Origin of the sequence: Enterococcus sp. 1001283B150225_161107_E12, from assembly GCF_015556925.1 — a bacterium.
Lineage (GTDB): Bacteria > Bacillota > Bacilli > Lactobacillales > Enterococcaceae > Enterococcus_B > Enterococcus_B mundtii.
This window is the reverse complement of the sequence record NZ_JADNNI010000016.1, coordinates 1-57671: the sequence shown is the minus strand read 5'-3', so window position 1 is coordinate 57671 and position 57671 is coordinate 1. Positions and strand designations below refer to the sequence as shown.

Here is a 57671-nt window from a genome sequence, read left to right as displayed (position 1 = left end):
CAGATCCGTTCTCTATTTCCCAGATTCGTTGTTTCACCGATTGCACAGGGCTCTCTCCAGATATTGCTTTTGACGAAATAAGGCCTTGATTGATCGCAGATTTTACTTCTCGAAGTTTCGAATCACGTCGTTCAAACTCATCTTTCAATGAATTTTTTCTCCCATTATTTTCTTGCAACTCTGAAATTGGTGATAACCGTCTTGGTTGTTTGATTTGTTGCTCATGATGACCAGTAAATGCTACCTCGCCATGAACGGAAGGATTTCTGTGGTGTCCCACTATAGGTTTTTCGATAAGTTTCTCTTTATTATGGGACACCTCTATATTTAATGAAATTTTCTCCCCATTGTTCGCTCGTCGGATCACTGCGTAAATGACAGGGTCATCTTTTCTATTGATAATTACCTTGCGAGACTTCTCGCTTTCTCTACCTTCCTCTAGGAAAGATAGGGTACTGTAATGTAATTCATCTTCTGTTTCAGGTTGACGCCATTTTTTTTGCTCTAAAGGTTGTGCACGAAGCTGCTCCCTTAGTTCCAATCCGCGAGCCGTAGGGATAGATTTCGCTCTTGAAGCTAAGTGCTTGATTTCATCAACGATTTCTTTTGGATCAATCCATACATCTTTATCAACAATCGATTGAATATATTCTGATTTAAAATATTTACTGTTCAAATCCTTTAGTGTATTCTCATATTTTTCAGGCTCTTTATTCTTACGCCTAAGGATAAAATTGAAAACTCTATCCGTTTTACTCAACTTTTTCTGTCGAAAATCTGCAAGTAAGCGCCTGGTCCACAACACACCGTTTCGATGTTTTGACAGTTGATCTTTCGTTTCTTCCAATTGTTTGTCAAAATCAGTTAATACACGTTTAAAGTCTGCTGTTTTCCGCAAGTGCCCAAAATTTTTTTTATACTTTTTTTCGGAGTAATATTCTCCGATATCGAATGATGATTGGCGATTGCTTGATTGTTCCATGTTTTTCTTGCCCCTTTCTAACTCTTTTTTTAATATGGTAGCAAACTTACTTAAAATTACCTACAAAATAACAAAACGTTTTTTTGTAATTATTGAAAAAAAAGAAAAAGAGGGAGACATTAGCCCTTTCGCACCACCTAAACCGAATAAACGGCCGGAACAGATGGAACCTCTTCGAAAAATAATACACCACCCACAAAAATTTGAAAAACAATTTTCGTGGATGGCGCATTATTTCTTGAGGCTAAACATGTCTTGTCCTCGCTTTAAAATATGAGTACAAAACGTTCAAGTCGAAACCGTTTATTTCATGTTCTCAAGATACTCTAAGGCATCTTGCACTGTTTTGACCGGAACGATCTTCATCGATGTATTGAGTTTTTTAGCCGCAGCTTTGGCTTCTTCATAATTCGTTTTGATATCAGGATTTTCTTTTTTCACTTCATCAGAAATCGTATCATCTGGCGCAAAAAAGATATTCATTCCTGCTTCGTCTGCACTTGCCACTTTTTTATCGATTCCACCGATCCGTCCCACTTCACCTGCACTATTGATCGTACCTGTACCGGCTATTTTTTTCCCTTTACGGATGTTTTGATGGGTCAACTGTTCATAGATCTCCAAAGTAAACATCAAGCCTGCTGAAGGGCCACCGATTGAACCAGAATTGATTGCCACTTCTGTGTCTGTGGCGATTTCTGTATGATCAGTCAAAGTGATCCCGATTCCTGGTTTTTTATCTGTCGATAACTCGATCAGTTTACCTGAAGCTTCTTCTTCTTTGCCATCGTGGATGAAGGTGATTGTGACAACCTGTCCTACTTCTTGTCCTTTCACGTACTCCATAAATTCTTCCGCACTCTTGAAACTCATCCCATCTACTTTTGTGACTGTATCACCAACAGATAATTTTTTGTAAAAGCTCGAATTTTTTTCGACGCCCATGACATAGACACCTTTAAATTCCATCGTATAAGGAATATTCGCTAGTTTCAAGGCTTGCTCAATGGCGGCATTTTGTGAGGATTCCATATAATATTTTTGCATCTGATTATATTCTTCATTTGTCGCTCCACCAGTCAACTCTTCTTCACTGATAACATCTTTGAAATCTGACATTAGTGCGGAGACGACACCAAATCCTGTTGCTCTTCTGATTCCTACAGAAGTGAGAGAGAAAGAGCCTGATTCTTTATCTTCTTGATCATTGACTGTGATCATATCTTTAAGATCGATCGTGGCACCTGGAGCTTCCACGTAATAGGGTAAAGGCACAATGACAAAGCCTGCTAATAATGTGCCTAAAAGGATCACGGATAACGTTTTCCACCATTTCTTATTCTGCATCACTTTCACGCTTTCTAGCTAATGCTTCGTTGATCACAGTAGGTAAATAGGTGCTCACGTCCCCACCAAAATAAAGAACCTCTTTAAGCATACTTGAGCTGATATGGCTATACTCTGGTTTTGCCATAAAAAGCACCGTCTCCAATTCATGACTCAAATGATGATTCATTTGCGCAATGTCACGTTCATATTCAAAATCTTTGAAGCTACGAACACCTCGAACCAACGCTTGAACACCTAGTTCTTTTGCCGTCGTCACTGTCAACTGTGTCTCTTGGTGGATCACTCGGACATTTTCTAAGTGTGCGACTGCTTGTGTGATCAATTCCAAGCGTTCCTCAGCCGTGAACAATGTTTTTTTTGATGTATTGATAAAGATACCGATGATCACTTCATCAAACAACTTCGCAGCTCGTTCGATCGTGTCTAAATGACCCATAGTCAATGGGTCGAAACTCCCTGGAAATAACGCTCTTCTCATTTATATTTCCTCTTTTCTATAAATGGTCACCGCAGAGATGCCATAGGTCTGCTGTTTGATTTGTTGAAAATTTCCTATTGTCTCAGGAAGCTCCACTGACTTATCTGTTTCGCATACGATCAAGGCAGCGTCCTGAAAAAGAGCCAATTCTTCCATACGTTCAATTTGATCGACGATTTTTTGTTTGGCATAAGGTGGATCTAAAAATAGAATATCAATCTTTTGATCCTCTTTCGCCAGTGACTCAATCGCTTTATCAGCATCTAATTTCATTGTATTGAATTTGTTCGGTTCTTTTGTGATTTCAATATTTTCTTTGATTATTTTTAGTGCTTGATAGTTTTTCTCCACGCAGATTGCGTAGCTACAGCCTCTGGAAACAGCTTCGATCGCTAGACCCCCGCTTCCTGAGTAAAGATCCAAAACGACCTCTCTATTAAAATAAGGACCGATCATGTTGAATATCGACTCTTTGACTTTATCAGACGTCGGTCGAGTATTTGGCCCTGCTAAACTTTTTAAACGGCGACCGCCGTAATCTCCTGAAATTACTCGCATCTACTCACTCCTTGAAACATACTGTTATTAGTATACCAAAAAAATAGACTTGATTCCGACTAAAATCGTCAATTCTCAAGTCTATTTTTTCTTAATTTAACTTTTTATAACTATTCAAAATCTTTTTATCACATTTTCTTCATTTTCGTCGATTTTATTAACTATAACGCTAGACTCTCTTTACTAGAAAACGTGTTCAGCTAAGCGGATCTTTGTGTTTAATTCTTCGATCTCGAAGCCTTCTTCTTTTGTGTCCGCCTTTTTACCGATTTTTTCAGCAAAATTCATTTCGATATCTGGTCGATAAGAACGTTCGACATTTCGTACGAAATGTAATTTCTTGATCCTTTCTTCCGTTTGTTCATAGTTGTCTTCATTTAAATACATGATCACATACTTCATTTTACGAGAGACATAATGCACTAAACCAAATTTGCGAAGATTTTTCAATTGTTTTAAACTATATACCCACACGACTAACCCTCGCCGATGTGTTTGTTCAAATTCTTTATTTTCTATGTCCATGGCAGTTTCCTCCGCACCCTTCACTTTTTTCAAAAAATGGACTACCTGCACTGATTTTGATCTCCGTCGAAATCGTATGTGCAAGTTGTTTTCCAATGGAATCTAGTATCTTTTGTAATTCTGTTTCACTTATTCGAAAAGCAGCTACTTCTTCATTTAGATCCAACTGCCTTTTGGCTTGTCGTACAGTTCGTTGTTTTTCACGAAACTCTGGAACGTACTTTCCATAAGGTGAAATTTCTTCAAATGCTTGTCTGCTTACAATAAAATCATTTTTTAACTGGTTGACGTTGATAGAAGTTTCCATCTCTTTTTTAGTTTTGAGATATTGTTCCATCATTTCACTTGTTACAATCGTTTGAACAAGCTGATGACACTGGTCCTCCAGTTCAAACAACTCCTCATTGATTATCACTGCTTTCACTAGTCTCCTCTTTTTCCTTCATTAAGACTAACATGTTTTCTTTCGAAAACGCAACGCCTAACTGTGTTGGTTCTTTTTCCAAGAATCGATCATGATAATAAGGATCAGTATATAACAATAAAACTGAAAAAGTCGGATCAATGATTGGATGCATGAAAATTCCAGTTGTTTGATCTAATTGTCGTTTTTCCACTAAGCGATTGATTTCATCATTTGACAACGTAAATTTAACTGTCGTTTGGGAAGTCTGTGTTGCCATCTGCCACTCTGCCAAACGATTTTCTGCCAACCATTCTTCTGGCTGGTCGATAAAGTCTGTTAACAGTACATTCGTTTGGATCATAAAATCTGGAGAGTAATGATAATCAGGCAGTTCAGCTTCTTGGCGTAATCTCGTCAATACTCGAGTGATGACACGCTCTCTTGACTGATTGATACTTTCCCAGTCTGCTGAACTCTCCATTTCGTAGTGGGGCAATCCTTCTCCAAAGACCTGATAAGGCATTAATTTCAATAAGCTTTTCTTGTTTAAATAAACTGTTGAAAATAATCCACCTGTGTCTTGATCAAAGAAAAGCATCGCAAATGTACCGTTGTCAAAAGCAATCAAGGGACGATAATTCATGTCTTCTTCAGTTAACTCGATTCCGACTTCTGTCTCTTCATACTCGAATGTGAAGTTCGGAAAAATCGTTGTAATCTCTGTCAGATCCTGCATAGTCATGCCAACGGCAAATGGGGTCAAACTAGTTGCGTTCGCATTTAAAACTTTGATAGCCTCCACTCGGTCATTTTGTATATTTGCTTCAAGTACGATTTGTTGAATTGGATCTTGATAATATCTAATCTCAAAGCCGAATCCGCTCGTCAAACGATCTTTAGGTGAACCAATCTCTGCTTCTAATTCGGTGACTGATCGACCAATATATGTAGAAAAGCCAGTCGCATTTAGCTCCTGGTATTTCCAAGACGTTACCTGATTTTGATTTCCTATCAGTTGTTGGTCTTGCGTGGATGTTTCAAGTTTGGGAGGGAACACTACTGGCTCCAAATATAAAGCCGACGTGACGAATAGTAGTGTTGCTATAAATAGACCTAGTCGTTTCAAATGTTCCCTCTCCTTTCTTATTTTTCTGTAACTTCGATTAATAGATCTCCTGAGGAAATGGGTTCGCCAGCAACAACATAGAGATGTGCTATTTCTCCATCGAATGGTGCTTCAATGGCTGTTTCCATCTTCATTGCTTCAGTGACCATCAATGTATCGCCTCTTTTGACTGTATCGCCTTTTTTCACCAAGACGTCTAAAACTGAACCGGACATCGTCGCACCGATTTGTTCGCGATTTGTTGGTTCTGCTTTTCGTCTAGTTTTTACCGCACTGACGATCGACGTATCTTTGACGGTGATTTCTCTTCGTTGACCGTTCAAATTAAAGAATAACACACGATTCCCTTCAATATCAGGTTCACCGATTTCGTCTAAGCGAATGATCAGGATCTTGCCTTTTTCGATTTGAACGTTGACCGTTTCCCCTAAACGAATCCCTTGGAAGAAAGTCGGTGTATCCAGTAATGTGACATCGCCAAATTGATTATAAGCGGTTTGATAATCCAAGAAGACTTGTGGATACATCAAGTAACTCAAGACTTCTTCTTGTTTTGGTTCATATCCGATCTTTTTAGCTAATTCTGCTTTGACTTTTTCGAAGTCCACTGTTTCAGCGAACAATCCTGGACGTTCAGTGATTGCTGGACGACCTTTCAAAATGATCTTTTGGAGTTTTTCTGGGAATCCGCCAACTGGTTGGCCTAATTCACCTTGGAAGAAGGTAACGACTGATTCCGGAAAACTCAAGGTCTCGCCTTTTTCATAAATGTCTTCTTCGCTCAATTCATTTTGGACCATGAACAAAGCCATATCGCCTACAACTTTAGAAGAAGGCGTGACTTTGACGATATCGCCAAACATCAGGTTCACCGTGTGGTACATTTTTTTGATGTCATCCCAACGATGACCTAAACCAACTGCTTTGGCTTGTTGTTGTAAGTTCGAGTATTGTCCACCTGGCATCTCGTGCATATAAACTTCAGTTTCAGGGGCATTCAAGCCATTCTCAAATGGTTTGTAATACATGCGAACATCTTCCCAGTAGTGATTCAACTGTTGCGCATTTTCAATATTGATTTCTGGTACACGTGGCCCATTGACCAAAGCGTAATACAAACTGCTCATACTTGGTTGGCTAGTATTTCCGCTCATCGCACTCATCGCTACATCGACAATATCGACACCCGCTTTGGTTGCTGCTGAGTAAGTGATGATGCCATTGCCACTCGTATCATGTGTGTGTAAATGGATTGGTAGATCCGTTGTCGCCTTCAATTCACTGATCAAGCGATAAGCAGCTTGCGGTTTCAACAGTCCTGCCATATCTTTGATGGCGATCATATGAGCGCCTAACTGTTCCAGCTCTTTTGCCATGTCCTTGTAATATTGCACATTGTATTTCGCACGACTTGGATCATTGATATCACCTGTGTAGCAAATCGTCGCTTCTGCAATTTTCCCTGTATCACGAACGGCTTGGATACTCTTTTCCATTTGCGGTACCCAGTTCAGACTGTCAAAGATCCGGAAGACATCGATCCCTTGTGTCGCTGCTTCTTTGATAAATTCAGCGATCACATTGTCTGGGTAGTTGGAGTAACCGACAGCATTCGATCCTCTAAAGAGCATTTGCAATAAAGTATTCGGCATCAATGAGCGAATCTTTCTCAGGCGTTTCCATGGGTCCTCATTCAAGAAACGATAGGCGACGTCAAACGTCGCGCCACCCCACATTTCACTTGAAAACAGCTCTGGAAGTCCTTCACCAGTCAAACGTGCGATTTCTTTAAAATCTTTTGTACGCACACGAGTTGCCAATAAGCTTTGATGGGCATCTCTAAACGTGGTATCTGTCAATAACACGTTTTCTTGTTGTTTGACCCAATCGACTAACGCGGAAGCACCGTCTTTGTCTAAGACATTTTTAGCTGTGATATAATCTGGGCGAGTGATCAGCTCTTTGGGCATACGTGGTGCATCGTAATATGGTTTTTCACCACGTTCGATACCAGGAAAACCATTTACCGTGATTTCTCCGATATATTTCATTGTTTTATTTCCACGGTCACGTAAGCGTGGGAAATCAAATAATTCATTGGTACTATCGATAAACGTCGTTTTGGCTTGTCCTGATTGAAATTCTGGATGCAAGATGACATTCAACATAAATGGAATATTTGTTTTCACTCCACGGATACGGAATTCTCTCAAACAACGTTCCATTTTTTGGATCGCTGTTGCAAAGTCAGCCGCATGTGTACAAACTTTTACTAAAAGTGAATCAAAATATGGGGTAACGATGTAGCCTGCATAGGCATTCCCTACATCTAAGCGGACGCCCATTCCACCTGGTGAGCGATACGTATCGATCTTACCAGTATCTGGTAGAAAGTTACTCAATGGGTCTTCCGTTGTGATCCGACATTGGATGGCTGAACCTTTGATTTTTATTTCGCTTTGCTGTGGCAATCCGATTTCTTTATGCAGATCTTTCCCTTGTGCAATCAATAATTGAGTCGTCACGATATCGACATCCGTGATCATCTCAGTGATCGTATGTTCCACTTGAACACGTGGGTTGACTTCAATAAAATAAAATTCGTCATTCTCCACTAAAAATTCGACTGTTCCTGCATTGACATATCCCACATGCTTCATCAATTGGACAGCGGCATCACATATACGTTGACGTTGCTGCTCATTCATAGAAACGCAAGGAGCGACTTCTACGACTTTTTGATGACGCCGCTGGACCGAACAATCACGTTCAAATAGATGGATGATGTTCCCATGGGTATCCCCTAAGATCTGGACCTCGATGTGTTTTGGATCAGCGATATACTTTTCAACATAGACTTCATCACTACCAAATGCGGCTTTCGCTTCGCTTTTTGCACGCTCATATCCTTCACGAGCGCCTTTTTCGTCATATGCTACACGCATCCCACGACCGCCACCGCCTAGTGCTGCTTTGATCATTACTGGATAGCCATGACGTTCAGCAAATGATAAAACTTCTTCAATTGACTCTACTGGTCCATCTGTCCCAGGGATCGATGCGATACCAGCTTCGATTGCTGCTGTTTTCGCTTTGATCTTGTCACCAAAAATATCAAGATGATGTAGTTCTGGCCCAACAAAAGTGATGCCTTCTTCTTTACAACGTGTAGCAAAGTGTAAGTTCTCAGATAATAATCCGTAGCCGGGATGGATCGCGTCTGCTCCACTAGCCTTAGCAATCTCAAGAATCCCTTCAATATCAAGATACGCATCTATCGGTCTTTTTCCTTTACCAACCAGATATGCCTCATCCGCTTTAAAGCGATGCACGGAATATTCATCTTCTTCTGCATAGACACCTACAGTTTGGATCCCTAATTCTGTACACGCACGAAATACCCGTACAGCAATTTCTCCTCTGTTAGCTACCAAAACTTTTCTCATCGAATCACTCCTACGTCAATTTTAGTAAATACCTAAACTCTTACGTTTCTCATCTGCGCTGATATTCAGGACGAAACCTACGCAGATCGAAAGCATCAGTAAACTCGAACCACCTTGACTCAAGAATGGGAATGTGATCCCTGTCAGTGGGATGATCCCAGTGATCCCGCCAAGGTTGACAAATACTTGGATCAGAAACATCGAACCGATTCCGATACATAGCAAAGAATTGAATGGATCTTTTGAGCGGATCCCCACTAAGATGATACGGGCGATCATGAACATCAATAAAGCTAAGATCAAAATACCCATGATCACGCCTAATTCTTCTACTACGATGGCATAGATAAAGTCGGTTTGCGCTTCTTGTAGAAATCCTTTTTTCTGGATACTATTCCCTAATCCGCGACCGAATAGACCACCGTTGAACATCGCATAATAACCATTCACCATTTGGTGTCCGTTATTCAATTCATCAGAAAAAGGGTTTTGAAAAATCTCAAAACGATGATAGATATATTGTAAGCGACCTGGGAAAAGTTTCCCTTGGGTCACGTTGATCAACCAAATTGTTATCACACTAAAAATGATTCCTCCGACACCAACGATCAAGGTGTAAAAATAATTGACGCCGCTAGCTAAGAGTAACACGATGATGATCAAAAAAATAACCGTTGCATTCCCAAAATCGGGTAGACTTGCCACTAACACAGTCAAGGCAAGAACTAACAATAAAGGTCGTTTGACCGTTGCAATGAAGTTTTTTTGCACACTCATTTGTCTCTGTGACAAAGTAAAGGAAAGATACCAGATGGCAATGATTTTTAGGTATTCGGCGGGCTGGATAGAAAATCCGGCAATCTCAAGCCAACCTTTTGCCCCATTTCGTTCTTCCCCAAAAAATAAGACGATCAATAATAAAATCGTCAAGACTGCGATAGCCGCCATGATCAATCGCTGATTTTTCAATACACCGATTTTCATTTTGTATAGGAGTGCAATAACGATCAAGCTAAGCACCCAAAAAATACTCTGATTGATGACCGATGACGCTGGATTGCTCCCATTTGCTAATAACAAGTAGGACGTAGAACTGTAAACCATGATCAATCCGATGATACATAAAATCAAATATGGAATTAAAATACTGTAATCCAACAGATGCCTTTTTTTTACTTTATTCGGCAAGTTTATTCCCCCTTGCCACTTTCTTTTTTATCATAATTTTCTCGGTAAACTTCATTGTATAAGTGATTCAATTGACGTTCTAACTCACTGAGCATCAGTTGCCCTTCTTTTTTTTCAATGATCCCTACACGTATTGCAAAACTCACTTGTTGAGAAAATCCATACATTTGTGTATCGACTACCTCTTCAAAGGCTTTACATTGTGAGATACAAAGACTGTTTGTTTGATTTTGGATCAAACGCTTGATGCGATCTGCCTCATCAATCAACACATTAAGTGCCGTCTCTTTTGAAAGAGAATCCATTTGCCTTTCCCTCCATTTCTAAGTTCATTCATTATAGCATATTTTACGCGATAACTGAGCAAGAACCTAGATTTATCTAGGCTTTTTTTTATGTTTTTTCACTATCACTTTGCGTAGCGCTTTCTTGGAAATTTTGGATTGATTGCAAGAACATTTCACCATACTTATCGAGCTTGCTTTGTCCTACCCCTTTGATTTGGAGAAGTGCCAATCGGTCTTTTGGACGATTACGACTCATTTCTTTGAGTGTTGCATCTGAAAAAACAACGTATGGTGGAACGCCCGCGTCAGCAGCTAAATCGGTCCGTAACTGGCGTAATACTTCAAATAGACCATCTGTTTCATCATGCGACAATTGTTGCACTTTTTTGGGTTCCTTTTTGTGTACAGTTACTTTTCCCATAAGCACTTGCACCCCAAGATCGCTGACTTTTAAAACAGGGTATTCACCACTAGCCGCAAGTAAGTAGCCACTTGAAATCAGATAGTCGATCAACTGCAATATATTTTTTTGTGACAGATTCCTTAGTAGACCATACGTAGACAATCGATCAAACTGAAACTGTTTGATTTTCTGATCTTTTGATCCGGCAAGGACTTTCATTAGTAATTGTTTTCCGTAGTTTTCACCCATTCGTTTCAAACAAGACAAAACCATTTGCGTTTCTGTGGTCACATCGACCAGTTCACGATCATCAAGACAGTTGCCACAACGCTGACAAGGCTCGCTTGCTTCTCCAAAGTAAGAAAGAATATATTGTTGCAGACAGGATTCGATATGGACGTATTCAGTCATGGCTCGGATCTTGTCGTATTCCTTATGTTTTTGTGCTTCCTCACGTTGCGATTGTTGAACAAAAAACTTTTGGACTTGCACATCTTGTGGCGCAAATAGCAAAATGGCTTCACTAGGTAAGCCATCTCTTCCGGCACGACCAGCTTCCTGATAATATGCTTCTAATGAACCTGGTATTTGGTAGTGAATGACAAACCGAATATTACTTTTATTGATTCCCATTCCAAAAGCGTTGGTTGCTACTAATAGTTGGATACGATCATAGAGGAAAGCTTCTTGCATTTCCGTCCGTTCCCTTTCTGAAATACCGCCGTGGTATCTGCCAACGGAAAAACCAAATTTCGCCAACAACTGATATAGTCGATCCACTTCTTTTCTAGTCGCGGCATAAATGATGCCTGATTGATTTTGATTCACTTTTAAATACTCGACCAAATATTGTTCTTTTTTTTGATCTTTGATAACCTGCAACCTTAGATTTTCTCGTGCAAATCCAGTTTGAATATGGTTCTTTTCAGGGATTTTTAAAAGTCTTTTGATATCTGTTGCTACAGGGACAGTAGCAGTTGCTGTCAAGGCCACGATGGGCGGACGCTGAGGAATACCTTCTAAAATATTCGCCATCTGCAAATAACTGGGTCTAAAATCATGCCCCCATTGCGAGATACAGTGGGCTTCATCAATGGCAATCAAGCGAACGGACCAACGATTCATCGCTTGGATAAAATCAGGCATGATAAAACGTTCTGGTGCAACATATAACAATTGATACTTTCCCTCATCTAATGAACGAAAACGTTGTGCCACTTCATATCCTTCTAATGAACTATTGATAAACGTAGCAGCAATCCCCAGTTGATTCGCAGCATCCACTTGATCTTTCATCAAAGAGATCAAGGGAGAAACGACGATCGTCAACCCTTCCAAGGCTAGCGCAGGTAGCTGATAACATATTGATTTTCCGCTTCCAGTCGGCATGATACCCAAGACATCTTCTTGAGCCATAATTTTTTCAATGATTTCTTTTTGGCCTGGGCGGAAAAGCTCATATCCAAAATATTTTTTTAATAACTGCTCCACATGCGCCCTCCTCGATTTCTGTTTGTTTTTACACTTTCAAGTTTTACTTCTTTCATCTAACTATTAATTACGCATTTTCTCCAATGATTCATTTGACATGTACTATCTATTCTACTTCTGTCTGCTCATAAGAGCAAGTCTCACTCCGTGAAACAAAATACCGTTTGTGAAACTAAAAATAGAGCATTTCGAGTCTTTTAAAAGTTCTTTAAAAAATTCATCTTGCCATTCTTGCTTTCATTTTTTGTTTCTTTAAGTTCTCCACAGCTAATGATTGACTTCCTATTATGAGAATTTTGTTTTTTGCTCATAGGATTTATTTTTATATTTCTTGTCCGTGACTCCTTTAGTGATCATAAAAAAACAGTTGAAAGGATGCCAAAGTAATTATCACTTTCGCTCTTTCAACTGCTTCGTTGTCATTTTAACTATCGGTTACTGTTTATCAAACGATTTTTTAGACATTTTTCGTTTCCATAAAACAAATCCTACTACTAGTACGAAACATGCACCAATATATGGCAGTACTCGATTGATGGTTTGATTGGTTTGTGGCAATTTGCTCTCATCACCTTCTGCTGCGGAACCCTCACCTAAACCAGTCTCTGCTGAAATTCCATCTGCATTTGGGTCGTTGGATGTGCCAGTACCATCTTCTGCACTAGCGTCCTCTTCTCCTGGCGTTGTTTCTTGGCCAGGTTCAACGATTTCATAGGAAGATTCTGTACGAGTAGATAAACTCCCATAACTCCGGTCCACTTTGACATCGAGAGAAACAAAGCGACTTCCCATAGTTTCTGTATCGATTTCAGATGACCCATCTAAAGAAACAGTATAGACATTTTTAGGTATTACACGTCCATTGACTTTAACTTCTTTTACTAACGATTTCAGGTCAACTCTTTCAGTGCCTTGTGCAAAAGAAGGCTGAGCAGGTTCAACTGTTAACTCACCTGTAGGCTCAAAACCATAATCTGTTACCTTATAATAAGCGTAATTACTGCCATAGGTGTAGTTTCGTTCGTTCTCTTCTGCCATCAATAAATTGTTACTAGTATCTACGTGATAAACCTTCACGATATCACCTGGGGTCACCGCCAGTGATTTACCAGTATTAAAACGTGAAATTGCTTGCTCGATCGTTTGTGTACCACGAACCTCGTATTGATATTTGCTTTGCTTACGTTCGTTGAGAATTTCGATTCCATAATATACTTCGGTGTCATCGTATTCATTCACTCGATTCTTCAACACTGTTTGATCGGTTCCTTGGACAGATTGGATCTCGATTTGTTTGCTGTTTTTAAGTAGTCCAAATGATCCAACCGTTTCACCTTTACGATTTTTTAAATGGATCGTGCTGCCCCATTTCACTTCATATGGCACTTCGATGTCAGTCGAAGAAACACCATCTGCCGTTGATACTTTTACCGTTACTGTTTTTTCTCCTGTCGTATGCGTATCAAACGCTCCCGTTTGTTCTACTTTATAAAGCTCTGTGTTCAAACTCTGTCCGTTAAATGCAACATTGTCAATCAACGTTGTCACGTCTACTTCACTGGTATCTTCACCTAAGACAAGTTCCTGACTAGCAACATCTGCGTGGATCATCGTAATTGGCTCAAACTCTCCATTCTTGACTTCATAATAAGCGTAATTCAACCCAGCTGTATAGTTTTTGACGATATCATCCCACATCAGTAAGTTCTGGTTATCTGTTTCTGCATGGTAGACACGGAAAATGTCTCCTTCTTCCACAGGTAATGATTGCCCATTATTGAACCCTTCGATTGCTTGACGAACCGTTTGATTACCTGCCACTTCATAAGTATATTTGATGTTATCGGGAAATAAACTATTGGCTTTATTTTTAGGATCTGCTAGGATATCGATTCGATAATAGGCATTACGACCATAAGCAGAATTGACTGGCGCATTAAGTTCTGTTTCATCTTCACCTTTTGTGGCATAGATAGCCAACTGGTCATTTTGATCAAGCAGACTAAAAGAACCGACGATACCTTTTTTCCCTTCTTTTTCTTCACCTTTCAGAATAAATGTACTTCCCCATTTGACTTGATAAGGAAGTTCAACTTGTACACTAGTTAAACCATCGTTCATTTTCACACGCATAGCGACGTTTTTATTTCCTACCGTCGTCGTATCGATTTCTGAACGTCTTTCGATTGTGTATTCCTCTGGATCAACTGTTTTGCCGTTGATCGTCACACGATCAATTAATTCAGCATCAGCTGCAGTAGTCACATCTTGCGCGAGATAAAATGCTTTATTAGCTGTATGGACTTCCATGACTGGCATTGCTTCAAAACCATAAGTCGTTACTTTGTAATACGCATAATCTGAACCATACGTGAAGTCCTCTTCTAGTTCATCGACCATCAGTACCGAGCTACCAGGAGATTTTTGCGGGTGATAAATTTTGATCACATCATCTAACTGGACAGTGACAGCTTGAGTACCATTAGTTCCAAAACCGTTGATGACGTCTTGTAGCGTGACACGACCTGGGACTTCTTGACTATACTGGACTCTTTCGCCACGTAAGACTTCAATTGAATAATAGAGGTCTTGATCGTTTCCTAAGCGCTCATCTAATGGCGAGTCAAACCCATGATGGATTTTCAATTGTCTGGTCGTATTAGTAGTTTGCAGTGAGAAAACACCTGCTGAACCACCAGTGCTAGATTTCATCACAATCGTTCTGCCCCATTTCACTTCATAAGGCACTGTGATGACTTTTGATACTACCCCATCTTTCGTGTCAAATTGGATAGCAAGTTCTTTTTGACCGACTGTGGTTGTATCGAAGTTTCCTAATTGTTTCACTGTATATAGATCCGGTGTTAGCTCGGTACCGTTGATCGTTACCTGATTGATCAGTTGCGTTCCATCAATCCCCGTGGCATCATCACCTAAGCTAAATTCTTGTGGTTTGGTATCCGTAGAAATCGCGAGGATCGGTTCTAACCCATGTTCTGTGACTTCGTAATAGGCATCATTTGAACCCATCGTAAAGTCCTTTGCTAATTCATCTTGCATCAATAAACTATTACCTGTTGGTTCTGCATGATACACTTTGATGACGTCGCCTTGTTTGACATTCAAAGGTTTTCCTTGATTGAACCCTTCGATTCCTTCTCTAATCGATTGATTCCCTAGTACGTTATATTGATACTTGGTGGTAATATTTTCGATCACTTCAATGCCATAGTAGGTGTCTCGTCCAAAATGATTATTGACCGGTTGACTCAAGTCCGTCCCACTTACACCTGGACTAGCATGCAATGCCCATTGATCGTTTTCTTTCAGTAGACTAAATGCTCCAACGGTTGCATTATCCAAGCCTTTCAATACGAATGTACTACCCCATTTGACTTGATAATCGACTTCGAATTCTTTCGTTGCTAGACCATCATTCGTTGTGACATTTAGATTCATTTTTCTCGCACCAATCGCATGAGTATCAAAATCAACAAGAGCTTCTACGGTATAATCCTTACTATCGATTGTACGACCATTGATGGTTACATTTTTCAATAAAGAGGCTGGTTCAATCATAGAGGTATTTTCTCCAAGTACAAAGCTTTTTTGCGAAGATTCTGCATCTAATACCGGAAACGGATCAAATCCATACGGTGTGATCTTATAGTATGCATACTCAGAATCATAGGTATAATCCTCTTCTTTTTCATCGATCATCACGACTGAACTATTCGGCGTTCGTTCTGGATGATAGATCTTAATGACATCATCGTAACGGACATCGATCGTTGATGAGGTGTTTCCAAATTGATCCATGATTTGTTGTAATGTGGCACGATTGGAGACGTCCTGACTATAAACAACTGTATTTCCTCTTAAAACTTCAAATGAGTAATACAATGAAAATGGTGAGGATAGAGGTCCAACTGCAACATTCATTGCTGAAGGAATTCCTGTACCAAAAACGATTTTGGCTGTTGGATTTCCTGAATTATCCGTTTTTAAAGAAAATGATCCCGCTGAAGCTCCGGTTGCCGATCGCATATAAATCGTATGTCCCCAAAGAACATTGACGGTCGTTTCTCCGGTTCCTTTGATCATCACACCACTGTTTGAATGCCGTGTTTGTACCGTCAACTTAACTGGCTGCGTGCCTGTATATGTGAAATTGGGTTCACTTGATTCTGCCTCAACAAACTCCAAATCATCGACTGCAACTGGTACACCGTTCATGGTCACAGAATCAATATAATCCTTAAAATTAGAAGCAAAGGATGGATACTCATTCCCCATTACTCGATCTTCAATGGGTTTCAATTGGACCTTCAGACCTTCATGAGGTTTGACATTGATTGTTACAGAAGCTTCAGCAGTTCGCCCATCTTCCGCAGTAGCTTTTGCTTGCCAATTTTGTACTCCCGAAACATTTGTATTTACATTGCTTAACCATTCGACGATATAAGTTCCGTTCGCATTTGGAACCTCGAAATAGTCTTTAGGATCTGGTAAGCGATCATATTGATAAACTTCAAAGTTTCCTGATTTAGCTGTCATTCGTAATGGACCAGGTTTGACATTGAATGGCACATCAACGATTGTCTCTCTGGAAGTGACTGAATCAGTAACTTTGACTTTCCCTTTTTGCTCGCCGACTTTTGATGTGTCTGGTTTTTCTACCCAACTAGCAGAAACGGTTCCTTTCGCATTGCTAACATCTAGATAATCTAGCAATTTTAAATTTGCAACGTCTTGTCCCTCATCTAAATTGTGAGGTCCATTTTTTACTGTTACTTTAATATCACCTATTGCTTGTTCAGCAGATAGAAATGAAACGTTACCATTCATTCTATATAATTCTATACCAAAGCCATTACTTCTAAGTGAATATAAATGATCAAGTCTAACATTTTCAAGAATCTCATTTCCGTTTACTGGATTATTAGCTAATCTAGTCATAGTTATCGTAGCTCCAGCATTATCAAGAGTTTGCCCACGATCTTTCAATTCAAAACGGACATGCCAATTACCACTTTTGGTAATTCCTTCACTAGTCCACTCCGGATTCAGTGTCATCCTGTTTATTAAATAAATCTGACCAACTAAATAGCTTTCTGGAATAGGTATTGAGGGCTCTTCAGTTGGAAAATTCCAAGTTCTATAATCTCCCTCTACTTTAATTGCTTCACCAATTTTAAAATTATGATCAAAGGATTTCATTGCTTCTGAATATAGATAACCAAATCGATCATCTATAGCTTCTGCAATTATCTTTTTCACTTCTTCTTCAGAATATCTTGTATTCAAATTATTTTCATTTACTTTTTTAGCTTTGTTTGAACTTACCGTATTATTTTCTTTCGTTCCCATCACATTGTTAGTTAGAGATTTTTTATTACTAATTACTTGTTCATTGTTTCTTTGAGTAACTGCCGATACACTTTGAACAATCACTCCATTCAAGTTCCCTAACAACATACCACCCACTAAAACACTATGTATTATCTTTCTCCGTATACTCACCTTACGTTCCTCCTTCGATCTTACCCGTCAGGAGGAGCGTTGCTACTTATATGGTATCTATTTCTCTCATCTAAAGACATCGCTCCTCCTTCTCAAAATGTTATGGCTATTTTCTTATCTTTCAATCAGAAGCGTTGTTTTATTTTTTTGTCTCACCTTCCATCCATGTCTATAAATATAGGTAAACTTTACTTTGTTAAGTTTAAAACTAAAATCATTTTTTGATAACGCCATTTTTTCTATATTAACTTGTAAAAATTGAAAGAACAGCGTTATTTAACTTTACTTATCAAGGAAAAAGAATAATCTTTGATCGGTTTAAAAGTTACAAAAAAAACCGTACCTCAGAGATTTCTCTCTAAGATTCGGTCAAAATAATTATTTTTTCTTTTTAGATGCTTTTTCACGTGCATTTTTTTCTAAGATTTGTTTTCTTAGACGGATGTTTTCTGGAGTTACTTCACAGTATTCATCGTCATTCAAGAATTCTAATGATTCTTCAAGTGTTAATTGTTTTGGTTTTTTGATGACTGATGTTTGATCTTTGTTAGCAGAACGAACGTTGGTCATTTGTTTTGCTTTTGTGATATTGACTGTCAAGTCATTCTCACGGCTGTTTTCACCGATGATCATACCTTCGTATACTTCTGTTCCTGGTTCAACAAATACAGTACCACGTTCTTCGATACTCATGATTGAATACGTGGTTGCTTTACCTGTATCGATGGATACTAACGCACCTTGGTGACGTCCGCCGATTTGGCCAGGAAGCATTGGCAAGTATTGATCAAATGTGTGGTTCATGATTCCGTAACCACGAGTCATTGATAAGAACTCTGTTGAGTAACCGATCAATCCACGAGCAGGTGTCAAGAATGTCAAACGAATTTGACCATTTCCTGTATGGACCATGTCTTGCATTTCACCTTTACGTTGGCTCAATGATTCGATGACACTACCCATGTATTCTTCTGGTGTGTCGATTTGAACACGTTCAAATGGTTCACATTTTACGCCATCGATTTCTCTTTCGATAACTTCTGGACGTGATACTTGTAATTCATAACCTTCACGACGCATGTTCTCGATCAAGATCGATAAGTGAAGTTCACCACGACCTGAAACTGTCCAAGCATCTGGTGAATTCGTTGGTTCAACACGAAGTGAAACGTCTGTTTGTAATTCTGCCATCAAACGTTCTTCGATTTTACGTGATGTCACGTATTTTCCTTCGCGTCCAGCAAATGGAGAGTTATTGACTAAGAAAGTCATTTGTAATGTTGGTTCATCGATATGCAAAATCGGTAATGCTTCTTGATGATCGACTGGTGTAACGGTTTCCCCAACGAAGATATCTTCCATTCCTGAGACAGCGATCAAATCACCAGCTTTAGCTTCTTGGATTTCTAAACGTTGTAAGCCAAAGAAACCAAATAATTTTGTCACACGGAATTTCTTCACTGTGCCATCAAGTTTGATCAGTGATACTTGGTCACCAACTTTGATTTTTCCTCTGAAGACACGGCCGATACCGATACGTCCAACATAATCGTTGTAATCAAGTAATGATACTTGGAATTGTAAAGGTTCATCGCTATTGTCAACTGGTGCAGGGATAGCTTCGACAATTGTATCAAAGATCGGTGCCATTGTTGGTTCTTGGTCCGCTGGATCATCGGATAAGCTTGATGTTCCGTTCAAAGCAGATGCGTAGATCACTGGGAAATCCAATTGATCATCGTCTGCGCCTAATTCGATAAATAATTCTAAGACTTCATCTACCACATACTCAGGACGAGCGGATGGTTTGTCAATCTTGTTTACAACAACGATCGGTGTGATATGTTGCTCTAAAGCCTTTTTCAATACGAAACGTGTTTGAGGCATGGTGCCTTCATAAGCATCTACAACTAAGACAACGCCGTCTACCATTTTCATGATACGCTCTACTTCACCACCGAAGTCCGCGTGTCCAGGTGTATCCATGATATTGACGCGAATCCCTTTATAATCAACAGCTGTATTTTTCGCTAAGATTGTGATTCCACGTTCTTGTTCAAGTGCGTTTGAGTCCATCGCACGTTCTTGTAATTGAGTGTGGGCGTCTAATGTGTCAGATTGTTTTAATAGTTCATCAACTAATGTTGTTTTTCCGTGGTCGACGTGGGCGATGATCGCTACGTTACGGATGTCATTTCTTTTATTCAATTTAAGTAACTCCTTTTTTATCGATTCTTTATCACAGGGCAATTTTACTCGACTGTTTATTATACCAAACTTTTTTCATGAAATATAGTGAAATGTTTTCATTTTTTCGAGAAAATTAATAATTTGCCCTTTTTCTAATCAAAACAGCACGAAAAATCCGAATTTATGTAAAAAAGGAGCTATTACAAAACTCTTCCACTAGCATATTCTACAAATGAATATTCCGATACTATATTTGACTAAACAAATAAGCGAAGGACTAGGTTGCTTAAAAAGCAATTTTATCGTCCTCCACTTATTTTATAAGAGCTATTTGATAGGCATATCTCAAACTCAGAAAAATAATCAGTCCAATTGAAGCATGTCAAGTATGGTCTCATAGGCTGTTGGAGTTGCGGCTAAATAATATTCTCTGCCACTGAAAGTCAATGGCGCACCGGAAAACCCACTATATCGCATACCGAACTCTTCCAAAAGAACATTGCCAGCTGCGTAATCCCAGGGACTTAGATTAGAGATATAGCCGATGTGGTTTCCTTTTAACATCGCAATCAATTCTAAGCCTGCACAGCCACACATCCGAACGCCGATACTTTGTTCACCAATCGCATGGATATTGAATCGATCGTGACCGAAGAGATAGCTATTGATTGCTATTAATCCTTTATCTAATGGAAGGTCTTGCGGTTGTGGTAATTTCACATCATTTTTGTAAACACCGATCGTTTTACCGCCCCAGTATAATTCATCTCGCATGACATCATAAATGAATCCTAGCTGTCCCACTCCATCTTCGTAATAAGCAAGCATGATACAAAAATTTTCTCCTTGTACCACGAAGTTCAACGTACCATCAATTGGGTCAATGATAAAGACTTGACCACTCAAATCCGATAAGTTGTTGTATCCTTCTTCTTCTGCCAAAATTTTTGCTTGAGGATAGGCAGAATGGATTTTATTGATCAGAAATGCTTGGATTTCTCGATCCATGTTTGTCACTAGATCTTTACGATTCGTTTTTTCTGCGACTGTTAGTTGATCATTTTGTGCATGAAGGATCTTTTCTTTTGCTGCTACCAACCAGCCAATTATTTCCTCAATCATTTTCTCCATCGTCTCACCCATTCATTTTTAGCATTTTGTTGGTGTTCTTCTTTGCCTCTTGAATAGTACGGTATAGCGAATAGCCAGAAGCTTTTTCAAATTCGCGTCCTAATCGTTTTTCTTCTCCGATCGATTTGATCACTGTTTTGAATTGTTGATAGGTTGTTAGAAATTCCTGATTATTGATCCCTTGTTCATTCGCTTTTTCGAGGGCCTCCCACATGTTCATCACGATGACCATTTCTTCAGTGGTCCAGTCCAAGTCTAATGGATATTGATACTCATTCATAGATATTATCTCCTATTCTATTCATCCCTTTCAGTTTATCATAGAAAGAAGACTTCTTCCAAGTGGTTTTGCTCTATTTTAGTTTACATAATAATTTTATAGTCGCAATTTAGAATATAAAAAAAACAACTCTCCCTTCTCAGAGAAAGTTGCATTTAGTTGAATGATTAAATATGAATCGGTAAGCCTAAAGCTAATTCAGCTGCGTCCATTGTGATCTCACCTAAAGATGGATGTGGATGGATCGTCAACGCGATATCTTCAGCGTTCATACCTGATTCGATTGCCAAAGCAAGTTCAGAAACCATATCACTCGCTCCAACTCCACCGATTTGCGCACCGATGATGACATTGTCTTCATTGGTTGTCACTAAGCGGATAAAGCCTTCTGTTTTACCTAATGATAATGCACGACCATTCCCAGAGAATGGGAATTTATAAGCAGTTGCTTCTAGTCCGGCTTCTTTTGCTTCTTTGATCGTCATCCCTACTGATGCTAATTCAGGATCAGTAAAGGCAACAGCTGGCATAGCTTTGTAGTCAACGGCTACTTTTTTGCCAGAGATTGCTTCTGCGGCGATTTTTGCTTCATAGCTTGCTTTATGTGCTAAAGCAGCGCCTGGAACGATGTCGCCGATTGCAAAGATGTTAGGTACGTTTGTACGTCCTTGATTATCAACTGGGATCAAGCCACGTTCACCGATTTCAACACCAGCTTGTTCTAAGCCCATGTCTTCAGTATTCGGACGACGTCCAACAGTGACCATCACGTAGTCAGCTGTTACTGATTCTTCTTTTCCGTCTACTGCATATTTTACAGTTACGCTATCACCATTGTCGATTGATTCTTTAGCCATGGCATTTGTAATGACTGTTACGCCTTTTTTCTTGAAGTCATCTTCCACTAATTTCACCAAGTCTTTTTCATACGTAGGTAAAATTTGTGGTGAACCTTCAAGGATCGTTACTTCAGAACCTAAGTTTGCGTAAGCCGCACCAAGTTCAGCACCGATTACCCCGCCGCCGATGATGACGAATTTCTTAGGAACTTCTGTTAGGCTCAATCCACCTGTAGAATCTAAGACACGACCACCAAATTTGAATCCAGGGATTTCAATTGGACGAGAACCTGTTGCAACGATAGCATGGTTGAATGAATACGTTTGAGCAGAATCCGGATGGATCACACGTAATGTATGATCATCTACGAAGAATGCTTCGCCTTCGATCGTTTCAACTTTGTGTTTTTTCAACAAGTAGCCGACACCTGAAGTCAATGTTTTCACTACTTTGTTGTCTTTCCACTCTTGTGTTTTTGTAAAATCAAGTGAGACATTTTCACTTGTTACACCAAACATCGATGAATCAAGTGATTCTTGATAATGATGACCTGCTGCGATCAACGCTTTAGAAGGAATACAACCAACGTTCAAACAAACGCCGCCGATATATTCTCTTTCAATGATCGCTACTTTTTGGCCCATTTCAGCAGCGCGGATGGCAGCGACATAGCCACCAGGTCCCGCACCGATTACAACTGTATCTAATTCAACAGCAAAATCTCCAACTACCATTTGTTTCTCATCCTTCCATCATTAATAGCTCTGGATCAGCTAATAAACGTTTGATGTTATTCATTGCTTGTTGTGCTGTCGCACCATCGACGATTCGGTGATCGAAACTCAATGATAATTTCATCACACGGCCAACAACGATTTCTCCTTCAGCATTGACGATTGGTTGTTGGGCAATTGTTCCTACACCTAGGATTGCTACTTCAGGGTAGTTGATTACTGGTGTGAACCAGCCGCCGCCAACTGAACCAATGTTACTGATCGTGATCGTTCCATTACGCATATCGTCTGCCGCTAGTTTGCCATCATGTGCAAGTTTTGCTTTCTCGTTGATTTCGTCTGCGATCGCAAACATTCCTTTACGGTCAGCATCTTTCACGTTTGGCACATACAAACCATGGTCTGTATCTGTTGCGATACCGATATTGTAATAATTTTTATAAACGATTTCTTGTTTTGCATCATCGATTGACGCATTCAAGATTGGGAATTTTTTGACTGTCGCAGTCAACGCTTTGACAACGTAAGGCAAGAACGTTAATTTCGTACCGTTAGCAGCTGCCACTTCTTTGAATTTCTTACGGTTATCCCAAAGATTTGTTACTTCAACTTCATCATGTAAAGTGACATGAGGTGCTGTTTGTTTGCTGTTGACCATCGCTTTGGCAATTGCTTTACGTGTTGGTGTCAATGCCACACGTTCTTCTAGATCGCCTAAGTTTGATTTGAATGCTTTTGCTGGAGCAGCTTTTGTTTCAGCTGGTTTTTCAGCAGATGCTTCTGTCGGTGCAGCTGATTCAGCAGGTTTGCTTGCAGCTTCTGGAGCGCCTCCGCCAGATAAGAAGTTTTCAATATCTTCTTTTGTCACACGTCCGCCTTTTCCAGTTGCAGAAACTTGGCTGATATCCACGTCTTTTTCGCGAGCGAATTGACGAACAGATGGCATTGCTAATACGCGTTTATCTGGGTTTGCAGCTTCAGGGATACTTGAAGAACCTGAAGTTTCCACTTTTGCATCAGAAGTTGCTGCCGCTGGTTTGCTTGCAGGTGCACTATTGTGTCCTGGCGCGTCGATCTCAACCAATACGTCACCAACATTTGCGACTGTACCTTCAGAAACAACGATTGTTTTCACAGTCCCTGTTACTGGAGATGGAATTTCTTCCACTGATTTGTCATTTTGCACTTCTAATAATGTATCGTCTTCATTGATCGTGTCACCGGCTTTAACAAACCATTTAACGATTTCACCTTCTGCGATACCTTCACCGATATCAGGTAATTTGAATTGGAATACGCCACCTTCAGAAGCTTCTGCTGATGCAGATGAACTTTCTGTTGTTGGTTCAGCAGCAGGTGCTTCAGGCGTTTGCTCAGTAGCTGCCACGCCTTCGCTTCCGCTGTCTTCGTTTCCTTCATGTCCTGGTGCATCGATCTCAACTAATACGTCACCAACATTTGCGACTGTACCTTCTGGAACAACGATGCTTTTCACTGTTCCTGTCACTGGAGATGGAATTTCTTCCACTGATTTGTCATTTTGTACTTCTAATAATGTATCGTCTTCATTGATCGTATCGCCTGGTTGAACGAACCATTTAACGATTTCACCTTCTGCGATACCTTCACCGATATCAGGTAATTTAAATTGGTAAGCCATGGGTTTTTAACGTCCTTTCTTTCCTTAAAATTCTGCGATTTCTTTTACTTTTGCTTCGATGTCAGAAGCATTTGGCAACCAGATGTTTTCTGCTTGACCGAATGGGAAAACAGTATCTGGTGCAGAAACGCGTCCGATTGGTGCTTCTAATGAAAGAATTGCACGTTCAGAGATTTCAGAGATTACTTGAGTGCTTACGCCTGCTTGACGTTGTGCTTCTTGAACAACAACGACACGTCCTGTTTTTTCAACAGATTTGATGATTGTTTCAACATCTAATGGAGCAACTGTTCGTAGGTCAACGATCTCAACAGAGATACCTTCTTTTTCAAGATTATCTGCTGCCTTAATGGCTTCACGTACCATTGCACCGTAAGTGATGATCGATACATCTGTTCCTTCACGAGTCACTGCGGCTTTGTCTAAAGGCACTTCGTACGCTTCATCTGGCACTTCCTCACGGAATGAACGGTAAAGTTTCATATGCTCCAAGAAAACAACAGGGTCATTACTTCTAATAGAAGCAATCAATAATCCTTTTGCATCATATGGGTTTGATGGAATCACTACACGGATACCAGGAGATTGAGCAATCAATCCTTCTAAGTTATCTGAGTGTAATTCAGGTGTATGAACACCACCACCAAATGGTGAACGGATCGTTACTGGAATATTTCTTGTTCCACCCATACGGTATCTTGTACGAGCCATTTGTGCTACAACTTCATCCATTGCTTCAAAAATAAAGCCAAAGAATTGGATTTCAGGGACAGGACGAAATCCTTCAAGTGCTAAACCGAAACCTAATCCGGCAATACCTGATTCTGCTAAAGGAGTGTCAAATACGCGGTCTTCACCGAACTTTTCTTGCAATCCTTCAGTTGCACGGAATACGCCTCCGTTTTTGCCGACATCTTCACCAAAAACGAGTACGTTTTCGTCGTTTTCAAGTTCAAGTGCTAAGGCATCTGTGATTGCTTGAATCATTGTTTTTTGTGCCATGGTTATTTCGACTCCTTCGCTTCATAGATTGCAATTTGTTCTTTGATTGTTTGTGGTGTTTCTTCAAACATATTTTTCAAGAAATCTGAAACTTTTTGTTTTGGAACTTTATCTGCTTCAGCAATTGCTGCTTTGATTTCTTCTTTTGTTTGTTCAATGACTGCTTCTTCTTTTTCTTCGCTCCACAATCCTTTTTCAGTTAGGTATTTACGGAAACGGATCAATGGATCTTTTAATTGCCATTCATCATCAACGTCTTTTTCACGGTAACGCGTTGGGTCATCACCAGATAATGTATGTGGACCGTAACGGTAAGTCAATGTTTCGATCAATACAGGTCCGTTACCAGAAACTGCCCAGTCACGTGCCATTTTTGAAACAGTATATACAGCTAATGGGTCCATACCATCCACTTGGATACCAGGGATACCAGCTGCTACTGCTTTTTGCGCTAATGTTTTCGCTGCTGTTTGTTTTTCACGAGGTGTTGAAATCGCAAATCCATTGTTTTGGATGTAGAATACAGCATTCGCATGGTAAGCTCCAGCAAAGTTGATTGCTTCATAGAAGTCACCTTGAGAAGAACCGCCATCACCTGTATAAGTGAAAACAACATTTTTCTTATTACGTTTTTTAAGTCCTAATGCAACACCTGCTGCTTGGACGTATTGTGCACCAATGATGATTTGTGGTGGTAGAGCTTTCAATTCTTCTGGGTAGAAGTTTCCAGCTGCATGTCCACGAGACCATAGAAATGCTTGAGATAAAGGTAAGCCGTGTTTGATCAATTGTGGAACATCACGGTAACCTGGTAATAGTACATCTTCTTTGTCAAAAGCGAATGCACTAGCTAATTGACTTGCTTCTTGTCCAGCAGTAGGAGCAAAAAATCCTAAACGTCCTTGACGGTTCAATGCTGTTGAGCGTTGATCCAATACACGAGACCAAACCATGCTAGTCATCAATTCTACTAACTCTTCATCTGTCAAATCTGGAACAAGATCAGGGTTTACTACTTTCCCATCTTGATCAAGTGCTTGGTATACCGGAAAATCTGAATTGACTTCTTCAAGCAACGCTTGGAAGTCGATAGGTGTTTTCTTGTTTGCCATTTATCACACATTCCTCTCTCATCTATAAGAAACTCTCTTCATTCCGCGGTTGAAACAGCGACGATATCTGTATCACTATTTCTCCGGCTTCACTAATAAATTATCACGTATTCCTCCGAAATACAAGCTTTAAGCATAAATTTTCACCATTAAAAAAAATTATAACAATCCCTATCTCTGTTAAAATAGTGAAGGTAATCACAAGATAGTAAGCGGTTTACATTTTTTCTAAAAAAACATAGAGATGTTTCTCCCCTTTTATAACAATCGTTTCTTTTCTGTATTCAAGTTGTTACAACCTTTTACCAGTCACTGTATTAATTTTTTTCTCGATAGTGAGTGATTACACAAATCACTTATCTTAATTTTATCCTTAACATAGGCTTTTTTACAAACAATAAGCCTGTACAACTACATATTTCTTTTGATTGACAGGCAATACGTCAACTTTTCCAGAAATTTCTTCACAAAATAAAAAAGAAAAGAAAAAATAACAAAAGTTACTCTTTCTTTTCTTGCTATTGCTTCTCTTTCTCTTCCAACCATGTTTGTAATTTGTCCATTCGTGAAGCGAATAGTGGCAGGTCATCAGGGCTCATACGGCTATAGTTGATTCTTAAACCGATGTCTTCGCCAAAAAGATAACCTGGCGCCACACCTAACCCCTCACGCAATAATCTTTCTGCTAATACCTTCGTGAACTTTTCACCCTCCCAAGTCAGCCAGCCATAGTATCCACCTGCAAGAGGGGCTAAATGAAAGAAGTCTTGCGAATCGACCCAACTACGTAAAAGCTGACTGTTCTTTTCTAGTTGTTGACACAGACTTGCCATGTTTTGGTCAAAAGAAGATTCAAAAACAGCAGTTGCGGCCATTTGTGTAAAGATACTCAAAGAGACATCCATCATTTTTTGTGCCTCAGACAATCGTTGGATCAAAATCGCTGGACCGACGATCCAACCAATTTTAGTCGTTTCCCCTAACAAGCGCGATAACGAACCGACATACAGCACATTTTCCGGATCAATTACATGGATCGGAGCGATCGAAGCTTGTTTTTCTGGAGAAAAGGCTAAATCTGCAAACACATCATCTTCTATGATCGGCAATTGGTATTTGCGGCACAGCGCGACTAAACGTTGGCGACGTTCAGCAGCCATCACTGTACCTGTCGGATTTTGAAAATTTGGATTGACTAAGACCGCTTTGATCTTATGCTTATGAATGGCTTCTTCCAATTTCCCTAAATCAATCCCTTGATCATCCATTGGAATACCGAATAAGCGGGTACCAAGTGCTTTAAACAATGGCAAGCGGTAGAAAAAGGTTGGGGATTCCACCGCAACGGCATCTCCTACGGACAAAATCGTTTGTAAAATCAGAAAGATTGCTTGTTGTCCCCCACCAGTGATCAGCAATTGACTTTTTTTAAACGAAAATCCGTTATTTCTGATCAAGCGTTCTCTGATCTGCGCCATCAGCGGTTGATACCCAAACACGGAAACGGCTTGTTCTTCTTTTAAGATACCTTCTAATGTATAATTGGGCATCTTCACATTAGGTAATACATCAAGCGGCATTTCACTTGAATATAAATCTAAAAAATCGGATTTCCGACTTGCATCTTTGACTTTTTCTCCGTAACTATCAACGATCTTATCGTATCTTGCAGAGATCAATTGACGCCAATCGATCCGTGGCTCTGAAAAATCACCCCAAGTCACCGAAGAAATAAACCGACCACTCCCTTGACGACTTTCCAATATCCCTAGTCCACGCAATTCATCTAACGCATGCACAACAGTCGTACGATTCACTCCAAAATAATCCGCAAATAGTCTTTCCGAGGGTAGTTTATCTCCTGGTTGCAATTGTCCATTTTCGATGTTCTTCAAGATTTGGTCCATAACTTGTTGGTAAACAGAACCTTTTTCTTTATTTATTTTCGTCCACATAACGATTCTCCAATTGTTTACTTTCTACTATTGTAACGTAGTTTTTACAGAAAGAAAAATGGCAAAAAAAGATTGGCAAGATTTCTCCTACCAATCTTCTAATCTTTTAAATTAAATCGTATCTCCGTTGAAAATAGAGTTTTTAACGATGACATAATCGACTTTACGAATTGATTCTAAGTCACGACCACCGGCATAAGAAATCGAAGATTGTAAGTCTTGTTGCATTTCAACTAACGTATCTTTCAGAGATCCTTTGTGTTGGATCCAGATTTTCTTACCTTCAACATTTTTCTTTTCGCCTTTTTGGAATTCAGAGGCTGATCCAAAATATTCTTTGTAAACGACGCCGTTCTCTACTTTTGTTTCTCCTGGTGATTCTTCGTGCCCTGCAAACAATGAGCCGATCATCACCATCGTCGCGCCAAAACGCACTGATTTCGCGACGTCTCCAGGCGTACGGATGCCACCATCAGCAATGATGGGTTTACGGGCAGCTTTCGCGCACCATCTTAGTGCAGCTAATTGCCAACCACCAGTACCAAAACCAGTTTTGATTTTTGTGATACATACTTTTCCTGGGCCAATGCCGACTTTCGTTGCATCTGCTCCAGCGTTTTCCAATTCTCGAACGGCTTCTGGCGTCCCTACGTTCCCCGCAATGACAAACGTATCTGGTAAATGCTTTTTGATATGCTGGATCATCGCGATCACAGCATTTGAATGTCCATGGGCAATATCAATTGTAATATAATCTGGTACAAGCGATTTTTCTGCTAATTCTTCTACAAAAGCATACTCGTCCTTTTTCACGCCTACACTAATAGAAGAAATTAAATTTCTTGCTTTCATTTTTTCGATAAATGGGATTCTTGCTTCTTCTTCAAAACGATGCATGATATAGAAATAACCATTTTCAGCTAAAAATTCCGCAATCGTTTCATCAATGATCGTTTGCATATTTGCTGGTACAACCGGCATTTTAAATGTATGTGAACCTAATGTCACAGTTGTATCACATTCTGAACGGCTGTTTACGATACATTTATTAGGAATCAGTTGAATATCTTCGTAATCAAATACTTTCATCATATCGTCCTCTCGATTTCATATTCGCAAAAAACACGAACATTATCTGCTTTTTACGTGCTTATTTTTAGCACCTCAAGTAATTTAACGTAATTTCAATAAAAAATCAAGCTTTTTTGTTATAAAAAAGTTTCACTTTACCTTTAATTAAGTTTTCGTACAAAAAAAGCGAACGTTAAAAAAATGTTCGTTTTTTTTGATTTTACTTTACTTATTTGTTTGTGAAATCACAATGATTCCTAACGACTTTTTTCGTGGTTGCTTGTTGTTGGGCGATTTTGTTGGAAATCTCCCGCCATTTTTTTCGCACGATTCGCACGGTCGGCGAAAGAGCCTTGTGCTTTTAGCTGAGATACTTGTTGGAGTTTTCTGTCCGTCTGTACATGCTTATCTACATCAACTGTTCTTAGTACTCCTGCACCTAGACCACGTACATAATCGATCGCTGACAGCACTTTAGGAGTATAATATTCTTTGCTTATTGCTTTTAGATCAGTTAGTGCCTGACCACGCTGGTAATTCAAGCTTTTCAGCGTATGACTCCCATTGACATACTGCTCTTTCCCGTTGATTTGCGCTCTGGTCTCAAAAAGTTCTCCCTCTTTTTTATTTAAATGGATCAAACTTTCTGCGTAATTCAACATACTTGAATGTAGTGATTCGATCGAATTGATGACGGGTCCTGCAATATGTTCAATGGAATGATGCGATTCCAAGCCTCTTTTAAAATCCATTCGAAAATCAGGATTTTCTAAATCTTCACGATGCTTCAACACTTGTTTCGTTAAGGTTTTCAAATCATTTTTCCATTCATTTGATTCTTTATGTAGTACTTTAAATTCAGCTGACAAACGATCTTTACGTGTTTGTAACGTTTTTTTACTTAGGTTTAGATCAACCGATTGCGGAATCTTTGCTTCACCACGGGCGAAAGTGACATTCTGACCAAGGAAGGAAGTAATATTTGAAATCAATTGTTGAAACACCTTGGGATAAAACTGTTCATTTCGTTTTTCAAGCATGATTCTTGCCGAATTTTCCTGATAGCCCATTCTTTCGAAAGCCTTGCTTGGCTGAGAAAAGCCCGCATGTAGTTTTAATCGAATAGATTGGATATGCTTCTCCATTTTTTCCATCCGCATGGCGTTGGCTACCCACATTTCGATCTTATTTTCATAAGAATTGATTGGGTCGATAAGTTTTTTTGCTTGTGTTCCATTTTCAGGAAATTTATTCAATAAGTTATTTTGTTCTTTGATGATTTCATTATATAGTTTTTGTTGCGTTTTATGTAATGTACTAAAATCGGCGTATAAGTATTTTCTCTCATCTTGTAATAGTTTCCTTAACTGTTTATCCATTGATTCTCCTCTTTTCTTCGATACTGTTCATCGTTTTTCTATTTTTGTAAAAACCGACTCTCTTTCTCATAAAAAACAGAGAGTCGGCTAACGATATCTTTTATTTTATGGCAAAATGTTGCCAGCAGCACGATACAATGCATACCAATCTTCTCGTGTCATATCGATCATTGATGCTTTCGCTATTTCTTCAATCCTTGTCAGATTCATCGTTCCAGCGATCACTTGCATATTTGCAGGATGACGTAAGATCCATGCTGAAGCTAAACCGGTTGGTGTCGTCTGATATTTTTCTGCCAGTTCGTTTAACGACTGATTCAATTCCGGGAATTTTTCATTTCCAATGAATACACCTTCAAAGAAGCCATATTGATAAGGCGACCACGCTTGGATTGTCATCTCATGCAAACGAGAATAATCTAGGATACTGCCATCATGGTCAATACTTGCTTGATCCGTCATGTTCACATGGATTCCCTGATCGATCATTTCGGAATGTTTCAGACCAAACTGTAATTGATTTGCCAGTAACGGCTGTTTCACATATTTTTTCAATAACTCGATCTGCATTGGCTTTTGATTGCTCACACCAAAGAAACGAACCTTGCCAGATTGTTCCAACTCATCAAACGCTTCCGCCACTTCTTCGGGTTCAACGAGCGTGTCTGGACGATGAAGTAACAAGGCATCAACGTATTCCATATCTAATCGACGCAAGCTATCTTCAACCGATTGAATGATGTGTTTTTTTGAGAAATCAAACATCTTTCCTGGTACGATCCCGCATTTCGTTTGGATAAATAATTCATCACGTTTTAGCGAAGTTTTTGCTAACGCTTGAGCAAAAATTGTTTCACAGTCCCCACCACCGTAAATATCCGCATGGTCAAAAAAGTTGATGCCATTTTCAAAAGCTGTTTCAATCACTTTTTCAGGTTGCTCAGAACCATTCAACCGCATACAACCTAAAATGACGGAGGATACGAGCTGGTCAGAAGTCCCTAAACGAATCTTTTTCATCAAATCTCATCCTTTCTTACCAACTCGATTTTACCATAATCACCATGAAAAGGCTTCAAAAAAAATAAAACTATTTTTCCTATTCAGCAAAAAATAGTTTTATTTCTTTATTTAGATTTTACTTTTGTACCAAGGCTTTTGAGCCGACATCCGTCCGATAGAATGTATGATCAGTATTCTTGACTTTTAAAACCGAGTATATTTTTTCTTGCGCTTCCTCGATTGTCTGACCACTAGCCTCCACCAAATAGATCCGTCCTCCTGCACCTACCAATTCTTCTGCTCGTTCCTCTACTCCGGCATAATAGATGGACACATCTGGATCAGTTGAAAAATCTGGAAGTAAGGCGCCTTTTTGGTAGTTTTCTGGATAACCTTCCGCAGCAACGACTACCCCTAAGCAAAACCCTTCTGACTCCCATGATAACTCGACTGCCTTTCCTGATAATAGACGGTCAATGATTTCTGCTAGATCACTTTTGAGTCGTGGCAAGACGACTTGCGTTTCAGGGTCACCAAACCGAGCATTGAACTCGATTACTTTTGGTCCTTCTGCTGTGGCAATTAACCCTGCATATAAAATACCAGTAAACGGACGTCCTAGTTCCTTCATTCCTCGCACTGCGGGTTTCAGCACCTCTTCGACAGCTTGATCAACCATGGTTTGAGGGATTTGTGGTACAGGTGTATAGGCACCCATTCCACCGGTATTTGGACCTCTATCACCATTATACGCTCGTTTGTGATCTTGCGAGATCACCATGGGATAAACTTCTGTATCTCGGACAAAAGCAAGTAAAGAGAACTCTTCACCGGACAAGAACTCTTCCACAACGATTTGTTGCCCACTAGCACCAAATCGATTATGTTCTAGCATCTCTGAAGCGGCTTCGACAGCGGCTTCGAGGGTTTCTGCCACAACGACCCCTTTACCAGCAGCTAATCCGTCTGCTTTGATAACGATCGGTGCGCCTTTCGCTTCAATATATTTTCTTGCTTCAGCAAAACGGCTAAACGTTTGTGACTCTGCCGTAGGAATACCTTGACGTGCCATTAACTCTTTGGCAAAGCTTTTTGAACCTTCAATCAAGGCAGCTGCTTTAGTTGGACCAAAAATCGCTAATCCTTCCGCTTGAAAATCATCAACGATCCCATTGAGTAGAGGGATCTCTGGACCTACAAATGTCCAGGCGATTCCTTCAGATCGAACAAACTCGATCAATCCTTCATGTTCTGTTTCAGCAAGATTTACCAAACGAATCCCATCTTTTTTCATCCCTGCATTTCCAGGTGCGCAATACACCGCTTCGACTAACGGACTAGCTGCAAGTTTTTTACTGATTGCATGTTCTCGTCCGCCCGAGCCAATCACTAAACATTTCATTTTATTCGCTCCTTCTTAATGTCTAAAATGACGCACGCCGGTAAATACCATTGTGATACCATGTTTATTTGCCATATCGATTGAGGCTTGATCTTTGATACTTCCTCCTGGTTGGATGATTGCTTTGATACCATGATTCGCAGCGTATTCGACAGAGTCATCCATCGGGAAGTAAGCATCACTTGCAAGCGCAGCTGTTCCGGCTTTAGCACCAGCTTGTTCGATTGCAAGCTTGACCGAACCCACACGATTCATTTGACCGGCACCAATACCGAGGGTTTGCTGTTGATTTGCAACGACGATCGCATTTGATTTCACATGTTTGACTGCTTTCCAAGCAAAAGCCATCGCTGCTTGCTCTTCTTTTGTGGGTTGACGATCGGTGACTACGGTCCAACTTTCGGGTTCTTCCATTGCACGATCATCTTGTTGGATCAGTAAACCTCCTAAGACAGAGACCATTTCGTTAGCATTTCCCTCCACATTTGAGAAATCGACTTGCAACAGACGGAGATTTTTCTTTGTTTTCAGTACAGCTAGCGCCTCTTCACTGTAACTAGGAGCGATAATGATTTCTAAAAATAATTGGGTCATTGCTTGTGCACTAACCAAATCGACTTCCCGATTCAATACGATGATACCGCCAAAGATCGATACCGGATCAGCAGCATAAGCTGCTTCCCACGCAGAGAAAATCGTCTCGCCACTTCCGATACCACATGGGTTCATATGTTTTAGCGCAACGACCGTTGGTTCCGTGAACTCTCTCATGATACGTAACGCAGCATCCGCATCACGAATATTATTGAAAGAAAGTTCCTTACCGTGCAATTGTACTGCACTTGCAATCGAGTAGCTCATTGGTAACGCCGCCTGATAAAACGCTGCTTCTTGATGGCTATTCTCACCATAACGAAGGTCTTGTTTACGCGTGTAGGTAAGTGTTAGATTCTCAGGTTCTTTCTCACCCACTGCCTCTGTGAGATATTGTCCGATCAAGGCATCATAAGCCGCCGTATGACGGAAAACTTTTGCTGCTAGTTTTCTGCGCGTCGCAAGAGTCGTGTAACCTTCTTGCTGGATTTCTGCTAAGACGATCGCATAATCAAGGGGATCAACGATGGCTGTTACGAAGGCATGGTTTTTTGCAGCACTTCGCAACATACTCGGCCCACCGATATCAATATTTTCGATTGCATCTGCTTCAGTCGTTTCGGGTTTTAGAATCGTTTCTTTAAACGGATAAAGATTGACACAGACAATATCGATCGGTTGGATGGCTTCTTTTTCCATTGCCTCCATATGGCTTTCACTATCTCGACGCCCTAATAATCCTCCGTGGATTTTCGGATGTAAGGTTTTTACTCGACCATCCATCATTTCAGGAAAACCAGTTACTTCTTCAATAGAGATAGTTTCGATTCCCGCTTCTTCCAAAGCAGTTTTTGTTCCGCCTGTGGAAATGATCTCTATACCGGCAGCACGCAGTCCTTTCGCAAAGTCAATGACCCCAGTCTTATCTGAAACACTTATTAACGCTCTTGTCATTTGTTTACATCTCCCATATTTACTATTTTTGCGATTACTTCTGGAAAGATCTGATGTTCGATTTGATGGATTTTTTGTTCCAATGTAGCTAATGTATCTTCTTTTTCGATTACTACTTTTTCCTGACGAATGATCGGTCCAGTATCCACACCACGATCGATATAATGGACAGTCACACCTGTTTCTTCCACGCCTGCTTCAAAAGCATCGCGAATCCCATGAAGACCTGGAAAATTTGGTAATAACGAAGGATGGATATTGATCATTTTATTTTCGTAAACAGACAGTAACCCTTCACCAACGATTCGCATATAGCCTGCCAGTACGATCAAATCAATCTCTCGGTTTGCTAATTCTTCAAGGATCGCTTGTTCGTACTCCGTTTTTGATGCAAACTCTTTCGGTGAAAAACAGGTACTCGGAACTTGCGCTTTTTTTGCCCGTTGTAAAACATAGGCATGTGGCTGATCACAAAACAACCACTCGATTGTCGCAGAAAGTCGGTTCTTTTTAAAATAATCGACCAGCGCTTGAAAGTTACTGCCATTTCCTGAAGCAAAGACGGCAATCTTCATTTTTTCCCCTCTGCGATCACGACTTTTTGCTCCTCAAAAGGTACGACTTGCCCGATTTGATAGACTTCTTCGCCAGATTTGCGGATTTGGTCAATGATTTCACTGGCTTTTTCAGGAGCAACTGCAATGACCATTCCAATGCCCATGTTAAAGATCTCATACATTTCATGTGCAGGGATTTCCCCATACTTTTGTAAACAATCGAAGATCGGTAAAACTGGCCAAGCGCCTAGATCGATGCTGGCAGCAACGTTTTCTGGCAACATCCGTGGAATATTCTCAATAAATCCACCACCTGTAATATGTGCGGCACCTTTGATCTTCTCTTCTTTGACTAATGGCAATAAAGTCGAAACATAGATTTTTGTTGGTTCAAGCAACACATCTGCCAAAGAGGAATCCAACCCTTCGATCGTTTCTTCTAATGAAAAACCATGCTGTTCAAAAAAAATTTTACGAACCAAAGAGTACCCATTGGAATGGATGCCACTAGAAGGCAAACCTAGCAAGATATCACCTGTTGTGATCGATTGACCAGTAATCAATTGCGCTTTTTCCGCGATCCCTACCGCAAAGCCTGCCAGATCATAATCGTCCCCTTGATACATGCCTGGCATTTCTGCTGTTTCGCCACCGATCAATGCCATGTTTGCTGAAACACAGCCAGCGGCAACGCCTGCTACGACTTTTTCTAAACGTTCTGGATCATTTTTACCTGTTGCCAAATAATCTAAAAAGTATAAAGGTTCTGCCCCTTGTGCCAAAATATCATTGACACACATTGCGACACAATCGATACCGATCGTTTCATGGCGATCTGCAGCGATAGCTACAGCTAACTTAGTACCCACACCGTCTGTTCCGGAAACTAAGACAGGTTCTTTTAATTGGAATCCACTAAGGTCAAAGCAACCACCAAATCCTCCTAATGCCCCCATCACACCGATTCTTTCTGTTTTCTTCACATGTTTTTTGATGCGATCCACGACTTCATAACCCGCTTCTACGTCCACACCCGCTTTTGCATAAGCATTACTCATTTGATTACTTGCTCCTTTCATTTGCTCCGTTTAAAAAAATGATACTTTTTCTTTTAAAGATTCTTGGTATTTTTCTTCGTAGTCATATAGCGGTGTCGGATAATCGCCGTTGAAATAAGCCATACATAACCCTGAATAAGGGGCATCTTTTTGTAGGCCGATTGCGCCAATCAAACCTTCTTCACTCAAGAAATCCAACGAATCTGCACCGATACATTCTCTGATTTCTTCGATTGAATGATTCGCTGCGATCAGTTCTTTCCTCGTTTGGATGTCGATCCCATAAAAACATGGATATTTCAATGGTGGAGATGCAATTCGTACATGGACTTCCTTTGCTCCGGCTTCTTTTAATAGATTGACGATTCTTCGGCTAGTAGTGCCGCGAACAATCGAATCATCGACCATAATGATTTTTTTTCCTTCAACAACTCCTCGAACCGCCGAAAGTTTCATTCGCACACCTTGTTCTCTTAATTCTGGCGTTGGTTGAATGAACGTACGCGCCACGTATTGATTTTTCACCAAGCCGATCTCATAAGGGATTCCACTTGCTTCCGCATACCCACTGGCTGCTGACAACGAAGAATTTGGCACACCAACCACCATATCTGCTTCGATCGGCGCTTCAGCCGCTAAACGTCTCCCCATATTTTTGCGTGCTGTATGCACATTGATCCCTGCAATATCAGAATCCGGACGTGCAAAGTAAATATATTCCATCGAACAAATCGCCAGTTGAGTATCTGTCGTGTATTGTTCGATCGTATACCCATCATCATTGATGATGACGATTTCTCCTGGCAAGACATCACGTACGAAGCGCGCACCGATTCCTTCCAGCGCACAGGTTTCAGAAGTAATGACATATGCGCCATTTTTCATTTGACCAATGGCTAATGGGCGAAAACCATTAGGGTCCAGTGCCGCAACCATGGCGTCTTCTGTCAGTAATAAGTAGGCAAACCCGCCTTTTACCTCAGCTAAGGCTTCCTTTAATCTGTCTAAAAATATTTCTTCGTTACTACGACGGATCAAATGCATCAAGATCTCTGTATCTGAATTTGAATGAAAGATAGCACCATCTTTTTCTAAAGACGTCCGCAAAGAGCGAGCATTCGTCAGATTGCCGTTATGAGCCAACCCAATCGATTGATCGTAAAATTTGAATAAAAAAGGTTGGATATTATCTACACTGCCATTGCCCGCAGTAGCATAGCGAACGTGACCGATCGCTGCTTGTCCAGATAAAGCTGCTAGTTTTCTTGGATCTTTGAATACCTCCGAAAGAAGCCCAAGATCACGGTGACCATATAATTTCCCATCATCATTCGATACGATGCCAGCGCCTTCTTGCCCACGATGCTGCAAACTATGCAAACCAAAGTAAGTGACATTGGCAGCTTGAGGATGTCCCCAAACACCGAACACTCCACATTCTTCATTGATGCTTCTTACTTCATAAGACATTCGATCGCTTCCTCCCAAGACTGTTTCGCCGAAGCGACTGCCAAGTCAACTCTTCCATCATTTGCTTGTACCACTAATTGTTTTTCTTCCGTCACGTGACCAAGAAATGTCACACGATCACCAGCTAGTTTTTCAAATGCTTGTTTGTTTTCTCTTGTTACTGATACGACAAAACGTGATTGTGTTTCAGAAAACAGATGAGCAACTGGCAGATCAATTGTCGTTGATACCCCAAATCCATTTGTAAACGCTGATTCAGCGATAGCTACCGCTAACCCACCTTCTGCACAGTCATGCGCACTTTGGATCAGTCCAGCTTTGATTGCTTCTAACACCAAGGTTTGGTTTTCTTTTTCGGTGGTTAGATCAAAATGCTCCACCATTCCTTCGATCCTGCCAAGCTGCATCTTTTGTAATTCACTGCCGTTAAAGTCTGCAAACGTCTGGCCGATCACATAGATCAAATCTCCTGCTTGTTTGAATCCTTGACTCGTGATATGCTCATGCGCTTCGATCAATCCGACCATACCGATCATCGGCGTTGGGTAGATTGCTTGGCCATCTGTCTCGTTATATAAAGAAACATTTCCTGAGATCACGGGTGTTTCCAACATTTCACATGCTTTGGCAATCCCATCAGCTGAGTACGCTAATTCCCAGAATACTTCTGGTTTATCTGGAGAACCATAGTTCAAACAATCCGTGATCGCTAATGGTTGTCCACCACTCGCGACGATATTTCTTGCTGCTTCCGCAACAGCGATCTGACCACCAATTTCTGGATCTAGATAAATATAACGAGCATTACAATCCGTCGTCATCGCTAACGCTTTTTTCGTGCCACGAATACGTAAGACTGCGGCATCACTACCCGGAGCAACGACTGTATTCGTTTGGACACGAGAATCGTAAGTTTCATAGATCGAACGTTTTGAAGCAATCGTTGGTTGTTGCAATAAATCTAGCAACACGTTATTTGGGTCATCGATCACTGGTTGATATTGCCCTAATTCACGGAATTTTGCCATCCGTTCTGGTTCAACCATTTCTTTCTGGTAGACAGGCGCATCTTCTGCTAAGGCATCTACCGGAAGATTAGCTACTTCTTTTCCATGATGATACAAACGGTACTGACCATCATCTGTTACTTTTCCGATCGTCACCGCATCTAGATCGTATTTTTGGAATAGTTCTTGGACGCGCGCTTCTGATCCTGCCTTCACACAGATCAACATCCGTTCTTGTGATTCAGACAACATCATTTCATAAGGGGTCATCTGTGATTCACGCTGAGGTACATCGTCCAAGGTCAATACCAAACCAGAGCCTGCTTTTGAAGCCATTTCTGAACTAGATGAAACAAGTCCTGCCGCACCCATATCTTGGATACCGACAAGAATGTCTGAGTGGTCAAAAATCAATTCCAAACAAGCTTCTAACAACAATTTCTCCATAAAAGGATCGCCAACTTGGACTGCTGAACGTTGTTGTTCTTCTTCTTGACTAAATTCTTCGGAGGCAAATGTCGCACCGTGGATACCATCCCGACCTGTCTTAGCACCCACATACATGATCGAATTGCCCACACCTGATGCTTGTCCTTTTTGGATATCTTTATGGTCGATCAACCCAACACACATCGCATTGACCAATGGATTTCCTTCATAACAAGGATCAAAGGCGATCTCACCACCAACCGTTGGTACGCCGATACAATTACCATACCCTCCGATACCAGCAACAACTTCTTCTAAAAGGTATTTTGTACGAGGATTATCTAATTCACCAAAACGCAGTGAATCAAGTAGAGCAATCGGACGTGCACCCATACTGAAAATATCCCGAATAATGCCCCCAACACCTGTTGCTGCGCCTTCATAAGGTTCGACTGCCGAAGGATGATTGTGGCTTTCTGCTTTAAAAACCACTGCTTGTCCGTCTCCAATGTCAACGATGCCCGCACCTTCACCAGGCCCTTGTAAGACATTCGGCCCACTTGTTGGGAATTTTCTCAAGATCGGCTTGGAGTTTTTGTAAGAACAGTGTTCACTCCACATGACTGAGAACAAACCGGTCTCCGTATAATTAGGCATCCTACCTAAGATGTCTTCTTCGATCATCCGGTATTCTTCATCCGTCAGTCCCCATTGCGTATAAATCTTTTGTTCTTTGATTTCTAATGCAGTTGGCTCCATCATTGTTTTCATTTATGCAGTCACCTTTCCGAAATTCTTCAATAGCGAAGCGAAGAAAAGTTTGCCATCTTCTGAGCCAAGTAATGCTTCCATTGCTCGTTCTGGGTGGGGCATCATCCCTAACACATTTCCTGCTTTGTTTGTAATCCCTGCAATGTTGGCCACACTGCCGTTGATATTTTCTCCCTCGTAGGTAAACACGATTTGGTTGTTGTCAATCAGTTCTTGAAGCGTCTCTTCGTCACAAAAATAATTGCCTTCTCCATGGGCCACCGGCAACTGGATCACCTCATTTTTGTCGTACTCTGAAGTAAAAGATGTTTGATTGTTGACTTTCAATGACGCTGACTTACAGATGAAACGCAGTGAATCATTTCTTCTTAATACGCCTGGTAACAATCCAGCCTCCGTCAACACTTGGAATCCATTACATGTACCAAAAACAGGTTTTCCTTCTTCCGCAAAACGAATCACTTCATCCATGATTGTGGAGAAACGAGCAATCGCTCCACAACGTAAGTAATCCCCGTAAGAAAATCCGCCAGGGATCAATACTCCGTCATACCCTTCAAGAGAAGATTCGTCATAACGAACATAGTCTGCTTCTGCGCCCATTACATCACGGATCGCCCAAAGCAAGTCCGCATCACAATTCGATCCAGGAAAAACAATCACGGCAAATTTCATGCTAAACTTCCTCCATTTTGTTGATTTCATAACGATACGTTTCCATATTGACATTTGCTAATAAACGATCGCAAATCGCTTCGATCGTTGCTTCTACTTCTTCTTCAATTGCAGAGACTTGGATCTCAAAATACTTTCCGATACGAATATCTTCAATGTTGTCGTAGCCTAAACGATGCACCGCATTTTTAACTGCCTCTCCTTGTGGGTCTAATACTGAGTCTTTATATGTTACGTACACTTTTACAAAATACATGATTTATTCTCCTTTATTTTCGAGTGATAATTGATTTAAACGATCGAGTACTTCTTGATAGACAGGAATAATCTCGCCGAGCTTTCGTCGATAGACATCTTTATCCATATGTTTGTTTGTAGCAATATCCCATAAGCGACAGGTATCCGGGGAAATCTCATCTGCTAATTCGATTTCTCCTGTATCCGTTCGGCCAAATTCCACTTTAAAATCGACTAATTGTAAATCGATCTTTTTGAATAGTTTGATCAGCTGTTCATTGATGAGTAACGCTTGTTTTTTTAGTTCGGCGATCTCTTCTGGAGTTGCTAGCTTTAAGAAAGCAATATGTGAATCATTGATGAATGGATCATCTAATTCATCTTTTTTGTAGTAAAATTCAACGATTGGTGCCGGTAGCACTTGCCCTTCTTCTACTCCTAGGCGTTTTGAAAAACTTCCAGCTGAAATATTTCTGACGACCACTTCTAAGGTAATGATTGACCGTTTTTTTATCAATTGTTCGGTTTTTGACAATTTCTCAATAAAATGATTTTTTATTCCTTGATTTGATAAGTATTCAAAAATAGCACTTGTGATTTGATTGTTCAATTCTGCTTTTCCTTGCATCTGGTCTTTCATTCCACCGTTGAGGGCAGTCACTTGGTCTAAATACTCCACCCATAAGACAGTTTCATCATTCGTGTTAAACATTCTTTTTGCTTTTCCTTCATAGAGCAAATTCTGTTTTTCCATGTCTACGACTCCTTGTTTATTAACGTTGTTTTACAAACACACATTATTTGTTCGTCTTTTCACTTTAAATTTTACCAAGGGTCAGGAATCAAATCAATACAAAAGTGTACATTTTAACCATTAAAAACACTTAATGTTCGTATTTCGTACTTTTATTAAGAAAAGTTGTTCTTCGCTAAGAAGCGTTTACACATTTATTAATTGGTGATATAGTAGATTTAAAGAAAACAGTTAGAGGTTTCAAGGAGGTAACTAAATGGAAGATCCAAGTATGTCTGCCCAACGCTTTTTACTCGATTTATCTGTTGAAGAAAAATCACGCTTGTACAATGATCTGCTTGCTATCAAAGATGTTGATGCCTGTATGAAGGATCGAAGTTTTTATACATTTAGAAAACTTCGTCGTGCAGCAAAACGACAATCGGAGTGTCGAAAACGAACATTCCATTACTTAACCCAAAACAACCATGAACTAGTGATCAAACAAATCCATGAGCAAAAGCTATTCAAGCATCATTACCGCTTGCTCGTGACCTTCGATCAACAAGAATTTGGCTATACATTTGTTGAAACATTATTGAATCTTCTACATTCCCAACATTTCAATTTGGGGCATCAAATGGCTTATGCTTAAACCAAAAAGAACATCCCTCAGAAGTTAGTCTGAAGGATGTTCTTTTTTTCTTTCATTAAAAAAAAATAGTTCTAGCTAGTGATTGTTCGTCTTTTTCCTCGATCAATCGTGAAACATTGTTAACCTACATTCTTGCTGAGTAGTTTATGCTAAACCGACACGTTCAAAAATGACATCCACATTTTTCATATGGTGGTTGTAATCAAATGCTTCAGCGATTTCTTCTGGTGTCAAAACAGAAGTGATCGCTTCGTCTTCTTCAAGTAACGGACGGAAGGACACTTGGTTATCCCAAGCATACGCTGTCTTAGGTTGAACAAGATCATAGGCTTCTTCTCTTGTCATCCCTTTATCGATCAATTTCAACATAACACGTTGGCTATAGATCAAGCCAAATGTCGCATCCATGTTACGTTTCATGTTTTCTGGGAATACCGTTAGATTTTTAACGATATTGCCGAAGCGGTTCAACATGTAATCAAGTAGGATCGTTGTATCAGGCAGAATGATCCGTTCTGCAGAAGAATGGGAGATATCTCTTTCGTGCCATAATGAAACATTTTCATAAGCGGTAATCATATGACCACGGATCACTCGCGCTAAGCCAGCCATATTTTCTGAACCGATCGGATTACGTTTATGTGGCATAGCAGATGAGCCTTTTTGTCCTTTGGCAAAAAATTCTTCGACTTCTCGTGTTTCAGATTTTTGAAGTCCACGAATCTCAGTCGCAAAGCGTTCGATACTGGTCGCAATCAATGACATCGTCGCAAAATATTCGGCATGTAGATCACGTGGTAAGACTTGCGTGGATACTTCTTGCGGACGGATGCCTAATTTTTCACACACGTATTCTTCAATGAACGGAGGGATATTCGCAAACGTACCAACAGCACCGGAGATTTTTCCTGCTTCTACGCCTTTTGCTGCATGTTCAAAACGTTCGATGTTTCGTTTCATCTCAGAATACCAAGTAGCTAATTTTAGGCCGAAAGTCGTTGGCTCAGCATGCACACCATGCGTGCGTCCCATCATGACTGTATACTTATGCTCTTTGGCTTTTTCACCAATGATCGCTGTGAAACGTTTCAAATCTTCGCGCAAAATGTCATTTGCTTGTTTGATTTGGTAACCATAAGCTGTATCAACCACATCTGTACTTGTTAATCCATAATGGACCCATTTACTTTCGTCGCCAAGTGTTTCCGAAACTGCTCGAGTAAAAGCAACGACATCGTGGCGTGTCGCTTGCTCGATCTCTAAAATACGAGCGATATCAAAAGACGCGTGTTCACGGATTTTCACTACATCTTCTTTAGGTATTTCTCCTAATTCTGCCCAAGCTTCATCAGCAAGTATTTCAACTTCTAACCATGCTTGATATTTATTTTGCTCTGTCCAAATATTGCCCATTTCAGGTCGTGTATAACGTTCTAACATCAACTATTCTCCTTTAATCCCAAATATTCGTTTTTTCGATTTCTTTCACTGTCGACTCGATATCTTCTGTCAAAATCGTGATGTGTCCCATCTTACGACCTTTTTTCGCTTGTTTCTTGCCATAGAAATGAAATTTCCAATCTTGTTTTTTCGCAATCAGATTGTAACTTTCTAATAGTTGTTCACCTAAAACGTTGACCATGACTGCATCACTTAACAATGGGACTTTTTTAGGTAAAGGCCAACCGCAAATCCCACGGATATGCGCATCAAATTGTGTCATTCCGCATGCTTCTAAGGTGTAATGGCCTGAATTGTGTGGACGTGGTGCCAATTCATTCACATACAATCCACCAGTCTTCGTCAAGAACATTTCGACGCCCAGTACACCGGACAAACTCACTGCTTCAGCAATCACTTTAGCAATTCTATCTGCCTCTTCGATCACATCCGCTGAAACAGTTGCTGGCGCAATCGTTTCATGGAGAATATTATTACGGTGGATATTTTCAACAACTGGGAATGTCGTATATTGCCCTTGCCCATTGCCTGCGACCATGATCGATAGTTCTTTTTCAAATGGGATCCAAGCTTCTAATACGCAAGTTCCTTCTCTTAAAAGATCCATCGCAGGAGCTAAGTCTGCTCGACTCTTCAGTACATATTGCCCCTTACCGTCATACCCGCCTCGAGTTGTTTTCAAGACACAAGGATAACCGATACCATCGATTGCATCTTGGATATCTGTAGGACTGACGATCGTTGCATGTGGAGCGATCACGATGTTATTTGTTTCTAAAAATGATTTCTCTAGTAGACGATCTTGCGTGATTGCCAATAAATCTGTTCCTTGAGGAATAAATGACATCGGCAAAATCGCATTCAGTGCTTCCACACTCACATTCTCAAATTCGTAGGTGATGACCTCAGTTCGTCTTGCAAGTTCTTCTAAAGCAAACGTATCATCGTAGGAACTTTCAATGTGCCAGTCCGCTACTTGAGCAGCCGGGCAATCATTCATCGGATCAAGTACACCGACTTTGAAGCCCATTTCTTTTGCACTGATCGCCATCATGCGACCTAACTGTCCACCACCGACGATTCCGATCGTCGAGCCTGGTAATAATGGTTTAACCAAGTTGATCACTACTTTCTATTACAGATTCAACCGACATTGCGCGTCGTTTCGCTAATGCAGCCTCCAACTCTAAATCATACATTGAAAGCATCTGTATCGCAAGTAGACCAGCATTAATTGCGCCTGCTTTTCCAATCGCTGTCGTCGCCACAGGCACGCCGCCTGGCATTTGGACAATGGATAGCAAAGAATCCAATCCGTTTAATGTTCGGCTTTGAACAGGAACACCAATAACCGGTAATGTCGTCTTTGCAGCAACCATCCCTGGTAAATGAGCTGCTCCTCCCGCACCTGCAATAATCACTTTTATACCTTTTTCTCGAGCTTCTTCTGCATATGAAAACATCAAATCTGGTGTTCGATGTGCTGAAACTACTTTCTTTTCAAAAGAAACGCCAAATTCTTCAATGATCTCACACGCATGTTTCATTGTTTCCCAATCCGAGATACTCCCCATTATTACAGAAATTTTTGCAGCCATTCGTTTCTCCTCTCGATTCGTATTCACTTATATTTTATCAATCGCCCCTCTGTAAATCAAGATAAATTCGAATGAAAAATAGATAAAAAGGCTTATTGTTCGTCTTTAACAAATTGACTTTTGCTTGTTGAAATCAAGTTTTTCTGATTCAAATCATTTGTTTTTTTTTAAGGATATCACACTTTTTCTTCATGTATCCAAAAGTAGGGAGAATCTGTTCATGACTATGCTACAAATAAAAAATTCGTCTGGGTCATTCGTCTTCTCGCACCACCTAAAACCAAACAAAAGGCAGGAACAAAAGTAATCTTTTCGAAAATAAGGCACCATCCACAAAAATTTGAAAAACAAATTTCGTGGATGGTGCCTTATTTCTGTAAGCTAAAAAAGTCTCTACCCTATTAAGTTACTAGCTATGATTTATAGAAGTGATCTATATTATTACTTCAATGCTTCTTTAATGATTCTCTCGTCTTGTTTTAGTCCGTTAAAAACTAAGTTTAAAACAATTGCTGTGATACTGCTCATAACGATCCCGTTTCCTGTGAACATTTGAACTGTTTCAGGTAACTGGCTGAATAATTCGGGCATCAGATTGAAGCCTAAACCAAAACCAATCGACACTGCAGCAATCAATAAATTTTTGTCATTTGTAAAATCTACTTCTAACAACATCCGGATTCCTTGGATCGCCACCATTCCAAACATGACCAACATCCCGCCACCAAGGACTGGTTCAGGTATGATTTGAGCCACTGCACCGATTTTAGGGAATAAACCCAAGATGATCAAAAAGAAAGCGGAAAAGTAAATTGGTTTTCTTGTTTTGATTCCTGAAAGTTGTACCAATCCGACATTTTGTGAAAAGCCTGTATAAGGAAATGTATTAAAAATACCACCTAAGATGACGGCTAACCCCTCTGCTCGATAGCCTTTTTTCAGCTGCTCTTCTCCAACTTTTTTTCCAGTGATATCTCCTAAGGCAAAATAGACGCCTGTTGATTCTACCATACTTACCATCGAAATGATGATCATCAATAAGATCGACCAGATTTCAAATGTCGGTTTTCCAAAGTAAAAAGGTTGCGGCACGTGAAAAACAGGGGCTTGTCCAATTGCTCCTAGATCGATTCTACCTAAAAAGGCAGCTAAGATACTTCCACCGATCAAACCGATCAATACCGCAATCGATCGAATGAACCCTTTGCCTAATAATTGCACACCAACGATCAGTAGGATCGTGACAAACGCTAATAGTAAATTCGTCAAATCACCAAAGCCTGGAGCAGTTGCACTGCCACCACCCATTTTTTCGATAGCTACTGGAATCAACGTCAAGCCAATCACTGTGATCACTGTTCCAGTAACAATCGGTGGAAATAGCTTTTTGATCTTTGAAAAGAAACCAGCAACTAGCACAACAAAAATCCCTGATGCGATAATCGAGCCATAGATTGCACCGACACCTTCTGTACTACCAATCAAAATCAACGGGGCAACTGCTTGGATCGCACAACCTAAAACAACTGGTAAACCGATCCCGAAAAACCGGTTGACAGTCAACTGCAAGAGCGTTGCTAATCCACACATGAAAATATCGATTGAGATCAGATAAGTCATTTGTTCTTGATTAAATCCTAACCCCGTACCGATCAATAACGGTACAGCGACTGCTCCCGCATACATCGCTAATAAATGCTGTAACCCTAAGACAGCTGCTTTTCCATTTTGTGTTTCTTTCTCCACGCTTACGCATCCTCCTCAAGAAAATCTACTTGACCATCAGAAAGTGATGCAACGCGGGCAAGTGAGACCACTTTTAAGCCCATTTCTTCAAGAAGTTGACGACCGTCTTGGAAGGATTTTTCAATGACGATCCCGATTCCCTCAACACTCGCACCTGCTTGTTGACACAATTCGATCAACCCTTTTGCTGCTTGACCATTGGCTAAAAAGTCATCAATAATCAGTACTTTATCTTCAGAAGACAAGAATTTACGAGAAATCGATATCGTGCTTGTTACTTGTTTTGTAAATGAATAAACGGATGCCGTCAATAATTCTTCATCCATCGTCAAACTTTTGGCTTTCCTTGCAAAGATCATCGGTACACCGAGCTCTTTGGCCGCAAATAAAGCGGGGGCGATGCCAGAAGCTTCAATCGTCACCACTTTAGTGATTCCTTGTTCTTTAAATACTTCCGCAAAACGTTGGCCCATTTGTTCCATCAAAACTGGATCTACCTGATGGGTAACAAAACTATCTACTTTCAACACGCCTTCACCCAAGACTTGTCCATCTTTATTGATACGTTCAACTAATTCTCTCACTTTATTTACTCCTTTTCTTGCTAAATTCATGCCACTCAACATAGAAAAAAACATCTCTACTGCTCATGTATAAGCAAAAAAGATGTCTCACTACTTTTTCACTTATAGTCCAACATTTACGGTGCTGGCTAGAAACTGTCATCCTTATTATGACGATATATAAGTTGTTCGATATTCGATTGATAGTTGTTCGATATTCGATTGATAAATGATATTTTTAGAAATAAAATAGTTTATTTTTTTAAACGATGAAAACAGTCTAACACTTGTTTCTGAAACTTACAACTATATTTCTTGTTTTTCTCATGAAGGATTTATCTTTGGATTATTCTTGATAAACCTCATAGTTTCATCCTAGCAAACAAAATAGTATTTATGAAATAAAGCAACCTATCCCATAAAGGAAAAGGTTGCTAAAGCCAAGATTGTATCGGTAACTATTATCTATGGTTGGTTGAATGATATTTATTTTCGTTTGTTACTCAATTTGTTTTCTCGATTTTTCGATACTTGTCCATTTTGCGGCTGAATAACTCTCCGCTACTAGGTGGTGTGTAGGTGATCGCATTGGCGCCAGCTTCAATCGTTTCTTTGATGCTTTCTTCCGTGGGACCTCCAGTCGCAATAATCGGTAATTCTGGGTACTTTGCTCGGAAAAAGCGAACAGTATCTGCTGTATCTTTTCCCGCACTGATATTGATGATCGTAATGCCTGCTGCCAATTTCTCGTCGATTTCCGAGTATTTAGACGTGACTGTACTGATTACCGGTATATCAACCACTTGACAGACATCATGGACAGTCTCTACTGGTGTTGGACCATTCAAGACTACGCCTAATGATCCTTGTGCTTCTGCAAAAAGGCTCATATATGCCGAACGCATCCCTTGTGTCAAGCCACCGCCGACACCTGAAAACACAGGGATATCCGCTGCTTCAATGATGCTTTTCGTAATTGCCGGATGGGGTGTAAAAGGATAAACTGCGATCACCGCATTTGCATTGGTGTTTCTGATGATCGCAATATCCGTGGTGAAGATAATCGAACGTATCAACTTGCCAAAAATTTTAATACCACTTGCTTCCATAATGACCTCTGGGACTCTCACGATATCCTTACGTAATTCTGTCATTATTTCTGGAACAAATAAATCTGCCATCCGTCCACTTCCGTTCTTTTCTGATTATTGATCGTATTGATTTAACTGGTAAGTTTCAATCACATGTATGATTTTATCAGCATATGTCGGATCTGTCGCATATCCTGCCGCCTGTAACGCATGAGCTGCTTCAATATAATTGGTCGCAGTGATCACATTCGCATACAATGCAGGATTCCAATCGACACCATTGACAAATAAAGCCGTGTGGTCATCCATTGATTGTTCCCACGAAGAATAGACTCGAAAGTCTCCTTGGATGGTGATCCATTCTTCATTGATATATTCTTTTGTTTCCAGATTGACTTTTTCTTCGTTCCCGAACGCTTTGATTCCAAACAAGTTCTTATATTTACTGGCAAGCGTACTATTGCCCCAATCAGATTCAAGGATGGCTTGCCCAATAATGATACTTGGCAAAACGCCATAGCCTTGTTGTAGTTCTTTCGCATGTGGAACTAATGCGTTGATAAATTCTTGATGAGTCAGTGTTTCTTGTTGCTGTGCTTCCGTAGAGTAGGGCGATGACAAACTTCTCAAAGAAAAAACAAAAGCCATCATGATCAACATACTCCCTAAAACTACAGCAAACCAGCGATTATTTTTACGCCTTTGTTTTTTCCATTTATTTTTTGCCATCTCTTATTCCTACTTTTCTTTTAGTTGGTCCAAGTACTCCTCCATCGTTAAATCGTTTGATGTGATATATTCTGCACTTTCTTTGCCTACATAACGTAAGTGCCAAGGTTCATAAGTGATTTTTGTAATATCTTCTCGACCTTTTGGGTAACGGATAATAAAGCCATATTTAGAGGCATTGTCCGCAAGCCATTTCGCACCTGGTTCGTCACCATATTTTTCATCCAATACAGTATTGGGATAATTGTTATACCATGTTTCATCGACCACATCCACAGCTAAACCTGTATGGTGTTCACTGTAACCCGGTTCTGTCATAGTTTTTTTCGTAATCGCGGTCGCCTCTTCTTCAGTGACTCCCTGACTACTCATCACCTGTTGGACATTTTGAGCGAACACCTCTTGTTGTGTCGCAACGGAGCGGTAAGCCGATACCATAACTAAAGGAAAGCCCGCAGCTTTAGCTGCGTTAGCCAGTTCTTCATAATCAGCCTTAATACGTTTGTCGATCAAATAGCCATTATCTAGCGCAGCCAATTGGTTAGCTTCATCGATTTCTGTCTCGATTTTGTGATCAGGTCCTACCAATACCAGCGACCAATCATCCAACTTAACATCTGGCAAATCACTAGAGGTTGGTTTTTTTGTTGCTTTTTCTGTACTTTCTTCTGTCGCACTCGTCGTGTTTGTTTGTTCTGTCTTTGAATTATCAGCTTGAGCTTTCGTATCCGTCCGACTCTCACTAACAACCAGATAGCCCATCGCAACAATCATGATCACGACTGAGATAACGCCTAAAATTTTATTCACGTAAAAAATCCTTTCATTCCCTTTCTGGTTCCACTTTCTCACTAACGTAAGTTTCTTCCAGACTTTCATTTACCCAATCTAACAACTCGATTTTCTCCCCTTCGATTTGCTTTTGAACTTCTGCTGGTAATCGAAAGTTCAAAATGTCATCATAACCCCACTCATCATATTGAATACTGACTTTCAAGTCAAGATATCCATTGACAATTTGATCATTTTTTAAAGGGAGCAACTCTACATTCGCACTGCCACTACTTACCCATTTCTGAGCAATACGTGTTTTGATTTGCTTATATTCGGCTACTGCAACGTTTCTTTTTTCAGGGAAAATAATGGTTTGACGTAGAATTTTTTGCGTCAACATCCATTCATAGTCCGTAAAAAGATTTTTCACTTTTTGCATGGCCTCGGATGGTAAGTTTTGTTCACCACGCTTCCAAGCTTGCCAAGTTGTTTCATCCACCAATAGATAAGTATCTAAGAAATTTTCTTCTGTTTCAAATTGTTCGAGTAAAACACTCATAATAAGATCAACGTATACTTGATGCATCGCAATCTCCTCCTCCTTCTTATTCTACTTAAGTTAAGTTAAAAAATCATCTATTAGAACATTTCTTTCACCTTTTTTTAGAAAGCAATTCTTCAGAACGATTGGATGTCCTTTTTTTGATATAATAATAGCGAAACCAAGAGTATTCAACTAAATACCCTTATATTAAATATATCACGTCAAGGAGAGATGAAAAATGAAAAAATACCAATGGGGCATTGTCGGTCTAGGATCGATTGCTAACGAATTTGCAGAAAACTTCGATCAAACATCAAGTGAATTGGTTGCTGTTGCATCACGAACTTTGGAAAAAGCACAGGATTTTGCTACGCGCCATTCTATCAAAAAAGCGTATGGCGATTATCATGATATGTTGCAAGATGCTGAAGTTGATATCGTGTATATCGCCGTTCCGAATCGTCAACATATCGACTACATTCTTCCTGCCTTGGAAGCTGGGAAACATGTCTTATGCGAAAAAGCCATCACGATGAATAAGGCAGAACTTCAACAAGCCATCCAATTAGCGGAACAAAAAGAGCTGATCTTGGCAGAAGCGATGACGATTTTCAACATGCCTTTGTATCATCAACTTCGTTCAATGATCGATTCAGGTAAGTTAGGTGCATTAAAGATGATCCAAGCACCTTTTGGCAGTTACAAAGAACCTGATCCGACCAATCGCTTCTTCAACCCTGATTTAGCAGGTGGGGCATTACTTGATATTGGAACCTATGCTGTTTCATTTGCTCGATTCTTTTTGAGCTCACAACCGGAAGTCATCGCCTCTCGTATGATTCCATTTAAAACAGGTGTTGATGAACAATCTGTAACGATCTTGCAAAATAAAGAAAATGAACTAGCTACGATCAGCCTGACCTTCCAAGCAAAAATGCCAAAAGTCGGAATCGTTGCTTTTGAAAATGGGTATATCTCAATCAATGATTATCCTAGAGCTGACCAAGCAGAGATCATTTATACTGATGGTACAAAAGAACTGATTGAAAGTGGCCATCGTGCGCAAGCAATGAATTATGAAATTGAAAATATGGTAAAAATGATCGAAGGAGAACTGCCAAACCGTTCCCTGTATTTAACCACTGAAGTGATTGCACTTTTAGATGATATGCAAGAGCATTGGAAGAGTAACAGATAAACAGAATAAGAATAAGACGAAGCAGAGGATGGTTACCTCATCGCTTCGTCTTATTTATTCACCTTTACGCATCCACTATCATCTGCTGAGAAAATTCTACTTTTATTTCAATAAAGCTTTTGAATGACTGTAAAAACTGAAATAATTCCGCACGATCTTCAAATTCACTTCGGGTAGTCGGCAATGGCATTTGACGATACATCCCATAGACCTCTTCGATCCGTGTCAATATTTCTTTGCCATCATTTGATTCAGAAAATGTCTCAGCTGTATAGATCAACAAGCCGTAAATATGGTCGCTATAAGGCACTGGGTCCTGGATATAAGCTAAATTTTCTTGCATATCTTGGATCACATTGATCTGAGCCCGTCGCATAGAAAAATAGGTTTCATAATATTGATTTTGTCTAAGCAAGTTATTCTCTTGGTGATTCCGTGCATATGCCTGGCTTTCTCGAATATAAACTTGTAATTCTTTGCATAACCCTTGATTTTCGTAGGCTTCGCCAGAAAGCAAAAAGTCTGCCATGTTCTTCAAAAGAAGACGAAACCGCTCTTCGATGATCACTTGATTTTCCTTTAAACGTTTTTTACTATCTGGCATGTAGACATTAGATAACAAAGCAAAGCCTACACCAATGATCATCAAGGCTGCTTCGTTTGTGATCAATTGCCAACTCATACTTTGTTCACTAAGATAATGAGTGATCAAGACTGAGTTTACAACGATTCCTTCTGTCAATTTGAACCGCACGGCGATTGGAATAAAAAATAATAGAAAGATACTGAAACTGATGATTCGATAGCCCAAAAGTGTAAAACACATAAAGGCAATAAGTGTAGCGACAATAAATGCAGCGATTCGATAGATCCCAGTCATCAAGGTGGAACGACGAGTATTCCCGACACTTAACAACGCAATAATACCGGCAGATGGCCAGAACAATAAGGAAAAGTAGTTTGCAACCAACATGGAAGCAAATACACTGATGACCGTTTTTACCGTTCTCATTCCAATACGCATGATCGGCTCCTTTCTTTTTATTGAATTATACTAAATTCGTTCATGAAAAACTAGCAATCCATGGTAAGTTTAGTTATGATATTGTAAAGAACGTAAAGGAGAGTATACTATGCAATTTGGACGCTTTCGACTTGGTATGCGTACAATGAAGAGTGCTTTAGCCGTTTTCTTATGTATTTTGATCTTTCATCTCTTTGATCGTGGCATTCCAATGATTGCTGCCCTATCTGCTGTTTTTTCCTTGCGCCAAGATTTGACTACGACCTTTTCTTTTGGTCGCTCGCGTATTATTGGCAATCTACTTGGTGGCGGATTAGGTATTTTCTATTTTTTTGTAAAAAGTTACTTCCACAATGATTTTTTAGTTGAACTGATCGTTCTCCCACTTTTAGTGATCATTGTGATTGTCTTATCTGACGGTATCAATAATAATTCTGGGATCATAGCTGCTATTGCAACATTATTGCTGATCTCTTTAAGTATCCCTCAAGGAGAGTCAGCCTTCTATGCGATTGAGCGGGTTTTCGATACATTTATCGGGACATTTATTGCTATCGGTATCAATTTTTGCTTGCGTCCGCCAGAAGTTGAAAAAAAAGAAGAGATTGTCGAGGACTTAGAAGAATTAAGAAAAAAAGAGCAGGCTTTACTTGAAAATCTGGAAGAAGTAAAGGCACAGATCCGTGAGCAAAATGAAAATAAATAGAGAACCAATAAAAGACTCAAAGGACATGATCCTTTGAGTCTTTCTTAAGTTATTCTTTCGGTTCATTTGTTCCTTCGTAGACATTCAATTGTCTAGAATTTCCACGAGTGGAAAGATTCTCAATGATATCTTTGATGTCCAATCCAGTTGTTTCTTTCAACGTTTCTTGTGTCGTCGACAACAAGTTTGTCGCATAGCTTGTCACTCGATTGGCGCCACCTGCCTCACCTGAGGAATTACCTGTGTCAACAACAGAGATTTTTTCGATATTGCCTAGCGGTTGTGCCGCTTCACGCATCAGTTGAGGCAACATTTCGATCACCATGCTAAGCACAGCGGCTTCTCCGTATTCTTTGAACGCATCTGCAATTTTTTGTTTTGCTTCTGCTTCCGCTTTCCCTTTTGCTAAGGTGGCTTCTGCCTCGGCTTGTCCAGCTAAACGAGTTTGGTTGGCTTGGGCTTGGGCTAAGGCTTCGATTCTAAATTGTTCTGCTTCTGCCTCAGTCACTTCTTTGACTTTTTGCGCTTGGGCTTCTTGTTCTTTGGCGTAACGATCCGCATCGGCTTTTTTCTTCACTTCAGAATCGTATTGTTTTTCACGACGAATGATTTCTTTTTCTTCTAATTCGATTTGTTTTTGACGTTCGACGACTTTTACTTGCATCTCTTGTTCGATTACTTGTTGTTGTTCTCTGGCACTTTCTAAATTATACGCTTGGTCAGCTTTTGCTCGTGCCACATCTTGTTCCTGTTTATAGGCAGCTAATTTCAATTCTTTTTCTTTTAAAGATTCGGCGATCTCTGTTTGGCGTTGTAATTCTGCGGCTTGAGATTCTTTCTCTGCTTCCGCTTTTTTGATACGCGTTTCTTTAAGTGCTTCTGCTTCTGCAATATCTGCATCACGTTTGACTTGAGCAATCCGTGGTTTCCCTAAAGAATCCAAATAACCATTTTTATCACGGACTTCTTTGATCGTGAACGAAACAATGATCAATCCCATTTTTGCTAGATCCACCGAAGCAACTTCTTGCACACTTTGGCTGAATTTGTCACGATTCTGGTAAATTTCTTCTACTGTCATCGAACCTAGGATCGACCGCAAGTGACCTTCTAATACTTCACGTGCTTCATTTTCAAGTTCTTCTCGCGTTTTTCCTAGAAATTGTTCCGCTGCTGTCGCAATTTCTTCGACAGAAGAACCGATCTTGATGATCGAAGTACCATCACACATCACCGGCACGCCCTGCTCTGTATAAACTTCTGGGGTAGATACGTCTAATTTACTTGATAATAAACTGATACGATTCGAACGTTGGAAAACTGGTAGTACGAATGCACCTCCACCGCGGACGATTTTGATTTTATTGTTACTCTCGTCGGCATGGACATTTTTACTTCCTAAGTAACTACCACTAATGATCAATGCTTCGTCAGGTTTTGCCGTTTGGTACTTAGCAACAAAGACGATCAATAACATTAAAACGATCAACACTGCTAAAACAATTGCAACAAACACTCCAGATATTTCCATTTCTTCCACTCCTTTACATTTTCAACATACTTTCGTACGGTGTAACATAACAAACACGGTCTCTTACTTCAATGATCAAAACCTTTTCGCCACGTCCGATCATTTTCTCTTGGGGCGTATAAAAACAAGCAGGGCGACTGATTGAACCAGTAACACTTTTTAATTGGATTTCTCCCATTCCTTGGATCGGTATCGGGGTCACGACTGTCGCGATTTGACCTTCTAATGTTTTTTCAGAAGTTGATAGCGTCGATTCTGCGTGCTTCATCGGCATCAAGATATAAAAATTCAACAAAAAAACTAAAACGGTTGCAATAATCGCGCTGATCACGAAAATCACTAACGAGGACTGGTCGGTCAAGGATTCACCTAAATAACCTAATAAACTGGTAAAAGTCAACCAGGGAACGATCAGCATCGGATCAATAGGTCCATCGAAATCAAAGACATCTCCAAAAATAACAAGTAACACTGCAACCCCAGCGCATATGAGTAAAACGTACCAGTAAATCGTGATGATTGCGATTCCTCCTATCATCTCATTCGCCTCCTTTGTGTACAAGATTATCATATCATACTAACCTATATAATTAACCTACTTTGGATAAAGTTTTCACTTTTAGTCCGCTTGGTTTTGGATTATACTAACAAAGGAGGTGAACGAATGAAAAATTTAAAAAAACTATGGGGTACATTGATCTCTATAGTTGTTTTTGGCGCAATTGGCTTTATCGGAATGGATCTAGTGAATGTAGAACAACCGATCTCAAGGGATTACAGTGAATCTAGTTATACTGCTTCAATCGATAGTGAACCGGAAGTTTCTACTGACCAACGATCAAACATGCGTACATATAGTATGGAATCTTCTGATAAACCAGTCGAAAGTACAAGCAAAAGTGAAGCTACTATCACAAGTAGTATACCTGACTCATCTGAACCAAGAAACAACGGCTTACCACAAGAAGAAGACTTAGCACCGACTGGAAACAATCCTGGGCCACAAGAATTAGGAACAGCTTCCTTTGATTTGGCCGAACTCTCAACAAACAAAGGATGGATCGAGTATCATGAGCTTGATCGATTAGGACGTCCCACTGGTGCGGATGCCTTATTGGAAAAATCAATGATCAATACAGGAACCAGCGCAAACCGTGACATCCGTCCTCCTGGATTTATTTCTGGACCCAGATATGATCATTCTCGCGGACATCTAATTGCTAAACAGTTCGGTGGTAGTGGCGATGATGAAAGAAATCTAGTTACTTTGTTTCAATTTCCAGTCAACGATCCTTACATGAACTACTATGAACTAAAAATCCGTAAGGCGTTGAATCATGGTGAAACTGTACGCTATCGTGTTACTCCACATTATGTTGGCGATGAACTCATCCCTGAAAGTGTCGAGTTAGAGGCAAAAGGAACAGGCAATAATCCAACGATTGATTTTACGGTATTGATACCAAATAAAAAGTAGGTGAAACGATTGTTTGAACAATTGAAGCAACATCGTACATTAGAAGAAACACTCGCATGGCTGGAAGAAAACGAGCTGTTCGATTATGAAGAACTTGTGTTTTTCCCTTCTTACCAACATTTCAAAGCTAGTATTCTGCGAACAATCGATTATACCTCACTGGATGAAGCGGATGTTGCGAATCTCCTTTCATCCTTGCACTTGGTTGCTCGCACGATCGATGGTGATTATCTCTTAGCAAATGAAAAAACGGTTTGTTTGTTTCCCCGCTCTCACCAAAAAGAAGAAATCCAGCGATTTAATGGGAGTTTAGCCGATCTACTAATAAGATACGCAAACTCTTCGAAATCCATTGTCGAATTTTTTACCTTTTCTACTAACTAAGGTTGCTCGCATTAACAATGACAGACTGGGGCTTATATTTGAACATTTAACAAAAAAACGTATCGCGCATGTTTAGGTTTATGAAACAAAATATCGTACAAAAAAACGAGAGTGGGACAATAATCAGAAGAAAAGCTGATTATCGTCCCACTTTTTTTGCATATTTTTGAATTTAAGGAACACA

General features: G+C 40.1%; 49 protein-coding genes and 1 riboswitch (1 of these 50 running past the window's edge). Of the genes, 5 read left to right on the top strand and 44 right to left on the bottom strand.

Annotation, left to right across the window (positions count from 1 at the left end; translation table 11 throughout):
- The 32 genes from I2F89_RS11840 to purC form a co-directional block, all read right to left on the bottom strand.
- Window positions 1-982: the 5' portion of a hypothetical protein gene (locus tag I2F89_RS11840; protein ID WP_229078123.1), read on the bottom strand. 161 nt of this gene lie to the left of the window's left edge; the window shows 982 of its 1143 coding nt (coding positions 1-982); the start codon lies at window positions 980-982; its stop codon lies off the left edge, out of view.
- Between the two features lie 303 nt (window positions 983-1285).
- Window positions 1286-2329: a SepM family pheromone-processing serine protease gene (locus I2F89_RS11835; protein ID WP_195514392.1), complete on the bottom strand. Its 1044-nt coding sequence runs from the start codon at window positions 2327-2329 to the stop codon at window positions 1286-1288.
- Window positions 2319-2810 (bottom strand): pantetheine-phosphate adenylyltransferase, encoded by a 492-nt coding sequence (gene coaD, locus I2F89_RS11830; RefSeq protein ID WP_071867116.1) that lies wholly within the window; start codon window positions 2808-2810, stop codon window positions 2319-2321. The genes I2F89_RS11835 and coaD overlap by 11 nt, the downstream gene beginning before the upstream one ends.
- Window positions 2811-3368, bottom strand: a complete 558-nt coding sequence (rsmD, locus tag I2F89_RS11825; RefSeq protein WP_195514391.1) for a 16S rRNA (guanine(966)-N(2))-methyltransferase RsmD — start codon at window positions 3366-3368, stop codon at window positions 2811-2813.
- Window positions 3369-3551: 183 nt separating this feature from the next.
- Window positions 3552-3893 carry a YlbG family protein gene (locus tag I2F89_RS11820; protein WP_074799699.1) on the bottom strand — a complete coding sequence of 114 codons (342 nt, stop codon included), beginning with the start codon at window positions 3891-3893 and terminating at the stop codon, window positions 3552-3554.
- Entirely contained in the window at window positions 3877-4308 is a 432-nt protein-coding gene (locus I2F89_RS11815) for a YlbF family regulator (RefSeq protein WP_071867161.1), read from the bottom strand. Before I2F89_RS11815 ends, I2F89_RS11820 begins: the two co-directional genes overlap by 17 nt.
- A complete protein-coding gene (locus I2F89_RS11810) occupies window positions 4295-5425 on the bottom strand; it encodes a CAP-associated domain-containing protein (protein WP_074799700.1) in 1131 nt (376 codons plus the stop codon). The genes I2F89_RS11815 and I2F89_RS11810 overlap by 14 nt, the downstream gene beginning before the upstream one ends.
- 17 nt (window positions 5426-5442) lie before the next feature.
- Window positions 5443-8871 (bottom strand): pyruvate carboxylase, encoded by a 3429-nt coding sequence (locus I2F89_RS11805; protein WP_195514390.1) that lies wholly within the window; start codon window positions 8869-8871, stop codon window positions 5443-5445.
- A 21-nt stretch (window positions 8872-8892) separates the two neighbouring features.
- Entirely contained in the window at window positions 8893-10059 is a 1167-nt protein-coding gene (locus I2F89_RS11800; protein WP_071867119.1) for an FtsW/RodA/SpoVE family cell cycle protein, read from the bottom strand.
- Window positions 10060-10061: 2 nt separating this feature from the next.
- Window positions 10062-10364 carry a YlaN family protein gene (locus tag I2F89_RS11795; RefSeq protein ID WP_010735661.1) on the bottom strand — a complete coding sequence of 101 codons (303 nt, stop codon included), beginning with the start codon at window positions 10362-10364 and terminating at the stop codon, window positions 10062-10064.
- 88 nt (window positions 10365-10452) lie between these two features.
- Window positions 10453-12240 (bottom strand): DNA helicase RecQ, encoded by a 1788-nt coding sequence (gene recQ / locus I2F89_RS11790; protein ID WP_071867120.1) that lies wholly within the window; start codon window positions 12238-12240, stop codon window positions 10453-10455.
- A 435-nt stretch (window positions 12241-12675) separates the two neighbouring features.
- A complete protein-coding gene (locus I2F89_RS11785) occupies window positions 12676-17763 on the bottom strand; it encodes an LPXTG cell wall anchor domain-containing protein (RefSeq protein ID WP_086334590.1) in 5088 nt (1695 codons plus the stop codon).
- A 378-nt stretch (window positions 17764-18141) separates the two neighbouring features.
- Window positions 18142-19971 carry a translational GTPase TypA gene (gene typA / locus I2F89_RS11780; RefSeq protein WP_010735665.1) on the bottom strand — a complete coding sequence of 610 codons (1830 nt, stop codon included), beginning with the start codon at window positions 19969-19971 and terminating at the stop codon, window positions 18142-18144.
- A 345-nt stretch (window positions 19972-20316) separates the two neighbouring features.
- On the bottom strand, window positions 20317-21084 hold the full coding sequence (locus I2F89_RS11775) for an inositol monophosphatase family protein (RefSeq protein WP_074799747.1): 768 nt from the start codon (window positions 21082-21084) through the stop codon (window positions 20317-20319).
- Between the two features lie 4 nt (window positions 21085-21088).
- Window positions 21089-21364 (bottom strand): UPF0223 family protein, encoded by a 276-nt coding sequence (locus I2F89_RS11770; protein ID WP_019723241.1) that lies wholly within the window; start codon window positions 21362-21364, stop codon window positions 21089-21091.
- Window positions 21365-21531: 167 nt separating this feature from the next.
- The gene (lpdA, locus tag I2F89_RS11765; RefSeq protein WP_010735668.1) at window positions 21532-22938 is read right to left on the bottom strand and encodes a dihydrolipoyl dehydrogenase; all 1407 of its coding nucleotides are present in this window, start codon (window positions 22936-22938) and stop codon (window positions 21532-21534) included.
- A 7-nt stretch (window positions 22939-22945) separates the two neighbouring features.
- The gene (locus tag I2F89_RS11760; protein ID WP_142433151.1) at window positions 22946-24598 is read right to left on the bottom strand and encodes a dihydrolipoyllysine-residue acetyltransferase; all 1653 of its coding nucleotides are present in this window, start codon (window positions 24596-24598) and stop codon (window positions 22946-22948) included.
- Window positions 24599-24622: 24 nt separating this feature from the next.
- A complete protein-coding gene (locus I2F89_RS11755) occupies window positions 24623-25600 on the bottom strand; it encodes an alpha-ketoacid dehydrogenase subunit beta (RefSeq protein ID WP_010735670.1) in 978 nt (325 codons plus the stop codon).
- 2 nt (window positions 25601-25602) lie between these two features.
- The gene (gene pdhA / locus I2F89_RS11750; RefSeq protein ID WP_010735671.1) at window positions 25603-26712 is read right to left on the bottom strand and encodes a pyruvate dehydrogenase (acetyl-transferring) E1 component subunit alpha; all 1110 of its coding nucleotides are present in this window, start codon (window positions 26710-26712) and stop codon (window positions 25603-25605) included.
- 518 nt (window positions 26713-27230) lie between these two features.
- On the bottom strand, window positions 27231-28667 hold the full coding sequence (locus I2F89_RS11745; RefSeq protein ID WP_195514389.1) for a PLP-dependent aminotransferase family protein: 1437 nt from the start codon (window positions 28665-28667) through the stop codon (window positions 27231-27233).
- Window positions 28668-28778: 111 nt separating this feature from the next.
- Window positions 28779-29756, bottom strand: a complete 978-nt coding sequence (gene guaC, locus I2F89_RS11740) for a GMP reductase (RefSeq protein ID WP_019723828.1) — start codon at window positions 29754-29756, stop codon at window positions 28779-28781.
- A 239-nt stretch (window positions 29757-29995) separates the two neighbouring features.
- A complete protein-coding gene (locus I2F89_RS11735; protein ID WP_074799706.1) occupies window positions 29996-31117 on the bottom strand; it encodes a hypothetical protein in 1122 nt (373 codons plus the stop codon).
- A 105-nt stretch (window positions 31118-31222) separates the two neighbouring features.
- Complete coding sequence (locus I2F89_RS11730; protein ID WP_071867129.1) at window positions 31223-32137, bottom strand: aldo/keto reductase; 915 nt, start codon at window positions 32135-32137, stop codon at window positions 31223-31225.
- Between the two features lie 118 nt (window positions 32138-32255).
- Window positions 32256-33521 (bottom strand): phosphoribosylamine--glycine ligase, encoded by a 1266-nt coding sequence (purD, locus tag I2F89_RS11725; RefSeq protein WP_071867130.1) that lies wholly within the window; start codon window positions 33519-33521, stop codon window positions 32256-32258.
- Window positions 33522-33536: 15 nt separating this feature from the next.
- Window positions 33537-35069, bottom strand: a complete 1533-nt coding sequence (purH, locus tag I2F89_RS11720; protein ID WP_195514388.1) for a bifunctional phosphoribosylaminoimidazolecarboxamide formyltransferase/IMP cyclohydrolase — start codon at window positions 35067-35069, stop codon at window positions 33537-33539.
- Window positions 35066-35644: a phosphoribosylglycinamide formyltransferase gene (gene purN / locus I2F89_RS11715; RefSeq protein ID WP_115357535.1), complete on the bottom strand. Its 579-nt coding sequence runs from the start codon at window positions 35642-35644 to the stop codon at window positions 35066-35068. The genes purH and purN overlap by 4 nt, the downstream gene beginning before the upstream one ends.
- Window positions 35641-36684, bottom strand: coding sequence for a phosphoribosylformylglycinamidine cyclo-ligase (purM, locus tag I2F89_RS11710; protein WP_195514404.1), 1044 nt, complete (start codon window positions 36682-36684; stop codon window positions 35641-35643). Before purM ends, purN begins: the two co-directional genes overlap by 4 nt.
- A 30-nt stretch (window positions 36685-36714) precedes the next feature.
- Window positions 36715-38154: an amidophosphoribosyltransferase gene (purF, locus tag I2F89_RS11705; protein ID WP_195514387.1), complete on the bottom strand. Its 1440-nt coding sequence runs from the start codon at window positions 38152-38154 to the stop codon at window positions 36715-36717.
- Window positions 38139-40361 (bottom strand): phosphoribosylformylglycinamidine synthase subunit PurL, encoded by a 2223-nt coding sequence (purL, locus tag I2F89_RS11700; protein ID WP_195514386.1) that lies wholly within the window; start codon window positions 40359-40361, stop codon window positions 38139-38141. The genes purF and purL overlap by 16 nt, the downstream gene beginning before the upstream one ends.
- Window positions 40362-41036 (bottom strand): phosphoribosylformylglycinamidine synthase subunit PurQ, encoded by a 675-nt coding sequence (purQ, locus tag I2F89_RS11695; RefSeq protein WP_195514385.1) that lies wholly within the window; start codon window positions 41034-41036, stop codon window positions 40362-40364.
- A gap of 1 nt (window position 41037) precedes the next feature.
- Window positions 41038-41292 (bottom strand): phosphoribosylformylglycinamidine synthase subunit PurS, encoded by a 255-nt coding sequence (gene purS / locus I2F89_RS11690; protein ID WP_074799713.1) that lies wholly within the window; start codon window positions 41290-41292, stop codon window positions 41038-41040.
- Window positions 41293-41295: 3 nt separating this feature from the next.
- On the bottom strand, window positions 41296-42027 hold the full coding sequence (gene purC, locus I2F89_RS11685; protein WP_195514384.1) for a phosphoribosylaminoimidazolesuccinocarboxamide synthase: 732 nt from the start codon (window positions 42025-42027) through the stop codon (window positions 41296-41298).
- A gap of 256 nt (window positions 42028-42283) precedes the next feature.
- Here purC and I2F89_RS11680 point away from each other — a divergent pair, with 256 nt between their 5' ends.
- Window positions 42284-42661: a hypothetical protein gene (locus I2F89_RS11680; RefSeq protein ID WP_071867138.1), complete on the top strand. Its 378-nt coding sequence runs from the start codon at window positions 42284-42286 to the stop codon at window positions 42659-42661.
- A 144-nt stretch (window positions 42662-42805) separates the two neighbouring features.
- Here I2F89_RS11680 and purB read toward each other — a convergent pair whose 3' ends face one another.
- The 9 genes from purB to I2F89_RS11635 all read right to left on the bottom strand — a co-directional run bounded on the left by purB (window position 42806) and on the right by I2F89_RS11635 (window position 51209).
- Entirely contained in the window at window positions 42806-44101 is a 1296-nt protein-coding gene (gene purB, locus I2F89_RS11675; protein WP_074799714.1) for an adenylosuccinate lyase, read from the bottom strand.
- Between the two features lie 13 nt (window positions 44102-44114).
- The gene (gene purK / locus I2F89_RS11670; RefSeq protein WP_195514383.1) at window positions 44115-45239 is read right to left on the bottom strand and encodes a 5-(carboxyamino)imidazole ribonucleotide synthase; all 1125 of its coding nucleotides are present in this window, start codon (window positions 45237-45239) and stop codon (window positions 44115-44117) included.
- On the bottom strand, window positions 45232-45720 hold the full coding sequence (gene purE / locus I2F89_RS11665; protein ID WP_010735688.1) for a 5-(carboxyamino)imidazole ribonucleotide mutase: 489 nt from the start codon (window positions 45718-45720) through the stop codon (window positions 45232-45234). Before purE ends, purK begins: the two co-directional genes overlap by 8 nt.
- A gap of 441 nt (window positions 45721-46161) precedes the next feature.
- Entirely contained in the window at window positions 46162-47466 is a 1305-nt protein-coding gene (locus tag I2F89_RS11660; protein WP_019723457.1) for a nucleobase:cation symporter-2 family protein, read from the bottom strand.
- 2 nt (window positions 47467-47468) lie between these two features.
- The gene (locus I2F89_RS11655; protein ID WP_019723458.1) at window positions 47469-48050 is read right to left on the bottom strand and encodes a xanthine phosphoribosyltransferase; all 582 of its coding nucleotides are present in this window, start codon (window positions 48048-48050) and stop codon (window positions 47469-47471) included.
- A gap of 85 nt (window positions 48051-48135) precedes the next feature.
- A riboswitch (purine riboswitch) is annotated at window positions 48136-48233 on the bottom strand.
- A gap of 299 nt (window positions 48234-48532) precedes the next feature.
- Entirely contained in the window at window positions 48533-49210 is a 678-nt protein-coding gene (locus I2F89_RS11650; RefSeq protein ID WP_071867140.1) for a hydrolase, read from the bottom strand.
- Window positions 49211-49234: 24 nt separating this feature from the next.
- The gene (locus tag I2F89_RS11645; RefSeq protein ID WP_071867141.1) at window positions 49235-49849 is read right to left on the bottom strand and encodes a glycoside hydrolase family 73 protein; all 615 of its coding nucleotides are present in this window, start codon (window positions 49847-49849) and stop codon (window positions 49235-49237) included.
- 9 nt (window positions 49850-49858) lie between these two features.
- The gene (locus I2F89_RS11640; RefSeq protein ID WP_071867142.1) at window positions 49859-50659 is read right to left on the bottom strand and encodes a M15 family metallopeptidase; all 801 of its coding nucleotides are present in this window, start codon (window positions 50657-50659) and stop codon (window positions 49859-49861) included.
- 13 nt (window positions 50660-50672) lie between these two features.
- A complete protein-coding gene (locus I2F89_RS11635) occupies window positions 50673-51209 on the bottom strand; it encodes a hypothetical protein (protein WP_074799718.1) in 537 nt (178 codons plus the stop codon).
- A 196-nt stretch (window positions 51210-51405) separates the two neighbouring features.
- On the opposite strand from I2F89_RS11635, the gene I2F89_RS11630 reads away from it, so the two are divergent.
- The gene (locus I2F89_RS11630) at window positions 51406-52365 is read left to right on the top strand and encodes a Gfo/Idh/MocA family protein (RefSeq protein ID WP_071867144.1); all 960 of its coding nucleotides are present in this window, start codon (window positions 51406-51408) and stop codon (window positions 52363-52365) included.
- Between the two features lie 64 nt (window positions 52366-52429).
- Here the strand turns inward: I2F89_RS11630 and I2F89_RS11625 are convergent, their stop codons facing one another.
- Window positions 52430-53389: an aromatic acid exporter family protein gene (locus I2F89_RS11625; RefSeq protein WP_115357529.1), complete on the bottom strand. Its 960-nt coding sequence runs from the start codon at window positions 53387-53389 to the stop codon at window positions 52430-52432.
- A 109-nt stretch (window positions 53390-53498) separates the two neighbouring features.
- Between I2F89_RS11625 and I2F89_RS11620 the strand changes: the two genes are divergently transcribed.
- Complete coding sequence (locus I2F89_RS11620; protein WP_071867146.1) at window positions 53499-54095, top strand: FUSC family protein; 597 nt, start codon at window positions 53499-53501, stop codon at window positions 54093-54095.
- 49 nt (window positions 54096-54144) lie between these two features.
- Here the strand turns inward: I2F89_RS11620 and I2F89_RS11615 are convergent, their stop codons facing one another.
- Window positions 54145-55626, bottom strand: coding sequence for a flotillin family protein (locus I2F89_RS11615; protein ID WP_071867147.1), 1482 nt, complete (start codon window positions 55624-55626; stop codon window positions 54145-54147).
- Between the two features lie 13 nt (window positions 55627-55639).
- On the bottom strand, window positions 55640-56164 hold the full coding sequence (locus tag I2F89_RS11610) for an NfeD family protein (RefSeq protein ID WP_034690200.1): 525 nt from the start codon (window positions 56162-56164) through the stop codon (window positions 55640-55642).
- A gap of 126 nt (window positions 56165-56290) precedes the next feature.
- On the opposite strand from I2F89_RS11610, the gene I2F89_RS11605 reads away from it, so the two are divergent.
- Both I2F89_RS11605 and I2F89_RS11600 read left to right on the top strand, forming a co-directional pair.
- The gene (locus tag I2F89_RS11605) at window positions 56291-57103 is read left to right on the top strand and encodes a DNA/RNA non-specific endonuclease (RefSeq protein ID WP_086334574.1); all 813 of its coding nucleotides are present in this window, start codon (window positions 56291-56293) and stop codon (window positions 57101-57103) included.
- Window positions 57104-57112: 9 nt separating this feature from the next.
- Entirely contained in the window at window positions 57113-57487 is a 375-nt protein-coding gene (locus tag I2F89_RS11600; RefSeq protein ID WP_071867150.1) for a hypothetical protein, read from the top strand.
- Window positions 57488-57671: the final 184 nt, after the last annotated feature.

Bases quoted from the DNA above. Each gene is read 5' to 3' on its own strand.
- I2F89_RS11835 (WP_195514392.1), bottom strand. From the start codon at position 2,329: ATGCAGAATAAGAAATGGTGGAAAACGTTATCCGTGATCCTTTTAGGC.
- coaD (WP_071867116.1), bottom strand. From the start codon at position 2,810: ATGAGAAGAGCGTTATTTCCAGGGAGTTTCGACCCATTGACTATGGGT.
- rsmD (WP_195514391.1), bottom strand. From the start codon at position 3,368: ATGCGAGTAATTTCAGGAGATTACGGCGGTCGCCGTTTAAAAAGTTTA.
- I2F89_RS11820 (WP_074799699.1), bottom strand. From the start codon at position 3,893: ATGGACATAGAAAATAAAGAATTTGAACAAACACATCGGCGAGGGTTA.
- I2F89_RS11805 (WP_195514390.1), bottom strand. From the start codon at position 8,871: ATGAGAAAAGTTTTGGTAGCTAACAGAGGAGAAATTGCTGTACGGGTA.
- I2F89_RS11795 (WP_010735661.1), bottom strand. From the start codon at position 10,364: ATGGATTCTCTTTCAAAAGAGACGGCACTTAATGTGTTGATTGATGAG.
- I2F89_RS11775 (WP_074799747.1), bottom strand. From the start codon at position 21,084: ATGGAGAAAATGATTGAGGAAATAATTGGCTGGTTGGTAGCAGCAAAA.
- I2F89_RS11770 (WP_019723241.1), bottom strand. From the start codon at position 21,364: ATGAATGAGTATCAATATCCATTAGACTTGGACTGGACCACTGAAGAA.
- lpdA (WP_010735668.1), bottom strand. From the start codon at position 22,938: ATGGTAGTTGGAGATTTTGCTGTTGAATTAGATACAGTTGTAATCGGT.
- I2F89_RS11760 (WP_142433151.1), bottom strand. From the start codon at position 24,598: ATGGCTTACCAATTTAAATTACCTGATATCGGTGAAGGTATCGCAGAA.
- I2F89_RS11755 (WP_010735670.1), bottom strand. From the start codon at position 25,600: ATGGCACAAAAAACAATGATTCAAGCAATCACAGATGCCTTAGCACTT.
- pdhA (WP_010735671.1), bottom strand. From the start codon at position 26,712: ATGGCAAACAAGAAAACACCTATCGACTTCCAAGCGTTGCTTGAAGAA.
- I2F89_RS11745 (WP_195514389.1), bottom strand. From the start codon at position 28,667: ATGTGGACGAAAATAAATAAAGAAAAAGGTTCTGTTTACCAACAAGTT.
- guaC (WP_019723828.1), bottom strand. From the start codon at position 29,756: ATGAAAGTATTTGATTACGAAGATATTCAACTGATTCCTAATAAATGT.
- I2F89_RS11735 (WP_074799706.1), bottom strand. From the start codon at position 31,117: ATGGATAAACAGTTAAGGAAACTATTACAAGATGAGAGAAAATACTTA.
- I2F89_RS11730 (WP_071867129.1), bottom strand. From the start codon at position 32,137: ATGAAAAAGATTCGTTTAGGGACTTCTGACCAGCTCGTATCCTCCGTC.
- purD (WP_071867130.1), bottom strand. From the start codon at position 33,521: ATGAAATGTTTAGTGATTGGCTCGGGCGGACGAGAACATGCAATCAGT.
- purH (WP_195514388.1), bottom strand. From the start codon at position 35,069: ATGACAAGAGCGTTAATAAGTGTTTCAGATAAGACTGGGGTCATTGAC.
- purN (WP_115357535.1), bottom strand. From the start codon at position 35,644: ATGAAGATTGCCGTCTTTGCTTCAGGAAATGGCAGTAACTTTCAAGCG.
- purM (WP_195514404.1), bottom strand. From the start codon at position 36,684: ATGAGTAATGCTTATGCAAAAGCGGGTGTGGACGTAGAAGCGGGTTAT.
- purF (WP_195514387.1), bottom strand. From the start codon at position 38,154: ATGTCTTATGAAGTAAGAAGCATCAATGAAGAATGTGGAGTGTTCGGT.
- purL (WP_195514386.1), bottom strand. From the start codon at position 40,361: ATGAAAACAATGATGGAGCCAACTGCATTAGAAATCAAAGAACAAAAG.
- purQ (WP_195514385.1), bottom strand. From the start codon at position 41,036: ATGAAATTTGCCGTGATTGTTTTTCCTGGATCGAATTGTGATGCGGAC.
- purS (WP_074799713.1), bottom strand. From the start codon at position 41,292: ATGTATTTTGTAAAAGTGTACGTAACATATAAAGACTCAGTATTAGAC.
- purC (WP_195514384.1), bottom strand. From the start codon at position 42,027: ATGGAAAAACAGAATTTGCTCTATGAAGGAAAAGCAAAAAGAATGTTT.
- I2F89_RS11680 (WP_071867138.1), top strand. From the start codon at position 42,284: ATGGAAGATCCAAGTATGTCTGCCCAACGCTTTTTACTCGATTTATCT.
- purB (WP_074799714.1), bottom strand. From the start codon at position 44,101: ATGTTAGAACGTTATACACGACCTGAAATGGGCAATATTTGGACAGAG.
- purE (WP_010735688.1), bottom strand. From the start codon at position 45,720: ATGGCTGCAAAAATTTCTGTAATAATGGGGAGTATCTCGGATTGGGAA.
- I2F89_RS11650 (WP_071867140.1), bottom strand. From the start codon at position 49,210: ATGGCAGATTTATTTGTTCCAGAAATAATGACAGAATTACGTAAGGAT.
- I2F89_RS11645 (WP_071867141.1), bottom strand. From the start codon at position 49,849: ATGGCAAAAAATAAATGGAAAAAACAAAGGCGTAAAAATAATCGCTGG.
- I2F89_RS11635 (WP_074799718.1), bottom strand. From the start codon at position 51,209: ATGCATCAAGTATACGTTGATCTTATTATGAGTGTTTTACTCGAACAA.
- I2F89_RS11630 (WP_071867144.1), top strand. From the start codon at position 51,406: ATGAAAAAATACCAATGGGGCATTGTCGGTCTAGGATCGATTGCTAAC.
- I2F89_RS11625 (WP_115357529.1), bottom strand. From the start codon at position 53,389: ATGCGTATTGGAATGAGAACGGTAAAAACGGTCATCAGTGTATTTGCT.
- I2F89_RS11620 (WP_071867146.1), top strand. From the start codon at position 53,499: ATGCAATTTGGACGCTTTCGACTTGGTATGCGTACAATGAAGAGTGCT.
- I2F89_RS11615 (WP_071867147.1), bottom strand. From the start codon at position 55,626: ATGGAAATATCTGGAGTGTTTGTTGCAATTGTTTTAGCAGTGTTGATC.
- I2F89_RS11610 (WP_034690200.1), bottom strand. From the start codon at position 56,164: ATGATAGGAGGAATCGCAATCATCACGATTTACTGGTACGTTTTACTC.
- I2F89_RS11605 (WP_086334574.1), top strand. From the start codon at position 56,291: ATGAAAAATTTAAAAAAACTATGGGGTACATTGATCTCTATAGTTGTT.